Origin of the sequence: Aliiglaciecola sp. NS0011-25 (genome assembly GCF_040370605.1) — a bacterium.
Taxonomy (GTDB): Bacteria; Pseudomonadota; Gammaproteobacteria; order Enterobacterales; family Alteromonadaceae; genus Aliiglaciecola; species Aliiglaciecola lipolytica_A.
Genome location: NZ_BAABWR010000031.1, coordinates 1 through 47,553, shown reverse-complemented (window position 1 = coordinate 47,553; position 47,553 = coordinate 1). Strand labels below are relative to the sequence as shown.

The window sequence follows — 47,553 nt, the reverse complement described above, 5'->3', positions numbered from 1 at the left end:
CATTCAACCGGACCCATACTCGCTGGCTGGTTTCGCTGCGCTCACGGTTTAGCCAGCAAGTCTGTGCCGTTTAATAGGGGCGTTAGATTTAATAGTGGTAGCGAAGTTGCGCTATTAGGATTGTATCTTCTTGATATTTATAAACGAGTCTATGTTCATCATTGATTCTGCGTGACCAATAACCTGAAAGGGCATGTTTTAAAGGTTCTGGTTTACCAAGTCCTTCGTATGGTTCACGCTGAATATCTTTAATTAATGTATTAATCCTTTTTAAAATCTTTTTATCCGTAGTTTGCCAATACAGATATTGTTCCCATGCTTTCGTTGAGAAGGTTAATTTCATTCAAGCAATTCTCTAGGGGTACCATTCCCAGCCTCTAACTCAACTATCGATTCTATTAAGGCTCTCGTGTTTGCTGGTGATCTGAGTAGGTAGGTAGTTTCTTGCATTGATTCATAATCATCTAATGACATCATCACAACAGGGCTTTCGCTCTTTCGTGTAATTATTACTGGAGCATGGTCGTCGCATACTTTTTCCATCGTTTTCGCTAGATTTGCTCTTGCAGCTGTATAACTCATTGCTTCCATTTTTCTGTACCTGTACTTTATTCTGTACCAAAAGTATAATTAAACCTAACAAACAAATCAACAAGGACTAAAAATGTTTGGCTCGGCTCACTTCGTTCGCTAGTATAGCCAAACGTTTTTAGCCCTTTATTTGAAGCGTTGGTATGACTCCCTTTGTCAATAAAAACCGAGTATCTCCCTGACATTTTTTCGGTCCATAATTAGTTATTCTTTCACTCAAATAAATTGAACTAACGCACCGGATGAGGCAGTAATGTCGTCGGTTGGTATGCTGGTATCCGAAGGTTACTTATTCAGTGAATAAACAGAGCTGACCTTACTCGTTTTGTCCCGCGCCGGTCACCGGTAGCACCTTCTCATCAGTCTATGCTCGTGGATCAATCACCGATTGATTCTGCCGCAATTCAATCTGGTAAGAAAACGAGTTAAAAAAACGCCATTTATTTTGCCGAAATAAACACACCTTGGGTTTTGCCGTGTCCGGTGTCTTGGTCGTATTGTTTATTCTGTAGTTGGTAGAATTTTACGAGTTTGGCGACTTGTTTGCTGGCTTGGGATTTTAATTGGCTGCATTGAAAATGGGGAGGCATGCTTTTTAGTTTTCGTTCAATGCTTTCACCAGCTTCAATCCAAATAGCCTGATGGCCTTTTTCGTGATCCAATAAAGCAGTGTAATAATCGTCAAAGGTTTGTTTTAAGCTTTCTGCTGCAGTTTTTCTGTTAGACATTTCGGGCATGGTATAAAGCCCCTCTAAATACACTTTGATGCCTACAAGTCGACATAGGTTGCCGCTAGTTTGTAATCCAAAAACCGGTGTTAACTGCCATTGAGTGCGACCGTGAAATAGTTGATTTTCTTTCACTACGGGGGAGTTTGCGCGCAATTCAATTTTAATTTGCGGTCGCGTCGTGGGGGCAATGGAATAGTGTTCGAACTTTTCAGTTAACACAACCTCAGAAAAAGCATTTAAGCTTGTAAACAGCAAGAAGCCGCAACTCACGCGCTTTATTCCAGCTAAAAACATCAATAATTCACCGTAACATCAAACGAATAAACTCTAAATTACGGCTTTATAGCCTAGATTGAAAGAGGTTTACGCTGACTATCCACTAGCTTGCCATGAATAATTCCTTTTATTTAGCTTAAGATTGTTATCAACCTGACAAATGCTAATTAATTGTATAAAATTTAAACAGGGAAGGTGGTGGTAACACCATCAATTTATAATGGAAAGGTTGATACTTTGAATACAGCTCGCACTAAAAGTAACCCTATGATTATGGTTAGCTTGATTGTCGCACTGCTACTTTTAATTGCGGCTATTGTGTATTCGAGTTCTAAACCCGCCACAGGACCAAAGGTCATCCATTTATCTTCAGGTGAATGGGCTCCGTATTCGGGAGAGTCTCTACCGCAAAAGGGAATTGCGAGTGTCATAGTCACCTCTGTATTTGAACAGATGGGCTATCGAGTCGATTTGCAATTTATGCCCTGGAGTATTGCCCAATCAAAAGCGGAATTGTCGCAGCAGGATAGTCAAATTCGAGGGACTTACCCTTATATCAAAACCGCAGAGCGAGAAAATCATTTTTACTTTAGTGAACCTATCATTGATGTTCCTAACGGGATTTTCTTTCACCTGAAACATACCCCACAGGCGGCCAACATTAGCGAACCGTCTGAGTTACAAAATTATGCGGTAATCACCTTGGCAGGTTACGAATACACACCTAGATTGGGACAGTATATTCCTAACAATACCTGCAATTTCAAAGATACGCTTCAGGGCTTTGAAATACTTGATGCTAACCAAAACTGGATACTGATTAGCGAAAAAAAGTTAATTCAAAGACAATTAGTTGAAGTAGCTAGTAGCGCAGAAGCAAAAAGGTTGAAGCTGACCGAAAGGGTACTTCAGGTTAAACAAGTGAACCCATTTCACTACAACCAAATAGATCCTCAACATTCTCAACCCCTTTATGCTTATCAATCAAGTGAACAGCAATTTCACTCAGGCAGTGAGTTAATCGAGAATAGTAATCTAATTGTTACCCCTGATGTCGCGTCTAAAACAGCAATAAAATCGAATCAGCCCACAGTTTGTCAAATGCCGATTAACACCGCGTTAATATGGCTGGCTTATACCTCTAAGCCTAAAGTTTTCATTGAATCTCAGCAAGTCGGTGAAACCTTATTAACCCAGTCGATGCCAACGTTATCGGCAAAAATAGGCTTTGCAAAATACGTTGATTATGTGCCGCATAGCGTGATGTTTTCTAAAAATAATCCGAATAATCTCTCACTTAGAAATCAGTTTAACCAGGTTCTAGATAATCTAAAAAGTAATCCGCAGGCCTATGACAGCTTGTTGACGCAAGTTGCAAATGAAATTGATATGGCTGATTCAGTGAAATTGGTATCAACTGGTGGTAGTGCCCTTGTAGAAGGGCAGCGGTATGATCCTCAATCAAATCGTTGTTCGCCAACCGAAGTATTTACCTTTCCAAAAGGAAGCAAAGCGTTGGTGCGTCAATGGCCTGAAATTTTCTTAAATAACGCACGCATACTCACACAGCAGAAAGTCATTGCCAGTGTGTTAAATGGTCCATTGGCGTCAAAAACCACTTTATATTGTTTTGAGCCAACCGCTGTGCAACTACAATAAAGTTTGTTACGGAGAACCTATGAAACGTAAAAAAAACAGTAGTTTTTTATCAAAATCGGCACCTTACTTACTGACAATATATTGTTTGGCGGTGCTATTATTCTTTCTTGCTGAGTTAAAGCTCTTTGGCCTTGACGAATATTTGAGGGCCACCAATCAGGTATTGATCTTATTTGCATTGTTGATCATGCCATTTGTGATTATCAATATGCCGAGTTTTATTCAGTCACTCACCTTGAAGGTATCCGATAAAGAGTTTCATGTTCAGCTCAATGAATTGGAATCAAATTTTAGTCAAACCATTGGGCGGGTGCAGCAACAAGTCAGTACATCGGAGCAGTCATTCTGGCCAATACTGGCTGGAGAAGATGTATTGGCGTCAAAACGACTGGAAGGGCCTAATCCGAAAATCATCATTGGCGCTAAAAATGACCTCTCTCAGATGTTTTTTACAGAGCTTTTAGCGTTGGCTATAACCCATGAGAATTCACATATTGTCTGCGAAATACGTTATCCAAATGGTGATAGCATGCATAACTTCGCCGAACTTAAATACCGATGGCTGGATGTTTACATGGACTATACCGGTACCTGCCTGCAATATTTTAATATCCATCATAAAACCGAAACCGGCGGAATTAAATCACCAGATGAGCTCACTGAGGAGTTAAATCAATATGGACAAGGGTTAGGCATTCAATGGTTACCTAATTTAGGTTGCAGTGAAGATTATTGTTTAGTTATGACCCCTGAATACGCTGAATCTGAAGAAATAATCAGTATTAGCGATTTAAAAACCAAAGGCGGTAAACTGACGTTTAGTGCAGATCCTGAATTTATGAACAGAAAGGATTGCCTTTTAGGCTTGTTAGACTACGGTGTGAAATTCAAATCTGTTTTACCTTGCAGTGTTACCGATCGTTATTCAGCCAAAGAAAGTGGCGAAGCTGAAGTGTTTGTAGGTTACGAATCTGACCCACAAGTATCAAGAGGCGAAGTGACTATGCTAAAAGATACTGATCAGTTTTTTCCTCGTTATTTAGCTCAACCGTTAGTGTCAGCTGCGGTTTTGAAAAAATTTCCGGAGCTTGAAGCACGGCTGTTAATATTGCATGACTGCATGGATACAGAACAATTAAATGAGATTGTTGCCAAAATAGGCAATTCGAATAATGATCCTGTGCGAGCTAAAGAGGAAGCGAAAAAAATATTTAAACAGGCACTGAAAAAGCACCAACAAAAAAACACAATGCAGATTTAACGACTCTGTCATAAAACAATCAGACTCAATACTCAAGATAACAGGGCGTTTGCGACCTTAGAGGTAGAAGACCGACCAAGCGCTTGCATTATATTGTTTCCCGCATTCACTAGTTTTTCGATATCAATGCCGGTGTGTATACCCATACCATTTAGCATGAATACCACATCTTCAGTTGCAACGTTGCCAGAAGCGCCTTTTGCATAAGGGCAACCGCCTAAACCTGCCACCGCGCTATCGATGGTACTAATTCCTTGCTGCAAAGCGATCAAAATATTGGCTAAAGCTTGACCATAGGTATCATGAAAATGCACCGCAATTTTTTCCCTCGGAATAACCTGTTGAACGGCTTCTAACATCTTACTGGTTTTAATCGGTGTGCCCACGCCAATAGTGTCGCCAAGTGACACTTCATAACAACCCATAGCCAATAAATGTTGTGCAACCTCTGTTACTTTTTGCGGCGCGATATCGCCTTCATAGGGGCAACCTAACACACAAGAAACATAACCTCGAACTGGCATGTTGTCTTTTTTAGCTTGCTCTACAATGGGAACAAAGCGCTCTATACTTTCGGCAATTGAACAATTTATGTTTTTCTGTGAAAAGGTTTCAGAAGCCGCGCCAAATATAGCCACCTCATCCACATTTACCGATTTGGCATTGGTGTAACCTTGTAAGTTGGGAGTGAGCGCTGAATAGGTTATACCCGGTATTCGCGTTAACTCTCGAAATAATTGAGTACTATCAGCCATTTGTGGCACCCACTTAGGTGATACAAAGCTACCTGCTTCGATAAATTTTAAACCAGCCAAGGCCAAATCATCAATTAGCTGCAGTTTACTGGCTAAATCAATCAGTTGTTTTTCATTTTGTAGACCATCTCTGGGACCTACTTCGACGATTTTAACCTGTGTTGGATAACTGCTTGTCATAGGTTTACTCCTCGGCTTCAAAGTCGAGCAGCACAGCACCGCCATCTACAAGATCACCGGCGACAAAATAAAATTCTTTGACCACACCTGCTTTTGGTGCTTTGATGGCGTGTTCCATTTTCATTGCTTCCATCACCATTAACGTTTGTCCTTTTTCTACTTCCTGATTAACCTCTACTAATTGAGCAACTATGGTGCCATTCATAGGAGCCGCAAATCCGCCATGGTGATCATCTGCGTCACTGAGACCTAAATCTGCGGTATTGAGTTTACATTGGATGGCAAACTCTTTAGTAAATAGGGTCGTGAAGCCTTGATGGGGTTGCAGCTTCATCTGCAGATTTTGACCATTGATAGTGACGTCAAAGTGATGGCCATCAAGTTTACCAACACATTCAAAGCAACCTTCAGGTGTGCTGACATTAATGACTGTGAAACCTAATTGGTTGCATGGTAAATACTCAACTGTCACTTCGATACTCTGCTGTTGAATATCAACGCTTAGCACTTCTGTGAACCGTTCGTTCATGCGCCAGTGGTTCTGTGCATGCCAAGGCGAGTTTTTATTATCTGAGACTGACGTTAAAGCCTGCCGTTGTAATATTAAGTAGGTTACTGCCGCTGGGGTTATTAGTTCATGTTGCAGGGCGTTTTTGACAAAAAGTTCGGACTCATGTTGTTCAATAAAGTGAGTAGTTAACTGTGCTTGTTTGAAGGCTGGATGAGTTGCCAAGTTGTACAGAAAATCAATGTTTGTAGTAACCCCGTCAACTTGATACACACTTAAGGCGTCAGCAAGTTTGCTAAGGGCTTTTTCACGATTTTGATCCCATACAATTAATTTCGCAATCATAGGATCGTAAAACGGTGTTACTTCGTCACCTTCTATCACACCTGTATCAATTCGAACGTTATCCGTTTCTGTTGGTGGCGTTAACTGACTTAATAAACCAGTAGAAGGTAAAAATTGATTATTTGGATCTTCAGCGTAAATTCGCGCTTCAAATGCATGTCCATTTATACCTAGTTGGTCTTGTTGTAAGGGGAGAGGTTCACCTTTGGCCACGCGGAGTTGCCATTCCACTAGATCTTGGCCAGTGATCATTTCAGTTACTGGGTGCTCTACCTGCAATCTAGTGTTCATTTCCATGAAGAAAAATTGGCCATCGGGTTCCAGCAAAAATTCTACAGTGCCTGCGCCAATGTAACCAATTGCTTGTGCGGCAGTTAAGGCTGCTTGTCCCATTTGTTGGCGTAATTCTGAAGTCATGCCTGGTGCAGGGGCCTCTTCAATGACTTTTTGATGGCGTCGTTGCACTGAGCAGTCTCGCTCAAACAAATAAACACCGTTTTCATGACTATCGCAAAATACTTGGATTTCTACGTGACGAGGTTGCGCTAAGTATTTTTCAACTAGCATAATGTCATCACCAAAACCTGACATGGCTTCACGTTTTGCCGCATCCAATGCATCGTAAAACTCATTGCTATGAGCTACTTGTCGCATGCCTTTACCACCGCCGCCGGCAGCCGCTTTTAGCAGAACCGGATAGCCCATGTCATCGGCATGTTTTTTTAACAATTCTGGAGATTGATCATCACCGTGATAACCCGGTACTAACGGAACGCCAGCTTGCTCCATTATATGTTTAGCGGCCGATTTGGAACCCATAGCTTCTATTGCCGCAACAGGTGGTCCAACAAAGATAATATTATGTTGTTCACATAAACGACAGAACTGTGGATTCTCTGATAAGAAACCGTAACCGGGATGAATCGCATCCACGTTTAGTTTAATTGCCGCGGCGATAATCAGCTCGCCTTTTAGATAACTATCACGGGTTGGCGCGGGGCCAAGTCTGACTGCTTCATCAGCCATTTTTACATGCTGCGCATTGATATCAGCATCGGAATAAACCGCAACGGTTTTAATGCCTAACAATTTGGCGGTTTTTATAATTCGACAAGCAATTTCTCCGCGATTAGCGATAAGCAATTTGTCTATGTTTTTTAGGTCATTCATGATTTTTCCCGCCATGCTGGTTGTCTTTTTTCCAAAAACGCAGCTAATCCTTCTTGACCCTCTGCTGACACCCGTGTTGTCGCAATACGTAAACTGGTTTTCTCAATAAGTTCTTGGTCCAGTTGTTCGTCTTTAATATCAAACACTAATTGCTTGGCAGCGGCTACTGCGACAGGCCCGTTATTGATTATTTGAGTAACCAATAAATCAACTGTTGAATTTAATTCTTCCTCGGTAACCGCTTCACTGACTAAGCCCAAGCGACGTGCTCTGCGAGCAGAGAAAACTTCCGCAGTCATAAAATAGCGGCGTGCGACTCTATCGCCAATCGCATCGATAACATAAGGGCTAATAGTCGCAGGTATCAAACCCAATTTAACTTCGCTTAAGCAAAATTTGCTTAAGCGGCTGGCAATGGCGATATCACAACAAGAAACTAATCCAACCGCACCACCAAATGCTGCGCCCTGAATTTTTGCAATAGTAGGTTTGGGCAGGGTGTAAAGAGTATGCAGCATATGCGCTAATGCATTTGCATCCGCTAAATTTTCTTCATAACTAAAGTTAGCCATGCGCTTCATCCAGTTGAGATCCGCGCCAGCGCAGAAACTCTTGCCATTGGCTTGTAATACCAGTACTCGCGCTTTGTCGTCTCTGGCCACCCGCTTAAAACAATCGGTAAGCAATGCAATAGTGTTATCGTCAAACGCATTGTGAACTTCTGGTCGGTTCAAGGTAATGGTCGCAACGCCGCGGGAATCAAGGGCGTAGATTACATCTTCTGAATGTGTTTGTAGGGTACTAGAAGTATTATTCATAACGGAAATCACCTTACATTCTAAACACGCCAAAGCGTGTTTCTTCAATGGGTTTATTGAGTGCCGCAGAAATTGAAAGCGCGAGCACAAAACGGGTATCAGCAGGATCTATTACACCATCATCCCAAAGTCGCGCGGAGGCATAATAAGGGTGGCCTTGTTGTTCATAAGTATCAATAATAGGTTGTTTAAATGCGTTCTCTTCTTCTACACTCCAGCTTTCGTCGTGCCGTTGTTTTTGCTCTCGTTTGACTTGCGCTAGCACGCCAGCAGCTTGCTCTCCACCCATCACCGAAATTCGCGCATTTGGCCACATAAACATAAACCTAGGATCATAAGCTCGGCCGCACATACCATAATTGCCAGCGCCGAAACTCCCACCAATTAACACGGTAAATTTAGGCACTTTGGCACAGGCTACTGCGGTGACCATTTTAGCTCCATGTTTGGCGATTCCGCCCGACTCGTATTGTTTACCCACCATAAAACCGGTGATATTTTGTAAAAATACTAATGGAATTTTTCGTTGCGCACATAGTTCAATGAAGTGTGCGCCTTTTTGCGCTGACTCTGAAAATAAGATGCCGTTGTTGGCAACTATTCCCACAGGATGTCCGTAAATACGTGCAAAACCGCAAACTAGGGTAGTGCCAAATAGCGCTTTGAATTCATCAAACTCTGAACCATCGACTACTCTTGCGATTATTTCACGGACGTCGAACGGTTGTTTACTGTCTTTAGGAATAACGCCATAAATATCGCTAGTAGGGTAAGCTGGTTCTTTAGGTTCAACTAAATCCAAATAATTGGGTTTAGGTCGGTTTAGACGGGCAATTGCATTTCTGGCTAGTTGCAATGCGTGATGGTCATTGTTAGCTAGATGATCGACAACACCCGATGTACGGCAATGCACGTCACCACCACCTAGTTCCTCAGCCGTGACCACTTCACCCGTGGCGGCTTTCACTAAAGGTGGGCCACCTAAGAAAATCGTACCTTGGTTCTTGACGATTATGGATTCGTCAGCCATGGCAGGCACATATGCACCGCCAGCGGTGCATGAACCCATCACAACCGCTATTTGTGGAATATTTTGCGCAGACAAATTTGCTTGATTATAAAAAATTCGACCAAAGTGCTCCCGATCTGGAAAGACTTCATCTTGTCTTGGAAGATTCGCACCACCTGAGTCCACCAGATAAATACAAGGTAAATTATTTTGCTCGGCTATGGTTTGGGCGCGTAAATGCTTTTTAACGGTTAAAGGATAATAGGTGCCACCTTTAACCGTCGCGTCATTTGCGACTATCATACATTCCACGCCTGATACTCGACCTATCCCAGCTATTACGCCCGCTGCGGGGACATAATCTGCATAGACATTCCATGCAGCAAGTTGGGACAACTCTAGAAAAGGAGAGCCACTATCTAACAGCGCATTTACTCTGTCTCTGGGGAGTAATTTCCCCCTTGCGGTATGACGTGCATTGGCCTTATCACCGCCACCCAATTTAATTTTGGCGATAACTTCTTTTAAGTCGTTAACTTGCCGAGCCATGTTGGCAGCGTTATCGATAAACTCTTGGCTTTTAACGTTTAATTTGCTGACGATAGGGGGCATGCATTCGCTCCTAATCCGGTTAAGTAAAATTTAACCCCATTGTGATGACATCTAAATGTCAAAAGTTGGGAATTAGCAGGTTTCGTTAAATAATTCGCGACCAATTAACATGCGACGTATCTCTGAAGTGCCAGCGCCGATTTCATACAGTTTTGCATCACGCAACAAACGACCTGCTGAAAACTCATTGATATAACCATTACCACCGAGTAACTGAATAGCATCTAAGGCCATTTTGGTTGCTAATTCGGCCGAATAAAGTATCGCGCCTGCTGCATCTTTACGGGTGGTCTCACCCCGATCACAAGAACGCGCTACGGCATAAACGTAAGCTCTGGCGGCATTCATCTGGGTGTACATATCAGCAACTTTGCCTTGTACTAATTGGAACTGACCAATAGATTGACCAAATTGTTTGCGGTCATGAATGTAAGGAACAACAAGATCCATGCAGGCTTGCATGATCCCAAGTGGTCCACCTGAAAGCACTAATCTTTCATAATCTAGTCCACTCATTAATACGCGGACACCGCCACCTTCTTCGCCAAGGATGTTTTCCGCAGGCACTTCGCAGTCTTGGAAAACAAGCTCACAAGTATTCGATGAGCGCATACCTAATTTGTCGAGTTTTTGAGCTTGGCTAAATCCAGCAAAAGATTTTTCCACTATAAAAGCGGTAATGCCTTTGGAACCAGCTTTTACATCTGTTTTTGCGTAAATGACAAAGGTGTGGGCATCAGGGCCATTGGTTATCCACATTTTGTTGCCATTGAGGATGTATTTATCCCCTTGTTTATCGGCTCGTAGTTTCATACTCACGACATCTGAACCAGCATTAGGCTCACTCATCGCGAGCGCACCAATGTGCTCACCAGATACTAGCTTTGGAAGGTATTTTTGTTTTTGCGCTTCAGTGCCGTTTTTGTGAATCTGATTAACACAAAGATTTGAATGGGCTCCGTAACTTAAACCGATCCCAGCAGATGCTCGGCTGACTTCTTCCATGGCGATAGTATGAGCTAGATACCCCATATCTGAACCACCATATTGCTCCGCAACCGTCACGCCCAATAAACCCATTTCACCTAGTTTAGGCCAAAGATGATTAGGAAATGCATTTTCTTCATCGGCTTTTTCTGCCAAGGGCGCTATTTCTGCTTGGGCAAAATTGTATACGTGATCACGAAGCATATCGATATCTTCGCCTAATCCAAAATTAAGTGTAGGGTAGGGAGCGTTCATCAAACTTATCCTTTATTTAATTGTTCAAGTTCGTCTTTGCATCGAGACTCAACTTCATCTAGCTCGATCATCAGGACGTTTATATCTTCAAGTTGTTGAATCAAAATGGCGCGTTTTTCTGTGGTCATTTCTAACATAGCTTGAAGCTGAATTTTTGAATTTTGGTGGCTGTCGTAAAGGTTAAAAAGGGTGCGCGTTTCTGCTAAGGAAAACCCCAATCGTTTACCACGCAAAATGAGCTTTAATCTAACTTTGTCTTTTTTACTGTAGATTCGAGTTTGCCCCGCACGTTGCGGAGACAACAACCCCTGTTCTTCATAAAAACGTATGGAGCGGGGTGTTACATCAAAATGTTTAGATAACTCCCCTATACTGAATGTGGGCGCGTCTTGTTCGACTCCAGAGCTGTGTTTCTCAGATTTATTATCAGCATTCATTTCGCATTCCTAAACGTGTAAAACGGCGATAGTGTGTATATGTCACAAGTTTATATTTTTGTTTGTTTTAAAATTAAAGCTTACGTTTACGTATACGTTAACTTGATGCCGAGAATAAACTACCTCAATTAGAAGATCAACTTTTTAACATTTCCCATTTAATATAGTTGATATTATTTATTCAGTTAAAACGAGTGAATAAATATGAAAAGCAAACATGACAAGAAGGTAGGTTAATAGATTAGCTTAGGGCAAAAATAACGGGCTTTAATTTGCCGCTGAATAGCCAAAGTTAAGCGTCGGGTAAACAGCTTCGACTCACATTAAAAGTTTTACTGAGTAGCTAACAGCTTTAACAAGGTAAACTACTGATGTTGCGCAAAATATGCTTATTATTACTAATGCTAGTATTTCTAGTCTAGACAGTTTGATTTTTACGATCAAAATTGAATGCGATAAACCTTTTAACTAAACAATTCTAAATTGAGTAAATAAATGCCAAGTCCTAAATCTTCACCTGCACAGCAAATTGATCAGCAAGCTCAACAATTAGATTCAACGGATAAATTGAGTGCGCTAAAAAGCCAGTTTGAATTGCCCGAAAACGGTGTTTATCTCGATGGAAATTCACTCGGCGCACTGCCTATTATTGCCAAACAACGAGCGCTAGAAACAGTTGAATTGCAGTGGGGGAGAGACTTAATTGCCAGTTGGAACAAGCACCATTGGATTGATCTTCCCATTACGGTAGGAGAAAAAATAGCGCGGTTAATAGGCGCAGGTGTTGGGCAAACTATATGTTGTGACTCCATCTCTGTGAATTTGTTTAAGTTAATCTGTGCAGCATTAGCAAAGCAACCGGGGCGAACGACGGTTTTATCCCAAGTTGATAACTTTCCAACAGACTTATATATGGTCCAAGGTATTGAGTCTTTGTTGAGTCAAGAACGCTGTCAGCTTAAATCGGTGAATGCAAATAATATAGAACAATCACTTACCGAGGAGGTGGCGGTTTTACTCGTAACCCAAGTCAATTATAGGACGGGCTACATTCATGACATGGCAAAGTTAACCAAATTAGCTCATGCTAAAGGAATTTTAGTTATTTGGGATCTTGCTCACAGCGCAGGCGTGCTGGATCTAAAACTTGACGATTGCCAGGTAGACTTTGCGGTGGGTTGTTCTTATAAATATCTCAATGGTGGGCCAGGCGCCCCTGGTTTTATTTATGTTGCTAAACGACATTTATCACATTTTAAACAGCCATTGAGTGGCTGGATGGGGCATAGTCAACCCTTTCAGTTCTCACCAACATTTGAAAGTGACAAGAGTATTTCACAATGTTTAACTGGTACACCTGCAATTATTTCTATGAGTATATTGGACGCTGCATTGGAGGTGTTTACGGCAGTGGATATGTCAGATGTAATGAGCAAATCTAAAGCCTTAACCTCGTTTTTTATGCAGGGTTTAAAAACACTTAAATTAGATCAAGAGTTAACCTGTATTTCACCTCAATCAGCAGAGTTGAGAGGCAGCCAAGTGGCGTTAACACATCCCTACGCATTTGCCATCTGTCAGGCACTTATTGCACATAAAGTTGTGGCTGATTTTCGTGCACCTGAGGTACTTCGTTTAGGTTTTGCGCCCTTGTATATTAGTTTCGAAAATGTTGCCACAGCATTACACAGGCTCAAAAAGATCATGCAAAATAAAGAGTATTTAAAAGCCGAATTTCAGCAACAGGGTAAGGTGACTTAAACAGCCTAATTACTTAAATTTTAATGATGGGTTAAGAATGAGTGGTCAGTTTATCGTTGTCTTTTATGATAAATCGTTCTTTGTCAGCGCTGAGTCTGCCGCCAATCTCATTCAATCGCTTACGATTACTGTTGCTTAATTCACGTTTGTCTAACTCATTAAATAGGCGCAATGTTTTCGCTTTTTTATATTCCGCTAAATTGGATTCCAATAACCCTTGCAGTAAATTTAAACCAAAGGCAGCTTCCTTAGGAAACAGAAGATAGGCTTGGTAGAAGTAATCTACGGATTCTTGATAACGTTGCTGATTGTGTAAATTCAAGCCCTGTTTGTTAAATTTGAGGGCTCTAGGGCGTCTTTCCCCTAACTCTTCTTCTTGCTGTGCAATTACCATTGAAGAGATGGTCTGGTCGGTTAGATCTTCTGTTTCTAACATTTTTTCTTCACAATCAAATAAGATTTGAGCCGCTCGCAATTCATCTCCTACACCTAACCATGCCTTTATGGCATCAGTCATTGTAGGGACATCTGCGGTCGTGAAGTCTTTTTGGTCTGCCTCTTCCAAAAGGGCTACGGCTTTATCTTGATCATTTTCTAACACGGCGACCAAAATGTTCATATAGTCACGTTTAATCGCAAGATTTTCTTCTAAATAATTGCGTCCTGCATTACCGATTAAAAATCGGGCTACTTGCAACGCGTTTGCTCTTTCATTTGCTTGTTTAGATTCTGCTATTGATAAGTAACAGCGCGCCAGTTCCAAGGATAATTCAGCGTATTTTTCACGTATATCTTTTGCGTTAAGCCGTTTTCGTTCCAACAAATCGATTGCTTTGTCCATTTTGTTTTGCAACTGGTAAACATAGGATTTAAGCTTGGCCGCGGTCATTGAGAGTGCACTTTCTTTAATTAGGTCTATGTACTCTTCGGCTTCTTCATATTCTTTTCTACCAATACAAATTCGCGCAAGCCACTCGCAGGCTTTGTCATTGGTTAAGTGCGCTCCTAGCATGTCTTTGAGTAATTCTTCACTGATTTCTATTTTGCCGGCTAAGTATTGAGCATGTATAACCCCCCATTTTGCCCAAATAACATTTTCTGCACTTTGTAACACGCTGTCATACAACGCAGTGGCTTCATCAAATCTTGAAAGCTTAAGGAGCAGTCTGGCGCGAATTTTTAACAGGGTAGTGCGGGACTTAGGTATCGAGTTGCTTTTAGCGATTTGTTCCAGCTTTTGTAGTGCGACATCCCAAAGCTTTTCATCCATCAGGGTTAGCACTGGCATCAGATGCCTACGAATTCTTAGTACGTTGGCGATGGTTTTTTCTAATATACGAATGGTGTAGGGCTTGATGACTAAGTCATCTGGATGGATATCAACAATTTGACCAATAATCAGTGGTAACCGGTCTGAGGTGACAAATATTAAACTGGTGGTGTTTTTTAACAGCTTTTCACGGTTCAACTCTTGAATAACTTCCACACCATTTTTATGATCACCAAGATGAAAGTCCATTAAAATCAAATCAAACTGACGAACCTTTAATGCTTTTTTGAGTTCTCTGCCGTGAATATAACAGGAGACATTCGAGTAGCCCATTTCTAGCAAATGGTTCCGTAAAAGAATTCGCGCCATGCCATTATCTTCAACTACAGCGATGTTGATTTTTGGTCCAACCACGATAATTTCTTCTTTCTGATCAATTTATTACGACAATATAGCAAGCATAGTATCAAAATAACAATGTACATTGCTATGGATAGATATTTATCCCTCGGCTTTTTACCAATTAGTTCGAAAAATCGGTAACTGGCAGCATTATATTGGCTGGTCTAGGATTACTGAAATGGTAAAGAAGTGGATTATTCATGATGAATATAACCCCATTTAACAAGTTTATGTTGTTGACTGTATACAGAAGTTGGCAGTATTTGATTATTTGATTTTCATTTACGTTAACGTTAAGGTGAGATTTTTGATAACCTTATTTACAAAGCATTAACACTGTCCATTTAATCGGTTTTCTAAAGGAAACTAGCATATGAATTTTGATTTAACCGAAGATCAAATCGCCTTCGTTGATACAGCGAAACAATTTGCAGATCAAGAACTTGCCCCCCACGCTGCGCATTGGGATAAACATCATATTTTTCCTAAGGAAGTAATTCAGAAAGCCGGTGAATTAGGCTTCTGTGCTCTTTACACCCCTGAAGATGCGGGCGGTTTACAACTTAGTCGTTTAGATTCAGCGCTTATTTTTGAACAATTGGCAAGTGGATGCACTGCCACCACAGCAATGATGACAATTCATAATATGGCCACTTGGATGATCGCGACTTGGGGTACTGATACAGTCAAGTCGGCCTGGTGCCCAACGTTAGTGACGGGCGAACATTTAGCATCCTATTGTTTAACTGAGCCGGGATCTGGCTCAGATGCAGCATCATTGCGCACCTCTGCGGTAAAAGAAGGTGACCATTACCGTATTAATGGCTCTAAGATGTTTATCTCTGGTGCGGGAGAAACCGATGTTCTGGTGGTTATGGTCAGAACAGGTGACAAAGGCCCTGGCGGTATCTCAGCCGTGGTGATCCCTGCTGATGCTGAAGGGGTCATTTATGGTAAAGCAGAAGAAAAAATGGGCTGGAATGCTCAACCTACTCGGTTGATTACGTTTCAAGATGTTTTAATACCCGTTGATAATCTTCTCGGAGAAGAAGGGGAAGGGTTTAAATTCGCCATGATGGGACTCGATGGTGGCAGGGTAAATATTGCAACTTGCTCCATTGGTACTGCGCAACGGGCGTTGGAAACTGCTACTGAATATATGCAAACTCGCACTCAGTTTGGTAAACCCCTTGCGGCATTTCAAGCACTACAGTTTAAATTGGCTGATATGGCGACCGAATTAGTCGCGGCCCGTCAAATGGTAAGATTGGCTGCGTTTAAGATTGATAGCCAAAGCCCAGATAAAACGACTTACTGTGCCATGGCTAAACGATTTGCAACAGACGTGGGTTTTCAAGTTTGTAATGAAGCGCTACAAATTCACGGTGGTTATGGTTACATTCAAGAGTACCCACTTGAGCGTCATGTGCGGGATGTGCGTGTACATCAAATTTTAGAAGGTACAAATGAAATTATGCGCGTCATCATCGGTCGACGTTTATTATCAAACAGTGATAGCCAAATCCTTTAGGAGTTTAGATTATGGAATTACCTGTAGTTTTTGATATTCAGACTTGTAAAAATGGCAAATCTATTGGAATTGCAACGCTCAACAGACCTAAATCGTTAAATGCATTAGATTTGGAAATGGTTAGTTTATTGCTATTACAATTACAGTCTTGGCAGCACAATAACGACATTGCCATTGTGGTTCTAGATAGTCGCGGAGATAGCACTTTTTGCGCCGGTGGCGATGTGGTTTCAATGTACAATGCAATGAAAGACTCTAAAACAGAACAAAATAATCCGGCTATGGTTCCTGAATTACTCGAAACATTCTTTAGCCAAGAATACCGTTTGGATTATCTAATCCATACTTATCCGAAACCTATTTTAGCGTGGGGCAACGGCATCATAATGGGGGGCGGACTAGGATTGTTGGCTGGGGCGAGTCATAGAGTCGTAACCGAAGATGCCTTGATTGCCATGCCTGAAGCAGCCATCGGTTTGTACCCTGATGTCGGTGGTAGTTGGTTCTTAAATAAAATGCCAAAAGGTGTGGGGCAGTTTTTAGGTGTCACAGGGGCGAAAATCAATTGTCACGATGCTAAATTTGCAAACTTAGCTGACTTTGTTATTCAACATCAAAATAAACTGCAGGTTTTACGTCAAATCAAAACTACTGATTGGACTGAAAATTTCGCGCAAAATGGTCAACTCTTAACTGCGCTGTGTGCTGAATTTGCACAAACCTCAGGAGTTTGTAATTTGCACAAACACGCTGATCTATTAGCACGTTTGGCAGACACTACTACTTTACAAGACTACATAGATGCTTTAACAGCAGTTTCAATTTCTGATGATAAGTGGTTCAAAAAAGCACAAGATGCAATTGCATACAATTCACCAATATCGATGCACTTAGTGTTTCAACAACTTCACAGAGGAGTCGACTTATCTCTAGCTGAATGTTTTCAGATGGAACTAATTATGTCTTGCCGATGCGGTACCTATGGCGAATTTCAAGAAGGGGTTAGAGCGTTATTAATTGATAAAGACCGTAAGCCAAAATGGGCATTTGCAAATATTGCTGAAGTTGATGAAAAAACACTTAATCAGTTTTTCATCTCTATGTGGCCAAATAATGGGAATCCATTAAATGATTTGCAGTTAGCAAGTTAAATATATTGATTGTTGTTAATCTGTGCTTAGTGCTCAAAAATGTTTAACAGTGATGGGGTAATAAATTCTTCGACTGTCATTAATTGTAACGATAAAGATTGAAAGGTGAACTATGGAACTGAAAAATAAAGTAATTGCAATTACAGGTGCAGCCCAAGGACTCGGGTTGGCAATGGCTAAAACCTTCGCCGATGCTGGTGCCCATGTTGCGATGCTAGATATGCAAGATATTGTGGTTAAATCTGCAGCTGAACAAATTTCTGAGTTAGGCGTAACCGCTAGAGGCTACGCTGTTAATGTTACCGATGAATCGGATGTGGAATACGTGTTTTCACAGATTAAGAATGACTTTGGTCAATTGAATGGCTTAATCAATAGCGCAGGTATAATGCGTGACGGTATGTTGTTGAAGATAAAGGATGGAAAAGTCGTTGATAAAATGTCAAAGCAACAGTTTCAATCTGTTATTGATGTGAATGTTACAGGTACTTTTTTGTGTGCTCGAGAGGCAGCCTCTACAATGATTGAAACCAACAGCTCTGGTGTCATCATTAATCTATCTTCAGTGTCTCGCGGTGGCAACATGGGACAAACCAACTATTCTGCCTCTAAATCAGCGGTAGCCACTATGACAGTGACTTGGGCCAAAGAGCTAGCTCGTTATAACATTCGTACCGGTTGTATCGCCCCTGGATTAGTGAACACCGCCATGGCAGCGCAAATGCGGCCGGAAATGATCGAGCGATTCTTATCTACCGTTCCTGCTGGACGCTTAGCGGAAGTGGAAGAATTGGGCCATGCGGCAAAATTTATATTCGAGAATGACTATTTTACCGGGCGTACACTTGAATTGGATGGTGGAACAAGGGTTTAATACCCCCATTCTCTAAACCGCTGGGCTTTAATCTAGTTTGGCTGAAAATTTAAGGTAGTCTTTTTACATGTGGATTTGTCCAGCTTGTCGTCTTCCATTGTCATTGGAAAGTGGTACTTGGCGTTGTGAAGCTAAACATAGTTATGATAGAGCTAAAGAAGGTTACGTAAACCTGCAGTTGGCACAGGAACGCAGCAGCAAAGCGCCCGGCGATAACAAAGATATGATTTTGGCTCGTCGTGAGTTTCTGCAACAAGGATTTTACGATCCACTTATCGCTCGTATAGCTGATTTAATTCAAGCCCAATGCCTCAGTCCTGAGATACATTTATTCGATGCAGGATGCGGTGAAGGGTATTATTTAGAACAAATACGCAGACAATTAGAAAGTGCCAAGCATCAATGTATTGCAGCAGGGTGTGATATATCCAAAGTGGCGATACAGCGCGCTGCAAAGACTCATAAAGCATGTCAATTTGCAGTTGCTAGTACATTTAAAATTCCTGTTGGGAGTGAAAGCTTGGATGTCGTCATTCAAGTTTTTGCACCTTCTAGCGAAAAAGAAGTGGCTAGGATTTTAAAGCCAAATGGATTATGGATTCTAGTTAACCCTGGACCTAAACACTTGCAGCAACTAAAAGAATCCATTTATGACGTATCAAAGCCGCACACACTAACCCAAGTAGACACAAACAATTTCACGGTTCAAAGTAGAGAGTCACTTGGTTTTGATTTGAGTTTTAGTCAACCTGAACAGCGTTTGGCTTTACTTAAAATGACGCCTTATTTTTGGCATACCAGTGAACAAAATAAAGCCCAGTTTTTGCAATCCCAGATTGATTGTCAAACGGAATTTGATATTCAAGTATTGAGGAAAAATAGTGACATCTAAAGCGTTATTTTTAGATAGAGACGGTGTCATTAATGTTGACCATGGTTATGCATCCCGCCCAGATGAAATCGACTTTATTGATGATGTATTTGCGTTGTGCACACGCTTCCAACAGCAGGGGTATTTAATTCTGGTTGTGACCAATCAATCTGGGATAGGACGCGGATATTACAGCGAAGAGGATTTTTTACTATTATCGAAATGGATGCAGTCAGAGTTTGCAACGCGGGGGATCACGATAGATGATTTTTTCTATTGTCCCCATCATCCATTAAAGGCAAAAGGAGATTATTTACAACAATGCCATTGTCGTAAACCAAACCCTGGCATGTTTGAACAAGCTAAGCAAAAATACAATATCGATATGGCAAAGTCGTTCATGATTGGTGATAACAAGACGGACATGTTGGCGGCGGCTAGAGCTGGGGTCACCAAGCGTTTTCTTTATACAACTTCAGAAATCGCTGATGACACCAATATTGGATTTGAATGCATTGATAGCTTAAATCGAGTTTCCCCTGCGTAACTCAATAAAAATGCATTAAATGTTTAATTGCCTGACTTAACAGTCCGGTGTTAAGCGTCTCAATACTTTCTTCACCCGTCTCACGGTCAAAAATCTTATAGCTACCGTTAGACAATACTTCTATGCGATTGCTGTTTTGCATCACAATGACTTTACTGCCTTTAGTGCCAACCAACCAATTGCGACGAGGAGCCTGCATTGATTGTCCGATGGAGTAATCATCAGAAAGGGCTTTACAGCCTAAGTTTTCTAACACTGTAGCAGGGAAGTCCAAATGGCTAGATAAGGTTTTGTCGAGTTTGAAATTAGCATATAGCGGCACTTGCTGAATATCGTCTCGATTTGAAGCAAGCTTCGAGATTATCACTTGGTTGCCATTCAACACACCTGATTTTATCAATTGTTGAATATTTGCATTGGATACAAATCCTATGGCTAATTTCGGTTTATCGGAAATACTTGCGGCAACAAAGCTTTCAAAATTTGTGCTTAGCTCAGTCAATTTTGAATTTTCTAAAGATAAATCAGAATATAAAAATACCGGCAATCCTAACTTTTGAGGAAGTTCTACCATTAGTGGGGTTTTATTGGTTAACTCCGACGTATAAATTTCCGGTAAGCCAAACAAACTCGAAAATTGAGAAGAGTGGTGGTTCGAGCTTAAATCATAGTGATCGTTGTAGGCGGTTAATGCCCTGTTTTGCAGATTCAGATCAGCATCGTCAGTTTGGATAAGTAAAACAAATTGTTTGTTGGTATTAATACTGCAATACACTGGATTAGCAGGATAATTAATGCCATGGACACTTCGATCAAACTGCAAGGCTTTACGTTGCTTATAATTTTCTATGTCCAATAACCCATATTTTGACATCAGCGCTTTAGCTGTTGCTGGGTATGATAAAGGAAACAAATTATCTTGTTTTACAATAGGTTGATAGAGATTTGCATCGGCCCAAATATGTAAAGCATGACTGCATACAAAACAGGTTACAAATACACTGCTAATGGGCATACCTAAGCGGAATTTTTGTAATCGTTCAATTCTTTTCCACAGAGCATTGGCTAAAATAAGTTGAAATGACAGCCAAACTACAAATAAAAGGAGTAAAAACCCCCATTGTTGCCAGCCAAACGCATTAATAACCGGTTGAGTCTCACTTTTAATCAGATCCGCAGAGCCGAAATTTAGGTGCAATCCATATTTAGTGTAGAGCAATGCATCAAATGCTAAGAGCGCTAAGCCTATGGCGGCTATCGTTGAAGCCGCGCCACGTATAAGCCGAGACTTAGGGAAAGCATATATCAGAGGTAAAACTAAAATGACAAAAGCGAAAAAAGTTAAAAAGCCAATATGACTGACCCAATTGACTAATAAAAATGTTATTCCCAACAAAGAATCTGGCAAAGGCGATGCAAAAACGTAAATTCCTGCAATCACCAAAGCAACGACAATATTTGAAAGGGTAAACCAATGTCCCCAAGCTACTAGCTTGGTTAACATGATGCGCCGAGGCGTTTCTGAGAGTATCATTTATTTTTGATTTCCATTGATACTTTTCATCAAGATTTGTGTAAACTGAGCGGCCATTTTTTCGCGCTGGTTATCGTTTACTTGATGCAAAAAGATGTTGGTGATCACATTACCCAACGCCATTAAAGATAAGTCTCGATTTGCTTGGTTTTTTTCAAGGGCAAATACGATGTCATTCATTAGCGCTTCAAATTGAGCGTCTGAATATTTGGATTGTTGAGGCATGTTTGAACCTTTAAACCGATTTTTGTGAATAGTAACAAGTATTCGAACAGATAGTAACTAGGTGCCGTTTTTTCAATAGTCGGTTTTCTTATTTTCCATAACTTTTAGAAGGTTAGATTTTCATGAGCGCTGTTATTCAACACTTTGTAGTACATCAATTAGGGATTAATGAACAACAAGAGTTAACCGTTGTTCCCAAAAGCACCTGTTTTGACGTCACTCCAGATATTGAAACACTTGCACAGCAAATTAATCAAGTATTCAATCAAAAACCCGGCAAAGGGGTCGGTAGTTTTATTGATCAAGCTTCTCAGTCAACCGATTCGGCAGAACAAGATACGGTTAAAGCTAACGATGAATTTCGTTCAGAATTGCTGGCGATGATTGCAGAACCTGAAACCTTTATTGATTTTAGTGTTGCCAGTTGTGAAAAACTCAAAAAGAGTATGGTCGAAATGGCAACAGTGGAAACCGGTTTTGTTATCTTCAGCCATTATGAATTTTTAGCCACCGAATACTTAATGATTGCGTTGTTGAATACTAAACAGCACGTTGAAATCACTGAAAGATTAGAATTGACCTACAGTGATCATCTAGATCTAGCCAAAATGCAATTAGCGGTAAGAATCGATTTAACCCAATTAAAAACTCAACCCGAGCAAAACCGTTATATTAGTTTTATTAAGGGGCGAATGGGCAGAAAAGTCTCTGATTTTTTCATGCACTTTATCGGTTGCGAAGAACTTGTTGATATCAAACAGCAAAATAAGCAACTGCTGAAAACGGTAGACGAGTTTATCGCCTCTGAGCAATTAGACAAAGAAGAGCAGCAGCAAACACGGCAAATCGTTTCTGACTACTATAAAGCTAAATTGGAGCAAGGAGATGATATTCAAATTGAAGAATTGTCGCAAAGCCTACCCCAAGAAGATGGTCGCAATTTTGTTGATTTTAACCAACAAGCAGAAACGCCTTTGGAAGCTTCCTTTCAGGCCGATCGCAGTGCGTTAAAAACCCTTGCCAAGTTTAGTGGTCAAGGTGGCGGTATTAGTCTGAGTTTCGATAGAGTTTTGTATGGCGATCGAGTGCAATACGATGCGAATTCTGACACCCTATTGATTAAAGGGGTACCACCTAATTTGAAAGATCAGTTAACACGACATAATAGTTAGCTTTGTTGTGTTCAAACATGCCGATTTAGTTTGAATACGATATACTGACGCAATCATAAAACGATATTTACAACATCAAAATAACAGGACTTTTTTACACTATGCAGCTTTTTGTCAACGACTTAACCGTAATGGATTTTTCCTATCTTTGTGCACAAAGAGGGATGGTTGGTGAAAGTTGGATTGTCGATGTGATTTTAGATGGTGAACTTAATGAAGAAAGCATGGTGCTAGACTTCGGAAAAGTTAAGAAAGAATTGAAATTTCTTATCGATGAATATGTCGATCACAAATTACTCGTACCAGCCGAACATGCTTTTAGCCAGATCAAACGCGATCCCAATACCGATGAAGTAAAAGTAGATTTTTTACGGCCCAATGGTAAGTCGATCCATCTGTTGTGTCCTGCAGAAGCTTATGCTTTTGTTTACGCTTCTGAGGTAGATATAGATTCTGTTGGCCAATATTTAAAAGAAGTGATTGCCACACATCTGCCAAGCAATGTTGATGGTATTGAGTTAATTTTGCGTCCTGAAGTAATAGACACACCGTTTTATCACTACACTCATGGCCTAAAAAAACACGATGGTAACTGTCAGCGTATTGCCCATGGGCACCGCTCAAAGGTTGTGATTTATGAAAATGATAAATTGAATCTAGCGTGGCAGGCATATTGGGCCGAACGTTGGCAAGACATCTACATAGGGAGTGAAGAAGATATTGTTGACGGCCAACAAAGTGTTTTAGCTGGACAAGTAGAGAACACGGAAACACATTTTTTCTTCACCTATGAATCCTCGCAAGGTGAGTTTTCATTAGCTATTCCAAAATCTGAATGCGAAATTGTTAACACCGACTCTACGGTAGAATGCTTAGCCCAATACATGGCATTGGATCTGAAACAACAGAGTCCGCAAAGTCATTTTAAAGTATTCGCATTTGAAGGGGTTGGAAAAGGAGCCATCGCTTATGCTTAAAACGTTGTTTTGTTGTTTCTTGGGTTTGATATTGAGTGTTCATGCCTTTGCTATTGAATTGCAAGGGGAGCTTTCGCAAGGTGCACTGATACGAGGGAAAGCACCCGTAGGCAGTCAAGTTTGGTTGGATGGTAAAAGCTTAGCGGTTTCGGAACAAGGATATTTCGTTTTTGGTTTCGGGCGTGATGCCGCCCTTGAGCATGAACTAAGTTGGCAGGCGCCAGAACAACCTAAACAACAACAAGATATCATTTTAAAAAAGCGTGAATATGATGTTCAACGCATTGAAGGCTTACCTCCTAAAATGGTGACACCTCCGGAAGATGTGTTAGCCAGAATTCGCCTAGATAACCAACAGGTCGCAAAAGCCCGTGCGCTTCGAGACTCGCGCATCGATTTTATGCAATCGTTTATTTGGCCTGCTGAAGGACCAATTAGTGGCGTTTATGGCAGTCAACGGGTGTTAAACGGACAACCCAAAAGACCGCACTTTGGACTCGATGTAGCAGCACCTACGGGCACTCCTGTTTATGCTCCGGCTGCAGGCGTGGTGACACTCTGGGTACCTGATATGTATTATTCGGGTGGTACTATGATTATTGACCATGGTCATGGTGTTTCTTCTACTTTTTTACATTTGCATGCAGGTCATGTGAAAGTGGGGGAGCAGGTTGAACAAGGGCAGTTGGTTGCTGAAATTGGTGCCACTGGCCGAGTTACTGGAGCACATTTGGATTGGCGAATGAATTGGCAAAATCAACGAGTAGACCCAGCGTTACTCGTCCCTGCAAGACCTTCTGAATAAACTAAAATCTTTGCTAAAAACTGTACCATGGCTAACTTGTTTTGGTGATATATTTTGTATTGAGTCATAAACAAAGGTTTCTGCAATGAAATACGATTTAGACATGAGTACGATTATCGGGATCAAACCCATGAAGGCGTCTGAAGTGGTGAAAATACATCAAGTATTGGACGGATTTGAACCAAACGGCGTTGCCTTTGAAGATGTATTAAAGCAAACGAAGATGGATCCCGTGCGGTTAAGAGAGTTATTAGATAAATATCATTTTTACTTCACTGAAGTAGGTGATTCATCTCGTTATATCGTTAATCGATATCACTACGATGAATCAGATCTAGATGAAGTTATCGACAGCATAGAAAGACGGAATGTACGATTCGCAATCGCTAAATTTACGCCATTTTTCTTAATTGGTCTGGTTTTGTGCAGTGCCACTATTGGTTTTATGCTTTCGGCAATTGTGAATAAAAATGGCGGTTATTGGTAATTCAATCTCAATTACGCGCATCTGCTGGGAACATTCGACCTAGCCAGGTTTAAATAAATGCCAATAGTTTAGAGTTGGCAGTTTTAAAGCCACTGGCAAGTGGCATAAAACGGTTTGTTAAGGTAATTCGAAGTTATGCCAATTGGTGTGTTTCTTTTTAAAACATGAGCCAAGCAACAACTGGCTTACTGAGCGTTTAACCATAAAGCCTGTTTTTGTAGATTTGAAGTCGTTAAGTAAATTGTATCTTTGGCTGCATTTTTAATCGGCATGTCAAACGTTTTAAGTTTGCCGTCACGGAACACGAATAATTTCACTGTTGGTTGCTCGCTATAATTTTCTAACGTGGTAAATACTGAATCTTTATTCACTTGCCATTGTTCAATGGCAATTAGGTTATCTTTGATCTGTAAACCGGCTAAATACGCAGGTGAACCTTCTAAAACTTGTAAAATAGAGATGCCCGTTGCTGCAGCTTCGAAGCTTGCGCCAAAATCTATAGAGAGGGTTTCATCTGCAGGCTTTCCGCCTTTATCATTTGCATCTTTTCTTGCTCTGTAGTGCATATCAACACCGAAATCTGCCAACAATTGCTCAGTAGGGAGAGGTGTTGTGGTATATAAAGCCGTTTCCAAAAATTCATCTAGATTGATGTTTAAATTTTGCTTTAAAATCGTTTGAATAGAGTCGTTTTGGGTACCAATATTGACGTAACCAAATTGCTGCCAAAGTAGTTTTAACAGGTCGAAAATTGTAAAACGATTGGCTGACTCTTTGCGTATTAACAAATCTAGGCATAGTGCTATTTCTGCACCTTTAGCGTAATAACTCACAATATTATTTGCGGCACTAGCATCTTGTTGATAAAAGCGAGTCCAAGCGTCATAACTCGACTCTGTAACCGTTTGTTTTAGATAACCAGGATTACGTTTGAGTCGGGTTAATGTTTGTCCAATAACTTCAAAGTAGCTAGGCACATCGATTAATTCACAGCGCAACAAGCTGAGATCATCAATGTAGCTGGTAAAACCTTCGTAAATCCATAGTTGTTCAGAATAGGTTTCTTTACTTAAATCTAAATCGATAAATTCCGCAGGCTTGGTTCGTTTAACGTGCCAAGTATGGAATAACTCGTGACTACATAAGCTTAAAAATGTGCGATAACCGTCGGGCATTTTATGTTGTTGTGCTTTGCTTGGAAGCTGATTGCGAGCGAATTGTAAAACAGTCGAATGACTATGCTCTAAACCTCCAAACCCAGATTGACAGAGTAAAGTTATGAATACATAACGATTAATTGGCGTGTTTTCGTTAAACAGTGCCAAATGATGCTCACATATTTTTGGCAAGTCGCGACAAATTCTATCGGTATCAACTTGATGAGAGCCGGTCAAAACAAATTCAAATTCAACCTCCTGCACCTTGAAATAAGTAATATCCAGTTCACCTATTATCACTGGATGATCAATCAGAGTTTGATAATTATCGGCACTAAATTTCTTGGTTAATTTGTTTGATTGGGTTTCCAACATTGCTGTTGCAACAGACCAAGTATCCAACTTTGTTGCAGGAAGGTTGATCTCAACGCTGCAAGGGCCAGAGTAGCCCTCTACTTCAAAGAAAACGCTGGTGCCGTTAAAAAAAGCATATTCATCGCATATATAGGCGCTTCTTACTGACAAATCAAAGGCATAGACAATACTCTCTATATGAATCTTGCTACTGCCAGCTTTTACTTTCCAAGTTTGTTTATCTAATTTTTCAATATCTAAACTGTTTTGATTATCGTCGTACGCTTTGAGAGATACTATATTTTTAGCAAAATCTCGGATCATGTAACTTCCAGGGATCCATGCCGGTAACTTTATCTTGATATCAACTTGATCAGCAAAGTTGATGGTTTGAATAATTTTGAATGTGTGCCCAGCAATGGAGTCAACAGTTACGGAATAATGTACTTGTTCAAATGTTTGCAAAGTTGTGCTCTATTATAGTTTTATTGATTTAATCAACCGCCAGATAAATCACTTATTAAGTGACGGGACGAGATATCTTTAGCATAACCGATAGCCTTTGTTGAGTTAAGTTAAAAGCAGTTAAAGCATTGATATTATTCTCAGTTATGACAGTTAAAAGTTGTAGAGTCAGAGTTTAAATGATAAAAAACATACAACTTGTAAGGATTAATGGTTTTGATGACAATCAAAAGGTAACTTTTAGGAGAGTTCGAAAAGGTGGCAATATTAAAGGACAAAGTAGGTTTAACGCGGGAGGATTTGCGTAAATTGCGTGCTATGCGACCCGGACTTTCTTTGGATCTTCAAGTTATGGCTGCTTCTGGGGTTAAAAGAATCAAGACTGAATTTGTTGGATTAGACGGCAGCCGCTGTTTAATTATTAAATTTCCTGATGAAGCTCGTTGGGGCAATTTACGGGATGTCATATATCCTGATAGTGTTTTAGTCGTGCGTTACATTCACGAAGAAGATGCCGGCGAAGTAGTCGCATTTAAAGTCAAGATTAATGTCATACTGAATAAACCAGGTAACTATATATTTACTTCGTTTCCGCTTTCACTTCAGTGTCATGCACTGAGAAGTGAGCAACGAGCCCAAGCCCACGTATTTGTGACTGTGGTAGAAACTGAATCTGATGTGATGTTATTTGATGGTCTAATAGTGGATTTGTCTTCAAGTGGCTGTCGCGTCTCAGTAGACCGTCAACTGGTGAAACAAAAATTGGCGCTAAAAACACACATCACCTTAGCGATTAAAAATCCAGACGGAAAAATATCCGAATTAACTGGTATAGTTATGAATCAAAAAGTCGATGAAACCCGTTTTTACTTAGGTGTTAAATTCGAGGCTTCAGAAAAAATTGTCGAAGGTTTGTTGCATCAACTGATGATAGCTTGACCTTTTACTGGGTGACATTATGGGCGTTGTCGTGGGGATAACTCCTAATTGAGTGGCATCACTATTAATAATAATAAAATTAAGATGTGCAGAGCTTTTGCTCCATTTACGAGGTATCTATGCGAAGAGTCGAAACGTTATTAAATGAATATGGCGAAAGTCATCAAAATAAAACAAATGTTTTAATCCACGGAATTGCCGTTCCGGCAATTTATTTTGTGACATTTGCATTAATTTGGTCTATTCCCACCCCTGAATTTTTAAATCATTTCGAAATCACATGGGCCCATGTGATTTCTATTCCTGTGCTTTGGTATTACTTTAAATTGTCTGGCCCAATTGGGGCTGCAATGACGTTGTTCACTATTTTATGTTTTGGCGGAATCCGGCTGTTAGCTTATTTGGATATTTCCGTATGGCAATTTAGCTTAGCGCTTTTTGTGGTGATGTGGATTTTGCAATTTGTAGGTCATAAAATCGAAGGAAAAAAACCATCCTTTCTTAAAGATATTCAGTTTTTATTAGTCGGTCCTGCTTGGTGGTGGGTACATTGGTTAAAACGTTTTAATATTCAATATTAAAACACCGATTTGAGACATTTAAAAAGCCAGTTGATTGAGGCGTTCAATCACAGGTATTTAGTCTTTAACTGAATATCGCAAGTTGAAAAACTGCGGAAGTTCGACGGATTACTTACTTTGCGACAAACACAACTATGGTTGGGATTAACAACGAGTTTTTGATTATCTGCAAGGGTATAATAAACGCTTAATCTGTTCACTTGAGATTTACTTTGATCAATTGGCAAAAACTGTTCGAAAATCGTGAGAGGCTATTCTGGACCCTGCATACCGGAGGGTGGGCTGGTTTCGCGATTGTTTATTATATTGGTTCATTCTTACATGATGTACGCGGAATATGGATTTTTGTCATTGCACTAAATGCAATGGCAGGGTGGTTGTTAACCATACCTTTGCGCTACATATACCGTTGGGCTCATCAACAAACTGCATGGAAAATGCTACTTACTGTAGCCGTCAGTGCTTATTTTATTGCCTTATTCTGGGCCGTTCTGAAAAATATTAATTATTGGGAAATTTATAAACACGGTTATCGACCTGAAGCTTGGTTTATGTATTTCACTAACACCATTAATTCATTGATCATGGTGGTATGTTGGAGTGGGTTGTATTTCGGGATTAAGAACTTCCAAATGCTGCAAAAAGAAAAGCAAAATGCACTCAAAGCGTCAACAATGGCCCACCAAGCACATTTGAAAATGCTCAGGTATCAATTGAATCCGCATTTTTTGTTTAACACTTTAAATGCGATCAGCACGTTAATTTTAATTAAAGACAATAAAACTGCTGAGGCAATGGTCAGCCGGTTAAGTGACTTTTTGCGTTATTCGCTAGATAAAGATCCGATTAAAAAGATTTCACTTAAGCATGAAATACAGGCCTTAGAGCTATATTTAGAGATAGAAAAAGTACGTTTTGATGATCGCTTAGACGTTGAATGGGATATCGCTGAAGATTGTAACCAAGCCTTGGTTCCCAGTTTAATTTTGCAACCAATCATCGAGAATGCGATTAAATATGCTATTTCTAAAATGGAAAAGGGCGGTAAAATAAAAGTTGTCGCTAAATCGTTTGGCCGCGATTTGATGCTCGAAGTAAGTGACAATGGCCCAGGTGCTAATATTGAAAATGGTCAATTAAATCGTAGCAATGGTGTTGGATTACCGAATATCCAAGAACGACTCAACTCATTGTATTCAAATAACTTTTCTTATGTCGTATCTCACAATCAGCCTACGGGTATAAAAGTGAGCATTCGAATTCCTTTTGAGGTGAATGAACATGACAACCAAAATTAAAGCGTTGATTGTAGATGACGAGCCATTAGCAAGAAAAGGCTTGGCAGTTAGGTTGCAAGAATTTGATAATATTGAAGTATTAGGGGAGTGCCAAAACGGCCTCGAAGCTGTTTCAGTGATACCTCAACTTCGTCCCGATTTGGTATTTTTGGATATCCAAATGCCAGGCTTAAACGGTTTTCAAGTGATCAATAAACTCAGAGAATTGCAGCAACCGGTTCCTATTATTGTGTTTGTTACCGCCTATGATAGTTACGCCATAAAAGCCTTTGATATTCATGCTTTAGATTATGTTTTAAAGCCTATCGATGAAAAACGCTTGCGGGTAGCAATCGAAAAAGTATCTGCGGTATTTGGACAAAATAGTGAAGGTGAACAAAAAGTTAAGTTAGCTAAACTCGTCGCTGAATTTACCGGAGACGATTGTGAAGATATTTTACAACGTCTGGCATCAGGCGAAACTATTGATAACAAGCGTTATCCTTCTATTTTAGCCATAAAAGACGGTTCCGAAGTGACGCGAGTTGCCGTTGACGATATTCAATGGATTGATGCAGCAGGGGACTATATGTGTGTCCATGCTTCTGATGGTACTCACATAATGCGCCGCACTATGAAGGAACTAGAGGAAGAATTGGATCCCAGAAAGTTTGTCAGGGCCCATCGTTCAGCAATCGTCAATATTCAATATGTCACTAAAATGGTCAGTCATGTTAGTGGTGAGTATCATCTCGTACTGAGTAATGACACTGAATTAAAAGTGAGTCGCAGTCATAGAGATAAAGTGAAGGAAATGATCAGGGTTTAATAACGACACTTTTTGCTTAATCTGCAGTTCTTTTGGTTTCAAACACAATTTATGTAGCGGCAGTTCGTTAAAGGACTTTTTATAAGTAATTGACTTTATCGTTAAGTGGCGTAGTAAAATGCGCACAGACTTGCTGCCTATGTTATTTTTAAAACTCTGCTCTGCCCAGAAATACGCTTAAACCTTTCCAAAAACATTAATAAATTTTAAACCACCGGTAAAAGATGATTTATATAGAATGTAGTGACAATCATTCAAAGGTTTGTCGCAATTCGTAAAGGGTAAAATATTTTGTCGGAAATTAACATTCACGACGCTATCGCAATTAGAAAAACACCTTTGGCTAAACTACTTTTACATATTTTTAAATCTATTCTAAACAATCATCGTTTAGTGAAGGCTTTTTTTACCCATTTACTGCTATTCATCGCACTGACAAGTAGCTCATTTTTAGCCTTGTTGTTGGTCGTATTTTTTCTGTTACTAACAGATTTAAACTTTTTACACTATCAAAGCGACTTATAGTTAACGGTACGTTAATTATGTAAAAGTTTTGTGTATGGACATAACCAGATCTGCGTTAAAAAACGCCTCAGGTGTCGCTATTTTAGTGGGTATTATCGCGTTCCTGGGACTTTATAGTCTATTTAAGTTACCGATTCAGTTATTCCCCGATATAGAACGGCCGACTATTTCCATCCAAACATTTTGGCGTGCAGCCTCTCCTCAAGAAATTGAGTCTGAGATACTAGAACCCCAAGAAGAGGTGTTGCAAGGTATTCCAGGATTACAAAATATGCGTGCATGGGCTAACCAGGGTAATGCTTGGATCAACTTGGAATTTGGTTTAGAAACTGACATGCAGCGTACTTTGATAGAAGTGATTAGCCGTATGAATCGCATTCCACCTTTACCTAGGGATGCACTGTCTCCAAATATAATGATGGGTGGCGGCGGTGGTGGGACTCCCGCACTTACTTATTTCTTCTTACAAAAACTTCCTGGAAATGAGCGTGAAATTTCACAATATGTAACTTATTTTGAAGATGTTATTCGACCTTCTCTTGAGTCCATCAATGGCGTGGCTAGAGTTCGCATGGAAAGTGGGGTAGGTGACAATGAAGAGTTCCAGATTGTATTTGATCCCTATTTAGCCGCCGAGTTAGGTGTGGATATTACCAATATTTCCAGAATTTTAGGATCGTCCAATGATGTTTCTGGTGGTTTTGTTGATGTTGGCAGACGTAAATATACCATTCGATTTAGAGGTAAATATTCACCATTAGAAATGGGCGATATGATTTTAGAGTGGCGGGATGGCAGTCCTATTAAGCTAAGCGATATTGCCGAAATAAAAATTCAACGAGCGCAAGCTTCAAATTTCAGTGTGCAAAATGGTAACCCTGCTATTTCAATTCGCATAGACAGGGAAAATGAAGCGAATGTCTTAGCCACTTTAGAAGCTGTGAAATTAAAAGTAGACGAACTGAATCAAACGGTTTTGATTGATGAAAAACTAACAATGGCACAATCATTTGATGCTTCTGTTTTTATCTACCGCGCAGTGAACTTAGTCACCAGTAACTTAGTTATTGGGATTTTGCTATCGATAGCTATTTTATGGTGGTTTATGGGACAAGTTCGCGGAACACTGATAGTTGCGTTAGCCATTCCTATATCACTACTCAGTACTTTTGTCGTTTTGCACTTAACTGGACGTTCGCTAAATGTTATTTCATTGGCAGGATTAGCATTTGCCGTTGGAATGGTGTTGGATGCAGCCATAGTGGTGTTAGAAAATATTGTTAGACACAAACAGAAAAATGAACACGCTGTAAAAACCGCTCAAAGAGCAACCAAAGAGGTCTTTGGCGCGCTGTTAGCATCTACCGCTACTACGGTCGCAATTTTTATTCCCGTTATTTTTTTGCAAGATGTAGAAGGCCAGTTGTTTGCCGACTTGGCGCTTACCATTGCCATTGCCGTGATAATTTCTTTTGTGGTTGCAGTTACTGTACTGCCTGTTGCTGCGAGCCGCTGGCTGCAGGTTGATTTACCACCAGATAGATTAACGAATGTGTGGGCTAAAATAACTGACAAAATCATGATGCTAAATGCAACGGCTAAGAAGCGCTATATAACCATTTGCTTACTAATGGTTGTACCAATCACGTTTACTTTAGTGTTGATGCCAAAATTAGATTATTTACCCCCAGTTAAGCGTGATGCCATTGATTCATTTTTTAACTTTCCGGCAGGGGCAAGTGACAATTTTATTCAACAAGAAGTGATGTCAATTGTGGTTGAGCGACTCAAACCTTATATGGCTGGTGAGAAAGAGCCCGCACTTAAAAATTACTACATTATTACCTGGCCGAATGGCGGAACATTGGGAATTCGAGCAAAAGACCAAAACAATGTCAGAGCGTTAGAGAGTTTAGTTAGAGACGAAATTTTGAAAGATCTGCCGGATACTGAGCCTTTTACAATGCAAGGCAACTTGTTCGGTGGTTTTGGTAATGGTAGAAGTATTGATATGCGCTTACAAGCAACTAACCATGAAGGGCTTACTGTTGCCGCTCAACATGGATTAGATCTACTTCGAGAAGCATTTCCTGATGCGAATGTACGAGCTAACCCAAGTCTTGAGCAAGCAGAGCCTGAGCTCCAGCTTTACCCTAACGATCACAGAATGATGGAAGTGGGAATGGATCGAACACGCGTTGCCAGCCTTGTGAGATCTATGGGGGATGGTATGTATGTAGGGGAGTATTTTGATGGTATCAAACGGATGAATATCATATTTAAATCCCAAGATTGGGGCAACCCTGAACAATTAGCCGTTACCCCAATCATCACGCCTAGCGGAGAGATGGTGCAGTTAGGAGAATTGGTCAATGTAGTGAGATCGGTTGGCCCAAGCCAAATTCAACGTGTTGATCGGCGCCGTACCTTAACGTTATCGGTTAATCCTCCTGAAGGTATGTCGCTCGAAGAAGCTATGGCAAAAATTAAACAGGATGTAGAACCTCAATTGATGGCAATGATGCCCTCTGACGGCGCGATTAATTATGGCGGAAGTGCGGATAGTTTAAATAAAGCAATCGCAACGATGAGTCAGAATTTTCTATTTGCAATGGCGCTACTCTTTGTATTGATGGCTGGACTATTTAAGTCGCTCATCGATAGCTTAATGGTGATTTTGAGTATTCCCTTGGCAACTGTGGGTGGCGTGATAGCGGTTCGATTGCTCAACATGATTAGCTTCCAACCTATGGATTTGCTCACTATGATTGGTTTTATTATTTTGCTTGGTCTGGTGGTGAATAATGCCATTTTGTTAGTTCATCAAACCCGTAATGGTGAGCGACAAGGCCTAGCTAGACAACAAGCTGTGCATCAGGCTTTGTTAATGCGTTTACGACCCATTTTTATGAGCACATTAACCAGTATATTTGGCATGCTGCCCTTATTGCTAATGCCTGGTGCTGGCAGTGTCATATACAGAGGCCTTGCTGCCGTTATCGTAGGGGGCATGTGTGTTAGTACAATATTTACATTATTACTATTACCAACATTGCTGTGTTTAAGGCAGGGCAGCCAAAGGCATTTAATCAATCCTAAAATGGCTAATGAACAGCCAATTGTCAGTCATTAACCAAACTCAATTTTATTGGAAAACAAAATGATAATAAAAAACAATAAAACGCTTTTGCTCTCGCTACTACTCACTTTTAGCGGTCACACATTGGCACAGCAAGATTCAGATACCTTAGTGGAAGTTGATGCGGTTTATAGCGAAATGATCTCACAACAAATTTGGGTACCGGGGACTGTGGTCAGTCGCAGTGACTCTAATATTGCCGCGGAAGTACCTGGACGAATTACCTGGATGGCCGAAGTGGGTGATTTAGTTGAGGTCGGAGAGGTGTTAGCGAAAGTAGATGATCATATGCTGAAACTCAATTTAGAGCAAAATCAAGCAAACGTTGCTAAGTGGGAGTCGCGAGTCGATCTTTTGAGTCGTAAACAACAACGGTTCAGTAGTATGGCGCAACAGGCGAATACATCTAAAGATCAACTTGATGAAATCGTGTCTGAACTAGAAGTTGCAAGACAGGAGTTAAATCAAGCTAAGGTCGATCAAAAATTAACCCAATATCGGATTACACAAAGTCAAATCAAAGCCCCCTTCAAAGCAATGGTGGTGGAACGAATCCAAAGCCCTGGTGAATATATCTCAACTGGGCAAACAGTACTTAGAGTGGTCGACACAGGCAATATTGAAGCATCTATTAAAGCACCGCTTTCAGCTGTTCCTTTTATCCAACAAGGTTTAGCGGTGAAGGTTGTTGTCGGAGAGTCTGAAAAATCACATCAAATTCGGGCCATTGTACCTGTTGGAAATGCCCGTTCGCGGATGATGGAAATTCGAGTTCAACTTACCCCTGATGAATATGCAATTGGTGGTGCGGTGCGTGTTGCATTGCCTCATAGTGAGTTTCATCAAGCATTGACTGTTCCAAGAGATGCGTTAGTTTTAAGAAAGTCAGGGGCGTTTGTGTATCAAATCGCCGGAGACAATGAAGTTAAACAAGTGGCAGTAACTGTAGGTATTGGTGTCGGAGAAAGGGTTGAAGTGTTTGGTGATCTTAACCATATTTCGCCAGTTGTTGTGCGTGGCGCAGAAAGACTAAAAGATGGTCAGAAAGTACGTTTTTCTGAGCAGTTGGAAGAGCTAGCCACATTGTGAAATATGGCTAAGTCGAACACGGCGATTATCAGTTAAGGTCGCTTTAATATGTCGAATAGATCCTGTTGAATTTTAACTAAATAAGGATCTAATGGTTTTTTCTGTTGCCAACTCGTCTCTAATTCACTGCATACCAACTGTTGATTAATTTCGCCCACCATTACGCCTGTCTTGCCTTCCAGTGCCATTTCAACCGCAAAAGCCCCGAGTTTGGTAGCTAGAACTCGATCCTGTGACACTGGAGAGCCCCCTCGTTGTACGTAACCGAGAATCACTGGGCGACATTCTATTTGGGTTTTTTGGCTCAGTATCTCAGCTAACTTTGTTACCCCCTCTGGCCACAAGTTTTCTGCTATTACGACAATATAACTGCTATTCCCTCTGCGCTTTTTCACCGCTTCGATATGGGCAATAAGGTTTTCTAGTTCATCCTCACAACTGCGGGATATTTCTGGCAGCATAATATGATCAGCGGCAGAGGCGATGGCGGCATTTAAACCGATAAAACCGGCGTGACGTCCCATCACTTCGATGAGAAAAATCCGTTCAAAGGCATCGGCTGTGTCTCTAACTTTATCGATGGAGTCTAAGGCCGTTTCGATTGCGGTGTAATAGCCTATAGTGGCGTCTGTCCCATCTACATCATTGTCTATAGTGCCAGGTAATCCTATTACTTGACCTGACCAATGTTTGGCAAGATGCTTTGCTCCGCGAAAGGAGCCATCACCACCAATTACCAATAAGGTTTCAATTCCAAGCGCATCCAAATTTTTTGCTGCCGTTTTAGCAGAATCATTGGATTTAAAGCTTAAACACCTTGCGCTGTTTAAAATCGTGCCGCCTCGTTGAATGATATTTAATACATTTTTGGCTCTTAGGTTTAAATATTCTTGCTCTAATAACCCATTGTATCCATGACGATAGCCGTAAACCTCTAGTCCATAACGTAGACTGGTGAGAACAATTGCACGGATACAAGCATTCATGCCGGGTGCATCACCGCCTGAAGTGAGAAGCGCGATTTTACGCATGTATAATACCCCTTAGCTGACTTAATAATTTAAACCTTTGCTAAACATAGCCTTTTTATTGAAAACTATAAAGATTTAGCAGAGCAGGTGTCATAAGTGACATAGTTATTAAAACTGTAAGAATTGATGTTTCACTATTGCCTCACTGTCACTAGTAAGCAATGATGCAAATAAGAATAAAGATACTTAGTACTACTTGAGATTATACTTACTATGTTTAAACGTTTATTTTTCACTTTTTGCTTAGCGGCAGTGTTATTACTCACTGGTTGTACTTCAAAATTCGCATATAACAATATTGATTGGTTGTTGTATTGGTACGTGGATGATTATGTTGATCTAGATAAGTCTCAGAAGCAAATGTTAGACGCAAAAGTAGAAAAGTGGTTGCTTTGGCATCGGCAGGATGAGCTTTTGCGCTATCGGCAACATTTAGAAGATTTAAAAACAGACATACAAAATGGCGTTTTAAGTTCTCAGCAGTGGTTAACTCATTTCGACCGAGGAAGTGCCCATTGGAAGCGCTTTAGAGGTGAAATTAGCCCTGAGTTATCAGAATTGTCGTTGCACTTAAATGACCAACAAATCGATGACATGTTCGCTGCATTGGAAAAAGATAATCTGAAACAAGAGAAAAAGCGCAACAAAATGTCTAAGCAGCAGCGCATAGAAGACTCTATAGAAAATACTCAAGAGCAAATTAAAGAGTGGCTAGGCAAGTTGTCGAATCCTCAGAAAGTGCTAATAAGTGAATATGTCAGTGATTTTAAGCCTACTTTTGAATACTGGATGTCATATCGACGGGAAATTCAGAAGGTTACAAAAACCTTAATGTTATCTCGACATCAAGTTGATGACTATGCGAGTAAATTGAATCAGTTGATGCAAAATCCAGATCAATTTAAAAGCTCCGAATATCTGCAAGCAAACGAATATAATCGAATCAAATATGCCAATTTGTTAAATGCCTTAAATATGACCTTAACTGAAAAACAAAAGAAACATATGAAAAATAAATTAAATGATTTAATCGAAGATATTGATGATCTAATTCAAGATTAGAGTGTTAATTTTTTGAAAGTAAAATGTGTTTATTTTAATCCTTAGGTCGTGTTTTTACTGCTTTGAGTAATCTTTTTGCTTATTTTTCAAATGTATACAGTTGTTAAATAAGCGGTGAAATTTCATACCCTTGATTGATTTTCTTCTTAACTTACTGGTTAGCCAGTTTCTTATAAAGTTCTTGATGTTGCAGATATAATGTTATATTAGTATGACAATACATCTATATACCTATCCAAAACCATCCACTAAAACATAACAACGGGAACTCAAAAATGAGAGTGTACAATAATAAAAAATCTAATTTTACGGGGCGTAAATTGCTGTTGGCTTCGTCAATTATCTTTGCATGCCAAACGCTTCATGCTCAGGAATTAGAACGGATCACAGTAAGTGCCCAATACAAAGAAGAAGATTTACAGACAGTTCCCATTGCGATTACGGCATTGAATGAAGAAGAAATCGAATTGCGTAATATGACTGACGCGCTTTCGATTGGTGAAGCTGTACCTAATATTTACATTGCTAAAAATGTTGGTTCAGCAAGTGGTATGAAAGTATTCCTTCGAGGTATCGGAGAAGACGAATCTCGTGTGGGGGTTGATCCTGCGGTAGGTATTTATGTGGATGGTGTTTATATTGGTCGTCAGACTGGGGCATTGTTAGATTTAGCGGATATTGAATCTATAGAAGTATTGCGTGGCCCTCAAGGAACACTATATGGTCGAAACTCCAATGGTGGTGCAATCAGAGTCACCACTAAACAACCGAGTATTTCAGATCGAACTATTTTAAAAATGTCATTGGGTTCAGATCAATTAACCGATGGTTATTTAATGGTCAACAAAGGTCTAACAGACAAGCTAGCCGGTCAAGTGTCAGTATTCAGTAAAAGTCGTCGTGGATTCATAAAAAACACAGATAACGGCGAATACCTAGGTGATGTAGACAAACTAGGGGCGCGTGTAGCGCTTGCTTACTATGGCGATGTTTGGGATTTATCTTGGTCAGCAGATTTCATGAGAGATAACTCAGAACCTGGTTACTCTTCGTTAGTGCTAGACGATGATGGTGATATATTCACCATTAATCAAGCTGAGTTTCCAACAAGTGGGTTAGTTAATGGTGAAACAGAGTTGGGTGAATATTATAATCACTTATATCAAAGCGGCACCAGTTTTAAAGCACACCGTACTTTTGGCAATGAAATTTCGTTTGATTCAATCACCTCTTACAGACGTTTAGATCAAAGAATGTTAACCATTGTAACTTTGCCTTTCTTTCAAGATGTTCATCAAAACCAGATGAGTCAAGAATTTAGATTTGCTAAAGACGCTGAAGATTACAGTTGGGTTACAGGTGTTTATTTATTCCGCGAAGAAGCCGATCAGTATACTGAATTTGTTTTCGGTGGTGCAGATATCGACTTGTTAACTGAATCGGCTGGTTTGTTTGGTCAATATACATATAACGTATCTGACAAGTTACATGTGACTGGTGGTGTTCGTTATACGTGGGAACAAAAAGATTTTGATGCCGCACCAACTGCAGATTATTGGAGTTCACTTGGTCAAGAAAATGCTGGGCTACAAAGTGATCAATGGGGTAAATTCTCATGGAAAGGGGTAGTTTCATACGATGTAAATGACGATATGATGACTTACGCATCGATAACCACTGGTTTCAAATCAGGTGGTTGGTCACCAGATAGTTTTGACCCAGTACAAGAAGAGTCGGTAATTACTTATGAAATGGGTATGAAAAGCGATTTATCTAAATCTTTCCGTTTAAACGTAACCGCTTTTTTCAACGATTATACCGATTTACAAACCAGTGGTTCAACCGCTAATGGCTTTACCCGAATTAATGCGGGTGACGTAGAAACTTACGGTATTGAAACCAATATTACATGGCAAGCTACGGAAGATTTAACCATAGATGCATTTGTTGGATTGTTAGAAGCTAAGTATGTTTCACTTACTGAAGAAGCAACATTCTTTGTTGAAGAAGACTTTGATTTAAAACAAGCGCCACCAGTTAGTTATGGTGTTAACTTCAACTATGTTAAAGAAGTAGGTGATGGTCAACTAATTTACAATGTGCAATATGCGTATACAGATGATCAGTATAACGATTTAGCTACAACTGAACTTATTAAGCGCGAAGCAACGGACATTTTAAATGCGCGAGTAGCTTACAAGTGGGGTACAGACATAGAGTACAATGTTGCATTATGGGCTAAAAACGCACTGGACGAAGAGTTCGCTGCATCAGGCACTACCGGTAATTTAGCCATATATCCTGGTGACCCTAGAACCTTCGGAATAGACTTTTCAATAAACTATTAATAATTAGAATTAAACTGTAAATTTCCATAATAATACGGTTAAATAGTGAAATTGAAACTCGAAGAATAGCCAACGGTAATAAAATTATGAGAATTAGGTTAAACGGATTTTTCCTAGCTCTAATTACGGCTGTTCTTTGGGGTGTTCTACCGGTTTTCCTGCAAATATGTCTACAAGCTTTGGATAGTATGACGATCACATGGATTCGTTTTTTATTCGCCGGGCTTGTGGTTTTTGTCTTTCTACTTAGTACAAATGCGTTACCGAGCATATGGAAACAAGTGCCTAGAGCACAATTTATTTTAATAGTCGCTGCATTAGCGCTGGTTGTTAACTATGTTTCTAATGTAAAAAGTCTAGATTATGTAAATCCCGAAACGGTTCAAGTGGTGATGCAAATAGCTCCTATTTTATTGATGTTAGGGGGCATCGTTTTTTTCAAAGAACGACTTAATCGACTTGAAATCACCGGAGCGATAATTTTATTTTTGGGTTTGGGTTTATTTTTTAGTCCCAAGTTAGATTTACTCTTTTCATCTATCAATTCTTATAATTCAGGCATCATGTTGGTTGTACTAGCCGCGGTAACTTGGGTCGCCTATGCTCTGATGCAAAAAGTCTTGTTACGCTCATTTACTGCCAAGCAATTAACCTTACTGATTTATTTAATTGGTATTCTTGCGCTTACTCCTTTTATCCACTTATCGGCCATCACGGATTTAAATCAGCTGCAATACTACGCTTTGCTATTCTGTTGTTTGAATACTGTAATTGCCTACGGCTGTTTCACCGAAGCATTGAATATTTGGAGTGCAGCAAAAGTGAGCGCAGTGATTGCAACAGGGCCATTGTTTACATTTTTGAGTGTGGTGATCGCTCAACAACTTCTGCCTGAGCAATTTAGCTTAATTGAGCTAGATAGTTATGTCATTTTTGGGGCTATTTGTGTTGTATGCGGTTCCATGACAACGGCTTTAGCAAAACGTAAAGTTGTAAAACCAGTTGTTTAACTAAGGGTTTTGACTAAACAGTATTAGTCGAATTAATTCGAACTCTAAATCTGTTTACAGGACAACCTTTTAATCAACGAGCAGGGGATCATTATCTTCTCTGACGATGGCTCTTTATTGTTGATGTTGTTCAACAATAACTTAGTCGCTTGTCGACCTATTTCATAAGGATTTTGAGTAATTACTGTGATGGGGACTTTAAAGAAGTCGGCCATAGGAATGTCATCAAAACCTAAAATCGACACGTCATCGGGAATAGATATATTTTCGGCATTCAACGCAGTTAATATATCTGTGGTAATCGCCAGATGTTGAGTGAAAAACACTGTTGGTGGATTATCTGCATCTAGTAAGCTGGTGGGGGAGTGTTCAAATCCAGTTTCACGGCGCCAATACTGAATGAGTTGTTCATCGAGTGGAATACCATGTTTTTGCAGCGCATCAGAATATCCTAAATAACGATCTTTTCGTGATTTAACATGTTTAAAATCTTGAGTGACAAAACAAATTCGCTTATGGCCTAATTGTATTAGGTACTCAGTTGCCTCAAAAGCCGCTTTTCGATAATCAGATATAATGATATTTTTTTCATTACCATCATGTTCAAGTTGAAAATGCACGATCGGTAAGCCACCGTCACTGTATCTATTGATTAAATCAGTATTCTTTCCCGACGAAGCGATAATAATGCCATCAACCCGCAGTTGGTATAATGTCTCTAATGATTTCGCTTCAACTTTTGGATCTACGTCAGTGTTATAAATTAATAAATTGTACTCACTGGTTTTACAAAAATCGTCAATTCCTCGAATGGTACGGCTCGTATAGAAACCTGTTATGTCCCTAACTATCACCCCAATGGTTTTTGTCTTATTCATTTTCAGGCTACGAGCAATAGGGTTAGGCACATAATCCAATTCGCTAACGGCTATTTTTATCCGTTCCTTTGTCTTTTCAGACATGTAGTCGAAACGGCCATTTAAGTACTGAGAGACAGTACTATTTGACACCCCAGCTCGTTCAGCCACATCAATGAGTTTAGTTTTTGCCATTTAAATATTTCTTGAAAGGTTCTGATTAGTCGAATATTGACATTCTGCAACAATATGTTAACTTAATCAACTAAACCGTTTTAGTAAAACGTTTTTGTTTTTGTATCCTATTGATAATATTAGGCAATCTAACAAGAGGCAAAATGTGGAAATTTCTAATATTGAATACTTAGTCATCATTGGCTATTTAGCGTTGATTGTTATCGTTGGTTTTGTTTTTAAAAAATTCTCAGCTAATACCGATGACTATTTTAAAGGCGGTTGTAAGGGCACCTGGTGGCTTGTTGGTAGCAGTGCCTTCATGAGTGCTTTTAGTGCGTGGACCTTTACCGGTGCTGCTGGCATTGCTTACGAATCAGGATTTTCTGCGATGTTTATCTTCTTCGGTAACGTGCTGGGGTTCTTCGTAAACTTTTTGTTTATGGGCCCTTGGTTACGGCAAATGAGAGTGACAACATTTCCTGAGGCCATTGCCAGTCGCTTTGGTGAAACAACCCGTGATTTTTACGCCTATTATGAAGTGCCTATTCGTATTTTGTATTCTGCTATGGCGCTGTATGGACTTGGCATTTTTTGTTCCGCAGTGTTTGGTTATGACATCAACTATGTGATTGTAGTCTGCGGTGTCGTTGTACTGCTTTATTCTGCTACCGGCGGACGTTGGGCTGTGATGGCCACTGACTTTCTGCAAGGATTAATCCTCGTTCCTTTAACTTTAATCGTTGCTTGGTTGTGTTTGGACGCCCTAGGTGGAATCAACAATTTGTTTGCTGAGATTGAGGCGCAAGGTTTAACCGAAGAATACAGTATGGTCAATTCTGCGACCTTATTTGGAGGGGCTTATACTTGGGGCTGGGCGAGCGCAATGATGGCCAAACAATTCATCGTTTTCAATTCCATGAATGCAGCACCAAGATACTTTTCGGTAAAAGATGGGCGAGAAGCGCGCAAAGCCGCTTTGTTCTGCTCAATATTAATGTTGTTAGGTAGCTTAATTTGGTTTTTACCCCCAATCACCGCACGACTTTTATACCCTGAACTTGTTATGGCATTTGATATAGCTAAGCCCGCTGAAGCGAGTTATGCGGTTGCCAGTATCAGCTTATTACCTGTGGGGCTAGTAGGGTTGATCGTGGTCGCTATTTTAGCGGCAACTATGAGCTCAATGGATACTGGCTTAAATACCAACGTGGCGATTTTGATAAAAGATATTTATCCCAAGGTCTCACGCAAATTACGCTGGCAATCTAAAGGCGAATCAGAGCTTTTAAATTATGGCCGCACCTTAACTTGGGTTATGGGGTTCTTAATTGTACTTTTGGCGCTTTATTTTGCCCAACAAGATGGTTCTGGGATATTCGAAATCATGTTGCAAGTGGGCACGTTGTTGTCAATGCCAATTACGATTCCACTATTATTGGGCATGTTTATACGGCAAACACCTTGGTGGGCAGCGCTTTTATCTATCGCCTGTGCGTTGCTATTTTCTTGTTTAGCTTTCTTCGAAGTTCCTTTGAGCTACTTAGGGTTTTCGCAGTCTTATAGCGATGCCTTTGAATGGAATTTTCAACAACAATTTTTTGGTGTGTTAGGTACAGGCACATTTGGCTTTTTGGTATCTATGCTATTTGCACCAGCTTCGAATTCCGCCCATCGGAAAATGGTAGATAGGTTCTTTAAAAATATGAAAACCCCCATCGATTTTGAAAAGGAAATAGGTGAGGGGAATGATCTTAGCCAATTAACCGCTATTGGCCAGTTTGGCGCGGCAGTAACAGGATTCATCGCCTTAATGTTGATAATTCCTAATCCGATAGAAGGCAGAATAGCGATACTGGTACTTGCGCTAATAATAGGAGCAATCAGTGTCTTAATGCTAAAAGCCGGTAAGCCGCCCGCAGCCGAGATTAAATCAGTAGCACCGTAATTCAAATTATGGCACTCATTTACTCTAAGAATTGCAATTTATTAACGATTATGACTTTTGAATACAGGGATTAACCATGAACTACTTACTTATTAACGACCAACTTGAAGTGCTTAAAGCGGAGCTTAAAACCACCCGCAAAGAGCATTTAACTCGGCTTATTGAGCAGTGTCGTTTATATGAAGACGAAGTGCTCTCAAAAGAGCATCCACATACTAGTATTACTTATATGGGGATGGCCGCGGCAAATTTAAGTTTGGCATATCTACTCACTGAACAAGAACATTATTTGATTGAGGCTAAACGCTGGATCTTTACCGCAGTTGATTATGACGTTTGGGGGTATGGGTTTCTGGTGGACGTTGATCTCAGTGCTTCATGGATGCTATTTGGTTTAGGCTTATCTTACGACTGGCTCAAAGATCATCTCACGGACGATGAACGCACTAAGTTTCTAAATAAATTGATCCTGCAAGGCAATAAAATTTTTGACTATGGACAACAAAACCTCGGACATTGCTGGTCTACTAATTATTGGCAGAACCATAATTGGATAAATTATTCTGGCCTGTTAACCACCGCTTATGCGATTCGCTCTGAACATGAGGGCGCACAGGTATGGATTGACGAAATTAAAGATAACTTTGACAAAGTATTTGATTATTTGCCTGAGGATGGTTCCAACTACGAAGGCACCGGGTATTGGCGCTTTGCGATGAATTTCTTTTTAGTTGCTGCAGACTTGATTCGTAAAGATGGTGGTACTGATCATTTTAAAACTGGCTTTATGCAGAATACGTTTGATTATCGACTTTATCAGTCTGCACCGAATTGGGAAGAGAACATTAACTTTGCGGATGTACACGATAAACGCAGCTCTCATTCAATTTGTGCATACTACAAGATAGCATCTGAGTATAACAACGGTCAGGCACAGTGGCTAGGGGAGATGGTTCGCACCAAATTCCTGTTTAGAGAAGCCTATCAAAGTAAAATTTTTCCAGGTATCTTGCCAGAAGCCTTTCTTGAGTTAATTTGGTATAACCCTGAAATACAACAGCAATCCCCGGAGAATTTACCCCTCACCAAATATTTTCCTGATCTTGGCTTAGTGGTAATGCGTTCAAGTTGGGATACAGATGCGACTCATTTATCATTTAAATGCAGTCCTGCTGGTGGCCACAAACAATGGAAGATGAGCTGGGAGCTGGATAAAAAGAACGATTGGAAAACCCGCAGTCTTACTCATTATCACGTAGACTTTAATCAATTTATCCTTGTTCATAAAGGCGCATCACTGGTCATCGACGAAGGCTATAACCGAACTTCTAAAGCGGAAATTCATAATTTGGTTACCGTTGATGGTACCGGCTGTGTTGGTGAGAAAATATGGGACGAGGGAGACTTAAGTGATCCCGTACTATTTGACCTAAACTGCAAAGGTATTCATAACGTATGGCGCGATGTTCCTGAAAGTGCGGTCGCCCAAGTTGAGGCATTCTCTAATCAAGATGGTTATTGCTATGTGGTTGGCGAATCAAGTCGTATGTACTATCCAGAAATGCAGTTAACCCGTAATGCTAGGCATATTATTAATAGTGAATGTGGCTATTTTATCTTGTTAGATGAATTGGAAAGTCATTTAGAGCATACTTATACTTGGCGCATCCATTCTGAAAAATATGCTAAAAAAATAAGTCAAAATCAGTTTGAAATTGTTAATGGTAACGGCGCACTTAATGTATTTACCGCGTTTCCTGAAGCGAGGCAAACGAAAATAGATGAAACCTTAGTTGAAGAGATAATGACCCCGCAACGGCCAGATGATATTCGTCGGATTAGTTTAAAAACACTGTTAATTGAAAATCCTGAAAAAACGAAAAATACTTACTTCCTCAATGTTTTTCAGCCTAAAGAAGCAATTCAATCACAAAAGAGCAAGGATATTTCGGTTCAATCCCTTAAAGGTGAGAATTGCATAGGTGTTGAAATTAGCTCACCGCAGTTCACTGAAACCTTCTTATATTCCAGTGAAAATAAAATCGAGTATGGTGATATTAATGCTCAATCGAAATGGATATCCATCTTGCGCGATAAGGCCGGAAAAATCGTTAAAACAACAAGTTACGATGGTGTTTGAGCAAAATCTCTGGAAAGTATTACCTGTGATTACACTTATTATTAGGAATAGAAAATGTTAGATAAATTTAGTTTAGAAGGAAAAGTCGCTTTAGTTACCGGCTGCAAACGTGGGATAGGTAAAGCAATCGCATTGGGTTTTGCGGCTGCTGGGGCAGACATTATTGGCGTTTCAGCGAGCTTAGAATTACAAGGCTCGGAAGTAGAAAAGGAAGTAAATGGCCTTGGTAAAAAGTTTAAAGGTTACCAATGTGATTTTTCTGACCGCAAAGCTTTGTATGCATTCATTCAGGAGGTCAAAGCAGATTTTCCTAAAATAGATATATTAGTTAATAATGCGGGCACCATATTGCGCGCACCGGCCGCTGAGCATAGTGATGAACTTTGGGATAAAGTCATAGATGTTAATTTAAATTCGCAATTCATTCTAAGCCGAGAAATTGGAAAAGAGATGGTTGCCCGTGGTAAAGGCAAAATTATCTTTACTGCATCACTATTGACCTATCAAGGTGGAATTACGGTTCCCGGTTATGCTGCCAGTAAAGGTGCAATTGGACAATTAGTAAAAGCCTTGTCGAATGAGTGGGCAGGCAAAGGTGTTAACGTCAATGCCATTGCGCCAGGTTATGTCGATACCGATAATACCGAGGCTCTGCGCAACGATGCTGTGCGAGCAGCAAGCATATTAGAACGCATTCCACAGGGCCGTTGGGGAACGCCTGAGGACTTCGAAGGACCTGCGGTATTCTTAGCGTCAGATGCCTCTAGTTATGTGAATGGCTCAATATTATTAGTCGATGGGGGATGGATGGGAAGGTAACTACTATTCCTAGCTAGCGCTACTCACAAATGAGCTAAATTGCCGGTCTATCTAACTTACCATCGCGTTGTTAGATAGATTTGGCAGATAGTCAACTAATCCTAATTAGTTCTGTTTGGGTTTCTGACCAATCGGTGTTTCGTTTTTCTTACAAATAGTATCGAATTCATCTCGGTAATACCGCAAATTTACGCATGCTTCTTCGTACTGGATTTTAGCGGTAAGTGCTTGTTGGGGATAATCCGTTTTAAGCATAGTCTTACGTAATCTTTCGCATTCTTGATGCTGTTGTTTGACTTCTAATACTTCTTCACAAGGATTATCGTTACTCACACAGGCTGATAGTGAAACGAAACAAACACATGTTCCTACTGTTTTAATCATTTTTTGAATGGCATGGGAATTAAGCATGGGGTTCTCTCAGCTGATTGAATTCAATCAGAAACTTCACGATAACTAACCATAACCGAGTGGCGTACAAAAAGCTATCGAATAAAAAACTTACCTTTATTAGACAACATAGTCGAACTGCGAATCGTAGCTTCTCGTCCAGCCCCTTCAGGGATTATTTTATATTGAGTTTAGATTTGAACGGATGTCGTTCAAAC

General features: G+C 40.2%; 40 protein-coding genes. 24 read left to right on the top strand and 16 right to left on the bottom strand.

The window, feature by feature from the left end; translation table 11 throughout:
• Window positions 1–88 precede the first annotated feature (88 nt).
• The 3 genes from ABWV72_RS19885 to ABWV72_RS19875 form a co-directional block, all read right to left on the bottom strand.
• Window positions 89–343, bottom strand: coding sequence for a Txe/YoeB family addiction module toxin (locus ABWV72_RS19885; RefSeq protein ID WP_216047621.1), 255 nt, complete (start codon window positions 341–343; stop codon window positions 89–91).
• Window positions 340–582 (bottom strand): type II toxin-antitoxin system Phd/YefM family antitoxin, encoded by a 243-nt coding sequence (locus ABWV72_RS19880; protein ID WP_252728951.1) that lies wholly within the window; start codon window positions 580–582, stop codon window positions 340–342. Before ABWV72_RS19880 ends, ABWV72_RS19885 begins: the two co-directional genes overlap by 4 nt.
• A gap of 449 nt (window positions 583–1,031) precedes the next feature.
• Window positions 1,032–1,616: a DUF922 domain-containing Zn-dependent protease gene (locus ABWV72_RS19875; protein ID WP_252728955.1), complete on the bottom strand. Its 585-nt coding sequence runs from the start codon at window positions 1,614–1,616 to the stop codon at window positions 1,032–1,034.
• A gap of 219 nt (window positions 1,617–1,835) precedes the next feature.
• On the opposite strand from ABWV72_RS19875, the gene ABWV72_RS19870 reads away from it, so the two are divergent.
• Together ABWV72_RS19870 and ABWV72_RS19865 are read left to right on the top strand one after the other, a co-directional pair.
• Window positions 1,836–3,257, top strand: coding sequence for a transporter substrate-binding domain-containing protein (locus ABWV72_RS19870; protein ID WP_353372657.1), 1,422 nt, complete (start codon window positions 1,836–1,838; stop codon window positions 3,255–3,257).
• 19 nt (window positions 3,258–3,276) lie between these two features.
• Window positions 3,277–4,518 (top strand): ABC transporter substrate-binding protein, encoded by a 1,242-nt coding sequence (locus ABWV72_RS19865; RefSeq protein WP_216047625.1) that lies wholly within the window; start codon window positions 3,277–3,279, stop codon window positions 4,516–4,518.
• A gap of 32 nt (window positions 4,519–4,550) precedes the next feature.
• On the opposite strand, the gene ABWV72_RS19860 is transcribed toward ABWV72_RS19865, so the two are convergent.
• The 6 genes from ABWV72_RS19860 to ABWV72_RS19835 form a co-directional block, all read right to left on the bottom strand.
• Window positions 4,551–5,453 (bottom strand): hydroxymethylglutaryl-CoA lyase, encoded by a 903-nt coding sequence (locus ABWV72_RS19860; RefSeq protein WP_353372654.1) that lies wholly within the window; start codon window positions 5,451–5,453, stop codon window positions 4,551–4,553.
• A 4-nt stretch (window positions 5,454–5,457) separates the two neighbouring features.
• Window positions 5,458–7,476 carry an acetyl/propionyl/methylcrotonyl-CoA carboxylase subunit alpha gene (locus ABWV72_RS19855; RefSeq protein ID WP_353372652.1) on the bottom strand — a complete coding sequence of 673 codons (2,019 nt, stop codon included), beginning with the start codon at window positions 7,474–7,476 and terminating at the stop codon, window positions 5,458–5,460.
• A complete protein-coding gene (locus ABWV72_RS19850) occupies window positions 7,473–8,294 on the bottom strand; it encodes an enoyl-CoA hydratase/isomerase family protein (RefSeq protein WP_353372650.1) in 822 nt (273 codons plus the stop codon). Before ABWV72_RS19850 ends, ABWV72_RS19855 begins: the two co-directional genes overlap by 4 nt.
• 13 nt (window positions 8,295–8,307) lie before the next feature.
• Window positions 8,308–9,915: a carboxyl transferase domain-containing protein gene (locus ABWV72_RS19845; RefSeq protein ID WP_353372648.1), complete on the bottom strand. Its 1,608-nt coding sequence runs from the start codon at window positions 9,913–9,915 to the stop codon at window positions 8,308–8,310.
• A 72-nt stretch (window positions 9,916–9,987) separates the two neighbouring features.
• The gene (locus tag ABWV72_RS19840; protein WP_303501907.1) at window positions 9,988–11,157 is read right to left on the bottom strand and encodes an isovaleryl-CoA dehydrogenase; all 1,170 of its coding nucleotides are present in this window, start codon (window positions 11,155–11,157) and stop codon (window positions 9,988–9,990) included.
• 5 nt (window positions 11,158–11,162) lie between these two features.
• Window positions 11,163–11,594 carry a MerR family transcriptional regulator gene (locus tag ABWV72_RS19835; RefSeq protein WP_303501909.1) on the bottom strand — a complete coding sequence of 144 codons (432 nt, stop codon included), beginning with the start codon at window positions 11,592–11,594 and terminating at the stop codon, window positions 11,163–11,165.
• Window positions 11,595–12,089: 495 nt separating this feature from the next.
• On the opposite strand from ABWV72_RS19835, the gene kynU reads away from it, so the two are divergent.
• The gene (kynU, locus tag ABWV72_RS19830; RefSeq protein WP_216047632.1) at window positions 12,090–13,355 is read left to right on the top strand and encodes a kynureninase; all 1,266 of its coding nucleotides are present in this window, start codon (window positions 12,090–12,092) and stop codon (window positions 13,353–13,355) included.
• Window positions 13,356–13,386: 31 nt separating this feature from the next.
• On the opposite strand, the gene ABWV72_RS19825 is transcribed toward kynU, so the two are convergent.
• Window positions 13,387–15,039: a response regulator gene (locus ABWV72_RS19825; RefSeq protein ID WP_216047633.1), complete on the bottom strand. Its 1,653-nt coding sequence runs from the start codon at window positions 15,037–15,039 to the stop codon at window positions 13,387–13,389.
• Window positions 15,040–15,400: 361 nt separating this feature from the next.
• Here ABWV72_RS19825 and ABWV72_RS19820 point away from each other — a divergent pair, with 361 nt between their 5' ends.
• From ABWV72_RS19820 to gmhB, 5 genes are all read left to right on the top strand, one after another.
• The gene (locus ABWV72_RS19820) at window positions 15,401–16,558 is read left to right on the top strand and encodes an acyl-CoA dehydrogenase family protein (RefSeq protein WP_353372644.1); all 1,158 of its coding nucleotides are present in this window, start codon (window positions 15,401–15,403) and stop codon (window positions 16,556–16,558) included.
• Window positions 16,559–16,569: 11 nt separating this feature from the next.
• A complete protein-coding gene (locus tag ABWV72_RS19815; protein WP_353372642.1) occupies window positions 16,570–17,709 on the top strand; it encodes an enoyl-CoA hydratase/isomerase family protein in 1,140 nt (379 codons plus the stop codon).
• A gap of 112 nt (window positions 17,710–17,821) precedes the next feature.
• Entirely contained in the window at window positions 17,822–18,583 is a 762-nt protein-coding gene (locus ABWV72_RS19810) for an SDR family oxidoreductase (RefSeq protein WP_216047636.1), read from the top strand.
• Between the two features lie 67 nt (window positions 18,584–18,650).
• A complete protein-coding gene (locus ABWV72_RS19805; RefSeq protein ID WP_353372640.1) occupies window positions 18,651–19,475 on the top strand; it encodes a putative RNA methyltransferase in 825 nt (274 codons plus the stop codon).
• Window positions 19,465–20,001 carry a D-glycero-beta-D-manno-heptose 1,7-bisphosphate 7-phosphatase gene (gene gmhB, locus ABWV72_RS19800; RefSeq protein ID WP_303501917.1) on the top strand — a complete coding sequence of 179 codons (537 nt, stop codon included), beginning with the start codon at window positions 19,465–19,467 and terminating at the stop codon, window positions 19,999–20,001. Before ABWV72_RS19805 ends, gmhB begins: the two co-directional genes overlap by 11 nt.
• Window position 20,002: 1 nt before the next feature.
• Here the strand turns inward: gmhB and ABWV72_RS19795 are convergent, their stop codons facing one another.
• Both ABWV72_RS19795 and ABWV72_RS19790 read right to left on the bottom strand, forming a co-directional pair.
• On the bottom strand, window positions 20,003–21,535 hold the full coding sequence (locus ABWV72_RS19795; RefSeq protein ID WP_216047639.1) for a DUF3413 domain-containing protein: 1,533 nt from the start codon (window positions 21,533–21,535) through the stop codon (window positions 20,003–20,005).
• Window positions 21,536–21,760 (bottom strand): YejL family protein, encoded by a 225-nt coding sequence (locus ABWV72_RS19790; RefSeq protein ID WP_216047640.1) that lies wholly within the window; start codon window positions 21,758–21,760, stop codon window positions 21,536–21,538.
• Between the two features lie 122 nt (window positions 21,761–21,882).
• Between ABWV72_RS19790 and yejK the strand changes: the two genes are divergently transcribed.
• The 4 genes from yejK to ABWV72_RS19770 all read left to right on the top strand — a co-directional run bounded on the left by yejK (window position 21,883) and on the right by ABWV72_RS19770 (window position 25,201).
• Complete coding sequence (yejK, locus tag ABWV72_RS19785) at window positions 21,883–22,932, top strand: nucleoid-associated protein YejK (RefSeq protein ID WP_216047641.1); 1,050 nt, start codon at window positions 21,883–21,885, stop codon at window positions 22,930–22,932.
• A 101-nt stretch (window positions 22,933–23,033) separates the two neighbouring features.
• Window positions 23,034–23,909 (top strand): 6-pyruvoyl trahydropterin synthase family protein, encoded by an 876-nt coding sequence (locus ABWV72_RS19780; protein ID WP_216047642.1) that lies wholly within the window; start codon window positions 23,034–23,036, stop codon window positions 23,907–23,909.
• Entirely contained in the window at window positions 23,902–24,714 is an 813-nt protein-coding gene (locus tag ABWV72_RS19775; protein ID WP_353372636.1) for a M23 family metallopeptidase, read from the top strand. Before ABWV72_RS19780 ends, ABWV72_RS19775 begins: the two co-directional genes overlap by 8 nt.
• An 85-nt stretch (window positions 24,715–24,799) precedes the next feature.
• Complete coding sequence (locus tag ABWV72_RS19770; protein WP_216047644.1) at window positions 24,800–25,201, top strand: hypothetical protein; 402 nt, start codon at window positions 24,800–24,802, stop codon at window positions 25,199–25,201.
• A 185-nt stretch (window positions 25,202–25,386) separates the two neighbouring features.
• Here the strand turns inward: ABWV72_RS19770 and ABWV72_RS19765 are convergent, their stop codons facing one another.
• Window positions 25,387–27,177, bottom strand: coding sequence for a M61 family metallopeptidase (locus ABWV72_RS19765; protein WP_353372634.1), 1,791 nt, complete (start codon window positions 27,175–27,177; stop codon window positions 25,387–25,389).
• A 258-nt stretch (window positions 27,178–27,435) separates the two neighbouring features.
• On the opposite strand from ABWV72_RS19765, the gene ABWV72_RS19760 reads away from it, so the two are divergent.
• The 6 genes from ABWV72_RS19760 (at window position 27,436) to ABWV72_RS19735 (ending at window position 35,556) form a co-directional block, all read left to right on the top strand.
• Window positions 27,436–28,116, top strand: coding sequence for a PilZ domain-containing protein (locus tag ABWV72_RS19760; RefSeq protein ID WP_342808018.1), 681 nt, complete (start codon window positions 27,436–27,438; stop codon window positions 28,114–28,116).
• Between the two features lie 119 nt (window positions 28,117–28,235).
• A complete protein-coding gene (locus tag ABWV72_RS19755; RefSeq protein ID WP_353372631.1) occupies window positions 28,236–28,697 on the top strand; it encodes an Mpo1 family 2-hydroxy fatty acid dioxygenase in 462 nt (153 codons plus the stop codon).
• A 212-nt stretch (window positions 28,698–28,909) separates the two neighbouring features.
• Complete coding sequence (locus tag ABWV72_RS19750) at window positions 28,910–29,995, top strand: sensor histidine kinase (RefSeq protein ID WP_216047648.1); 1,086 nt, start codon at window positions 28,910–28,912, stop codon at window positions 29,993–29,995.
• Window positions 29,979–30,803: a LytR/AlgR family response regulator transcription factor gene (locus tag ABWV72_RS19745; protein ID WP_216047649.1), complete on the top strand. Its 825-nt coding sequence runs from the start codon at window positions 29,979–29,981 to the stop codon at window positions 30,801–30,803. Before ABWV72_RS19750 ends, ABWV72_RS19745 begins: the two co-directional genes overlap by 17 nt.
• A 559-nt stretch (window positions 30,804–31,362) precedes the next feature.
• A complete protein-coding gene (locus ABWV72_RS19740; protein ID WP_353372628.1) occupies window positions 31,363–34,461 on the top strand; it encodes an efflux RND transporter permease subunit in 3,099 nt (1,032 codons plus the stop codon).
• 27 nt (window positions 34,462–34,488) lie between these two features.
• On the top strand, window positions 34,489–35,556 hold the full coding sequence (locus ABWV72_RS19735) for an efflux RND transporter periplasmic adaptor subunit (protein ID WP_353372626.1): 1,068 nt from the start codon (window positions 34,489–34,491) through the stop codon (window positions 35,554–35,556).
• 32 nt (window positions 35,557–35,588) lie between these two features.
• Here ABWV72_RS19735 and ABWV72_RS19730 read toward each other — a convergent pair whose 3' ends face one another.
• Complete coding sequence (locus tag ABWV72_RS19730; RefSeq protein ID WP_353372624.1) at window positions 35,589–36,587, bottom strand: 6-phosphofructokinase; 999 nt, start codon at window positions 36,585–36,587, stop codon at window positions 35,589–35,591.
• 213 nt (window positions 36,588–36,800) lie between these two features.
• On the opposite strand from ABWV72_RS19730, the gene ABWV72_RS19725 reads away from it, so the two are divergent.
• The 3 genes from ABWV72_RS19725 (at window position 36,801) to ABWV72_RS19715 (ending at window position 41,007) form a co-directional block, all read left to right on the top strand.
• Window positions 36,801–37,649 (top strand): DUF6279 family lipoprotein, encoded by an 849-nt coding sequence (locus ABWV72_RS19725; RefSeq protein ID WP_353372622.1) that lies wholly within the window; start codon window positions 36,801–36,803, stop codon window positions 37,647–37,649.
• Between the two features lie 275 nt (window positions 37,650–37,924).
• A complete protein-coding gene (locus ABWV72_RS19720) occupies window positions 37,925–39,997 on the top strand; it encodes a TonB-dependent receptor (RefSeq protein ID WP_353372620.1) in 2,073 nt (690 codons plus the stop codon).
• A gap of 86 nt (window positions 39,998–40,083) precedes the next feature.
• Window positions 40,084–41,007: a DMT family transporter gene (locus ABWV72_RS19715; RefSeq protein ID WP_216047661.1), complete on the top strand. Its 924-nt coding sequence runs from the start codon at window positions 40,084–40,086 to the stop codon at window positions 41,005–41,007.
• Window positions 41,008–41,051: 44 nt separating this feature from the next.
• Here the strand turns inward: ABWV72_RS19715 and ABWV72_RS19710 are convergent, their stop codons facing one another.
• On the bottom strand, window positions 41,052–42,059 hold the full coding sequence (locus ABWV72_RS19710; protein ID WP_216047662.1) for a LacI family DNA-binding transcriptional regulator: 1,008 nt from the start codon (window positions 42,057–42,059) through the stop codon (window positions 41,052–41,054).
• A gap of 145 nt (window positions 42,060–42,204) precedes the next feature.
• Here ABWV72_RS19710 and ABWV72_RS19705 point away from each other — a divergent pair, with 145 nt between their 5' ends.
• The 3 genes from ABWV72_RS19705 (at window position 42,205) to ABWV72_RS19695 (ending at window position 46,945) form a co-directional block, all read left to right on the top strand.
• Window positions 42,205–43,986 carry a sodium:solute symporter family transporter gene (locus ABWV72_RS19705; protein ID WP_216047663.1) on the top strand — a complete coding sequence of 594 codons (1,782 nt, stop codon included), beginning with the start codon at window positions 42,205–42,207 and terminating at the stop codon, window positions 43,984–43,986.
• A gap of 76 nt (window positions 43,987–44,062) precedes the next feature.
• Window positions 44,063–46,126 (top strand): DUF4962 domain-containing protein, encoded by a 2,064-nt coding sequence (locus ABWV72_RS19700; RefSeq protein ID WP_353372617.1) that lies wholly within the window; start codon window positions 44,063–44,065, stop codon window positions 46,124–46,126.
• 54 nt (window positions 46,127–46,180) lie between these two features.
• Complete coding sequence (locus tag ABWV72_RS19695) at window positions 46,181–46,945, top strand: 2,5-didehydro-3-deoxy-L-galactonate 5-reductase (protein WP_342808030.1); 765 nt, start codon at window positions 46,181–46,183, stop codon at window positions 46,943–46,945.
• A 105-nt stretch (window positions 46,946–47,050) separates the two neighbouring features.
• On the opposite strand, the gene ABWV72_RS19690 is transcribed toward ABWV72_RS19695, so the two are convergent.
• Window positions 47,051–47,356 (bottom strand): hypothetical protein, encoded by a 306-nt coding sequence (locus tag ABWV72_RS19690; protein ID WP_216047666.1) that lies wholly within the window; start codon window positions 47,354–47,356, stop codon window positions 47,051–47,053.
• Window positions 47,357–47,553 lie beyond the last annotated feature (197 nt).

Bases quoted from the DNA above. Each gene is read 5' to 3' on its own strand.
- ABWV72_RS19885 (WP_216047621.1), bottom strand. From the start codon at position 343: ATGAAATTAACCTTCTCAACGAAAGCATGGGAACAATATCTGTATTGG.
- ABWV72_RS19880 (WP_252728951.1), bottom strand. From the start codon at position 582: ATGAGTTATACAGCTGCAAGAGCAAATCTAGCGAAAACGATGGAAAAA.
- ABWV72_RS19875 (WP_252728955.1), bottom strand. From the start codon at position 1,616: ATGTTTTTAGCTGGAATAAAGCGCGTGAGTTGCGGCTTCTTGCTGTTT.
- ABWV72_RS19865 (WP_216047625.1), top strand. From the start codon at position 3,277: ATGAAACGTAAAAAAAACAGTAGTTTTTTATCAAAATCGGCACCTTAC.
- ABWV72_RS19860 (WP_353372654.1), bottom strand. From the start codon at position 5,453: ATGACAAGCAGTTATCCAACACAGGTTAAAATCGTCGAAGTAGGTCCC.
- ABWV72_RS19855 (WP_353372652.1), bottom strand. From the start codon at position 7,476: ATGAATGACCTAAAAAACATAGACAAATTGCTTATCGCTAATCGCGGA.
- ABWV72_RS19850 (WP_353372650.1), bottom strand. From the start codon at position 8,294: ATGAATAATACTTCTAGTACCCTACAAACACATTCAGAAGATGTAATC.
- ABWV72_RS19845 (WP_353372648.1), bottom strand. From the start codon at position 9,915: ATGCCCCCTATCGTCAGCAAATTAAACGTTAAAAGCCAAGAGTTTATC.
- ABWV72_RS19840 (WP_303501907.1), bottom strand. From the start codon at position 11,157: ATGAACGCTCCCTACCCTACACTTAATTTTGGATTAGGCGAAGATATC.
- ABWV72_RS19835 (WP_303501909.1), bottom strand. From the start codon at position 11,594: ATGAATGCTGATAATAAATCTGAGAAACACAGCTCTGGAGTCGAACAA.
- kynU (WP_216047632.1), top strand. From the start codon at position 12,090: ATGCCAAGTCCTAAATCTTCACCTGCACAGCAAATTGATCAGCAAGCT.
- ABWV72_RS19820 (WP_353372644.1), top strand. From the start codon at position 15,401: ATGAATTTTGATTTAACCGAAGATCAAATCGCCTTCGTTGATACAGCG.
- ABWV72_RS19815 (WP_353372642.1), top strand. From the start codon at position 16,570: ATGGAATTACCTGTAGTTTTTGATATTCAGACTTGTAAAAATGGCAAA.
- ABWV72_RS19810 (WP_216047636.1), top strand. From the start codon at position 17,822: ATGGAACTGAAAAATAAAGTAATTGCAATTACAGGTGCAGCCCAAGGA.
- ABWV72_RS19805 (WP_353372640.1), top strand. From the start codon at position 18,651: ATGTGGATTTGTCCAGCTTGTCGTCTTCCATTGTCATTGGAAAGTGGT.
- ABWV72_RS19795 (WP_216047639.1), bottom strand. From the start codon at position 21,535: ATGATACTCTCAGAAACGCCTCGGCGCATCATGTTAACCAAGCTAGTA.
- ABWV72_RS19790 (WP_216047640.1), bottom strand. From the start codon at position 21,760: ATGCCTCAACAATCCAAATATTCAGACGCTCAATTTGAAGCGCTAATG.
- yejK (WP_216047641.1), top strand. From the start codon at position 21,883: ATGAGCGCTGTTATTCAACACTTTGTAGTACATCAATTAGGGATTAAT.
- ABWV72_RS19780 (WP_216047642.1), top strand. From the start codon at position 23,034: ATGCAGCTTTTTGTCAACGACTTAACCGTAATGGATTTTTCCTATCTT.
- ABWV72_RS19775 (WP_353372636.1), top strand. From the start codon at position 23,902: ATGCTTAAAACGTTGTTTTGTTGTTTCTTGGGTTTGATATTGAGTGTT.
- ABWV72_RS19770 (WP_216047644.1), top strand. From the start codon at position 24,800: ATGAAATACGATTTAGACATGAGTACGATTATCGGGATCAAACCCATG.
- ABWV72_RS19755 (WP_353372631.1), top strand. From the start codon at position 28,236: ATGCGAAGAGTCGAAACGTTATTAAATGAATATGGCGAAAGTCATCAA.
- ABWV72_RS19745 (WP_216047649.1), top strand. From the start codon at position 29,979: ATGACAACCAAAATTAAAGCGTTGATTGTAGATGACGAGCCATTAGCA.
- ABWV72_RS19740 (WP_353372628.1), top strand. From the start codon at position 31,363: ATGGACATAACCAGATCTGCGTTAAAAAACGCCTCAGGTGTCGCTATT.
- ABWV72_RS19735 (WP_353372626.1), top strand. From the start codon at position 34,489: ATGATAATAAAAAACAATAAAACGCTTTTGCTCTCGCTACTACTCACT.
- ABWV72_RS19730 (WP_353372624.1), bottom strand. From the start codon at position 36,587: ATGCGTAAAATCGCGCTTCTCACTTCAGGCGGTGATGCACCCGGCATG.
- ABWV72_RS19725 (WP_353372622.1), top strand. From the start codon at position 36,801: ATGTTTAAACGTTTATTTTTCACTTTTTGCTTAGCGGCAGTGTTATTA.
- ABWV72_RS19720 (WP_353372620.1), top strand. From the start codon at position 37,925: ATGAGAGTGTACAATAATAAAAAATCTAATTTTACGGGGCGTAAATTG.
- ABWV72_RS19715 (WP_216047661.1), top strand. From the start codon at position 40,084: ATGAGAATTAGGTTAAACGGATTTTTCCTAGCTCTAATTACGGCTGTT.
- ABWV72_RS19710 (WP_216047662.1), bottom strand. From the start codon at position 42,059: ATGGCAAAAACTAAACTCATTGATGTGGCTGAACGAGCTGGGGTGTCA.
- ABWV72_RS19700 (WP_353372617.1), top strand. From the start codon at position 44,063: ATGAACTACTTACTTATTAACGACCAACTTGAAGTGCTTAAAGCGGAG.
- ABWV72_RS19695 (WP_342808030.1), top strand. From the start codon at position 46,181: ATGTTAGATAAATTTAGTTTAGAAGGAAAAGTCGCTTTAGTTACCGGC.
- ABWV72_RS19690 (WP_216047666.1), bottom strand. From the start codon at position 47,356: ATGCTTAATTCCCATGCCATTCAAAAAATGATTAAAACAGTAGGAACA.